The 57,671-nt window shown below is 72.4% G+C and carries 45 protein-coding genes and 1 pseudogene (2 of these 46 cut by a window edge); 20 read left to right on the plus strand and 26 right to left on the minus strand.

The features are described 5' to 3' along the window. Positions 1-2,030: the 3' portion of an FxSxx-COOH system tetratricopeptide repeat protein gene (gene fxsT / locus ACQEVC_RS21760; protein WP_432880381.1), read on the plus strand. 1,861 nt of this gene lie to the left of the window's left edge; 2,030 of the gene's 3,891 nt are visible here — the last part of the coding sequence; its start codon lies off the left edge, out of view; it ends in the stop codon at positions 2,028-2,030. A gap of 258 nt (positions 2,031-2,288) precedes the next feature. On the opposite strand, the gene ACQEVC_RS21765 is transcribed toward fxsT, so the two are convergent. Then, positions 2,289-3,140: an alpha/beta fold hydrolase gene (locus ACQEVC_RS21765; RefSeq protein ID WP_432880384.1), complete on the minus strand. Its 852-nt coding sequence runs from the start codon at positions 3,138-3,140 to the stop codon at positions 2,289-2,291. A 534-nt stretch (positions 3,141-3,674) separates the two neighbouring features. Here ACQEVC_RS21765 and ACQEVC_RS21770 point away from each other — a divergent pair. Beyond that, on the plus strand, positions 3,675-5,417 hold the full coding sequence (locus ACQEVC_RS21770; RefSeq protein WP_432880387.1) for a bifunctional 3'-5' exonuclease/DNA polymerase: 1,743 nt from the start codon (positions 3,675-3,677) through the stop codon (positions 5,415-5,417). Between the two features lie 119 nt (positions 5,418-5,536). Beyond that, positions 5,537-6,136, plus strand: coding sequence for a nucleotidyltransferase family protein (locus ACQEVC_RS21775; RefSeq protein ID WP_318399389.1), 600 nt, complete (start codon positions 5,537-5,539; stop codon positions 6,134-6,136). Positions 6,137-6,329: 193 nt separating this feature from the next. Here the strand turns inward: ACQEVC_RS21775 and ACQEVC_RS21780 are convergent, their stop codons facing one another. Beyond that, a complete protein-coding gene (locus ACQEVC_RS21780; RefSeq protein ID WP_318399390.1) occupies positions 6,330-6,917 on the minus strand; it encodes a TetR/AcrR family transcriptional regulator in 588 nt (195 codons plus the stop codon). A 136-nt stretch (positions 6,918-7,053) separates the two neighbouring features. Between ACQEVC_RS21780 and ACQEVC_RS21785 the strand changes: the two genes are divergently transcribed. Beyond that, a complete protein-coding gene (locus ACQEVC_RS21785) occupies positions 7,054-7,944 on the plus strand; it encodes an SDR family NAD(P)-dependent oxidoreductase (RefSeq protein WP_432880390.1) in 891 nt (296 codons plus the stop codon). A 48-nt stretch (positions 7,945-7,992) separates the two neighbouring features. Here ACQEVC_RS21785 and ACQEVC_RS21790 read toward each other — a convergent pair whose 3' ends face one another. From ACQEVC_RS21790 to ACQEVC_RS21805, 4 genes are all read right to left on the minus strand, one after another. Then, positions 7,993-8,802 (minus strand): metal-dependent hydrolase, encoded by an 810-nt coding sequence (locus ACQEVC_RS21790; RefSeq protein WP_432880392.1) that lies wholly within the window; start codon positions 8,800-8,802, stop codon positions 7,993-7,995. Positions 8,803-9,149: 347 nt separating this feature from the next. Then, the gene (locus ACQEVC_RS21795) at positions 9,150-11,096 is read right to left on the minus strand and encodes a protein kinase domain-containing protein (RefSeq protein WP_432880394.1); all 1,947 of its coding nucleotides are present in this window, start codon (positions 11,094-11,096) and stop codon (positions 9,150-9,152) included. Positions 11,097-11,281: 185 nt separating this feature from the next. After that, entirely contained in the window at positions 11,282-12,598 is a 1,317-nt protein-coding gene (locus ACQEVC_RS21800; protein ID WP_432880396.1) for a glycosyltransferase family 4 protein, read from the minus strand. A 146-nt stretch (positions 12,599-12,744) separates the two neighbouring features. Further along, positions 12,745-14,679, minus strand: a complete 1,935-nt coding sequence (locus ACQEVC_RS21805; protein WP_432880399.1) for an amylo-alpha-1,6-glucosidase — start codon at positions 14,677-14,679, stop codon at positions 12,745-12,747. A gap of 145 nt (positions 14,680-14,824) precedes the next feature. On the opposite strand from ACQEVC_RS21805, the gene ACQEVC_RS21810 reads away from it, so the two are divergent. Both ACQEVC_RS21810 and ACQEVC_RS21815 read left to right on the plus strand, forming a co-directional pair. Further along, a complete protein-coding gene (locus ACQEVC_RS21810) occupies positions 14,825-17,485 on the plus strand; it encodes an MGH1-like glycoside hydrolase domain-containing protein (RefSeq protein ID WP_432880402.1) in 2,661 nt (886 codons plus the stop codon). A gap of 171 nt (positions 17,486-17,656) precedes the next feature. Next, positions 17,657-19,924: a S8 family serine peptidase gene (locus ACQEVC_RS21815; protein ID WP_432880405.1), complete on the plus strand. Its 2,268-nt coding sequence runs from the start codon at positions 17,657-17,659 to the stop codon at positions 19,922-19,924. Positions 19,925-20,058: 134 nt separating this feature from the next. On the opposite strand, the gene ACQEVC_RS21820 is transcribed toward ACQEVC_RS21815, so the two are convergent. After that, positions 20,059-20,715, minus strand: coding sequence for a hypothetical protein (locus ACQEVC_RS21820; protein WP_432880408.1), 657 nt, complete (start codon positions 20,713-20,715; stop codon positions 20,059-20,061). Between the two features lie 413 nt (positions 20,716-21,128). On the opposite strand from ACQEVC_RS21820, the gene ACQEVC_RS21825 reads away from it, so the two are divergent. Next, positions 21,129-21,962 (plus strand): NAD(P)H-binding protein, encoded by an 834-nt coding sequence (locus ACQEVC_RS21825; protein WP_432880410.1) that lies wholly within the window; start codon positions 21,129-21,131, stop codon positions 21,960-21,962. A 31-nt stretch (positions 21,963-21,993) separates the two neighbouring features. Here the strand turns inward: ACQEVC_RS21825 and ACQEVC_RS21830 are convergent. Together ACQEVC_RS21830 and ACQEVC_RS21835 are read right to left on the minus strand one after the other, a co-directional pair. After that, positions 21,994-23,114: pseudogene (locus ACQEVC_RS21830) on the minus strand (IS630 family transposase). A 695-nt stretch (positions 23,115-23,809) separates the two neighbouring features. Next, positions 23,810-24,286 (minus strand): hypothetical protein, encoded by a 477-nt coding sequence (locus ACQEVC_RS21835; protein WP_432880413.1) that lies wholly within the window; start codon positions 24,284-24,286, stop codon positions 23,810-23,812. 1,546 nt (positions 24,287-25,832) lie between these two features. Between ACQEVC_RS21835 and ACQEVC_RS21840 the strand changes: the two genes are divergently transcribed. Continuing rightward, on the plus strand, positions 25,833-26,108 hold the full coding sequence (locus tag ACQEVC_RS21840) for a nitroreductase/quinone reductase family protein (protein WP_432891615.1): 276 nt from the start codon (positions 25,833-25,835) through the stop codon (positions 26,106-26,108). A gap of 204 nt (positions 26,109-26,312) precedes the next feature. Here ACQEVC_RS21840 and ACQEVC_RS21845 read toward each other — a convergent pair whose 3' ends face one another. Together ACQEVC_RS21845 and ACQEVC_RS21850 are read right to left on the minus strand one after the other, a co-directional pair. Next, positions 26,313-27,470, minus strand: coding sequence for a serine hydrolase domain-containing protein (locus ACQEVC_RS21845; protein ID WP_432880415.1), 1,158 nt, complete (start codon positions 27,468-27,470; stop codon positions 26,313-26,315). Positions 27,471-27,795: 325 nt separating this feature from the next. Beyond that, on the minus strand, positions 27,796-28,611 hold the full coding sequence (locus tag ACQEVC_RS21850; RefSeq protein WP_432880417.1) for an inositol monophosphatase family protein: 816 nt from the start codon (positions 28,609-28,611) through the stop codon (positions 27,796-27,798). Between the two features lie 420 nt (positions 28,612-29,031). Between ACQEVC_RS21850 and ACQEVC_RS21855 the strand changes: the two genes are divergently transcribed. Together ACQEVC_RS21855 and ACQEVC_RS21860 are read left to right on the plus strand one after the other, a co-directional pair. Next, on the plus strand, positions 29,032-29,574 hold the full coding sequence (locus ACQEVC_RS21855) for a SigE family RNA polymerase sigma factor (RefSeq protein ID WP_432880420.1): 543 nt from the start codon (positions 29,032-29,034) through the stop codon (positions 29,572-29,574). Beyond that, positions 29,571-30,764 carry a hypothetical protein gene (locus ACQEVC_RS21860; RefSeq protein ID WP_432880422.1) on the plus strand — a complete coding sequence of 398 codons (1,194 nt, stop codon included), beginning with the start codon at positions 29,571-29,573 and terminating at the stop codon, positions 30,762-30,764. The genes ACQEVC_RS21855 and ACQEVC_RS21860 overlap by 4 nt, the downstream gene beginning before the upstream one ends. Before the next feature lie 132 nt (positions 30,765-30,896). Here the strand turns inward: ACQEVC_RS21860 and ACQEVC_RS21865 are convergent, their stop codons facing one another. Beyond that, positions 30,897-33,395, minus strand: a complete 2,499-nt coding sequence (locus ACQEVC_RS21865; RefSeq protein WP_432880425.1) for a DEAD/DEAH box helicase — start codon at positions 33,393-33,395, stop codon at positions 30,897-30,899. A 102-nt stretch (positions 33,396-33,497) separates the two neighbouring features. After that, positions 33,498-34,226 (minus strand): tRNA (guanosine(46)-N7)-methyltransferase TrmB, encoded by a 729-nt coding sequence (gene trmB, locus ACQEVC_RS21870; protein WP_432891617.1) that lies wholly within the window; start codon positions 34,224-34,226, stop codon positions 33,498-33,500. A gap of 397 nt (positions 34,227-34,623) precedes the next feature. Between trmB and ACQEVC_RS21875 the strand changes: the two genes are divergently transcribed. Continuing rightward, the gene (locus ACQEVC_RS21875; RefSeq protein WP_432880428.1) at positions 34,624-35,127 is read left to right on the plus strand and encodes a hypothetical protein; all 504 of its coding nucleotides are present in this window, start codon (positions 34,624-34,626) and stop codon (positions 35,125-35,127) included. 20 nt (positions 35,128-35,147) lie between these two features. After that, the gene (locus ACQEVC_RS21880; RefSeq protein ID WP_432880431.1) at positions 35,148-35,858 is read left to right on the plus strand and encodes a class F sortase; all 711 of its coding nucleotides are present in this window, start codon (positions 35,148-35,150) and stop codon (positions 35,856-35,858) included. Between the two features lie 70 nt (positions 35,859-35,928). On the opposite strand, the gene ACQEVC_RS21885 is transcribed toward ACQEVC_RS21880, so the two are convergent. From ACQEVC_RS21885 to add, 4 genes are all read right to left on the minus strand, one after another. Beyond that, positions 35,929-36,267 carry an antibiotic biosynthesis monooxygenase family protein gene (locus tag ACQEVC_RS21885; protein WP_318399409.1) on the minus strand — a complete coding sequence of 113 codons (339 nt, stop codon included), beginning with the start codon at positions 36,265-36,267 and terminating at the stop codon, positions 35,929-35,931. Positions 36,268-36,471: 204 nt separating this feature from the next. Next, a complete protein-coding gene (locus ACQEVC_RS21890; RefSeq protein ID WP_432880435.1) occupies positions 36,472-37,257 on the minus strand; it encodes an exodeoxyribonuclease III in 786 nt (261 codons plus the stop codon). Between the two features lie 103 nt (positions 37,258-37,360). Next, positions 37,361-38,281, minus strand: coding sequence for a proteasome assembly chaperone family protein (locus tag ACQEVC_RS21895; protein WP_432880437.1), 921 nt, complete (start codon positions 38,279-38,281; stop codon positions 37,361-37,363). Continuing rightward, positions 38,215-39,360, minus strand: coding sequence for an adenosine deaminase (gene add / locus ACQEVC_RS21900; RefSeq protein ID WP_432880439.1), 1,146 nt, complete (start codon positions 39,358-39,360; stop codon positions 38,215-38,217). The genes ACQEVC_RS21895 and add overlap by 67 nt, the downstream gene beginning before the upstream one ends. A 293-nt stretch (positions 39,361-39,653) precedes the next feature. Here add and ACQEVC_RS21905 point away from each other — a divergent pair, with 293 nt between their 5' ends. From ACQEVC_RS21905 to ACQEVC_RS21915, 3 genes are all read left to right on the plus strand, one after another. Then, positions 39,654-40,907 carry a hypothetical protein gene (locus tag ACQEVC_RS21905; RefSeq protein WP_432880442.1) on the plus strand — a complete coding sequence of 418 codons (1,254 nt, stop codon included), beginning with the start codon at positions 39,654-39,656 and terminating at the stop codon, positions 40,905-40,907. A 129-nt stretch (positions 40,908-41,036) separates the two neighbouring features. Then, entirely contained in the window at positions 41,037-41,183 is a 147-nt protein-coding gene (locus tag ACQEVC_RS21910) for a hypothetical protein (protein WP_318399414.1), read from the plus strand. A gap of 273 nt (positions 41,184-41,456) precedes the next feature. Beyond that, positions 41,457-42,194: an EcsC family protein gene (locus ACQEVC_RS21915; protein WP_432891619.1), complete on the plus strand. Its 738-nt coding sequence runs from the start codon at positions 41,457-41,459 to the stop codon at positions 42,192-42,194. A 2-nt stretch (positions 42,195-42,196) separates the two neighbouring features. Here the strand turns inward: ACQEVC_RS21915 and ACQEVC_RS21920 are convergent, their stop codons facing one another. Then, positions 42,197-43,075, minus strand: a complete 879-nt coding sequence (locus tag ACQEVC_RS21920) for an SGNH/GDSL hydrolase family protein (protein ID WP_432880445.1) — start codon at positions 43,073-43,075, stop codon at positions 42,197-42,199. Positions 43,076-43,266: 191 nt separating this feature from the next. Next, a complete protein-coding gene (locus ACQEVC_RS21925) occupies positions 43,267-43,689 on the minus strand; it encodes a PPOX class F420-dependent oxidoreductase (protein WP_432880448.1) in 423 nt (140 codons plus the stop codon). A 152-nt stretch (positions 43,690-43,841) separates the two neighbouring features. On the opposite strand from ACQEVC_RS21925, the gene ACQEVC_RS21930 reads away from it, so the two are divergent. The 3 genes from ACQEVC_RS21930 (at position 43,842) to ACQEVC_RS21940 (ending at position 46,762) form a co-directional block, all read left to right on the plus strand. Beyond that, positions 43,842-44,111, plus strand: a complete 270-nt coding sequence (locus ACQEVC_RS21930; RefSeq protein ID WP_432880451.1) for a DUF6343 family protein — start codon at positions 43,842-43,844, stop codon at positions 44,109-44,111. A gap of 71 nt (positions 44,112-44,182) precedes the next feature. After that, positions 44,183-45,598 carry an NADP-dependent succinic semialdehyde dehydrogenase gene (locus ACQEVC_RS21935; protein WP_432880454.1) on the plus strand — a complete coding sequence of 472 codons (1,416 nt, stop codon included), beginning with the start codon at positions 44,183-44,185 and terminating at the stop codon, positions 45,596-45,598. A gap of 186 nt (positions 45,599-45,784) precedes the next feature. Further along, positions 45,785-46,762, plus strand: a complete 978-nt coding sequence (locus ACQEVC_RS21940) for a TIGR03885 family FMN-dependent LLM class oxidoreductase (protein WP_432891622.1) — start codon at positions 45,785-45,787, stop codon at positions 46,760-46,762. 13 nt (positions 46,763-46,775) lie between these two features. Here ACQEVC_RS21940 and ACQEVC_RS21945 read toward each other — a convergent pair whose 3' ends face one another. Then, positions 46,776-47,336 carry a GNAT family N-acetyltransferase gene (locus ACQEVC_RS21945; RefSeq protein WP_432880456.1) on the minus strand — a complete coding sequence of 187 codons (561 nt, stop codon included), beginning with the start codon at positions 47,334-47,336 and terminating at the stop codon, positions 46,776-46,778. Between the two features lie 135 nt (positions 47,337-47,471). On the opposite strand from ACQEVC_RS21945, the gene ACQEVC_RS21950 reads away from it, so the two are divergent. Beyond that, positions 47,472-48,896: an Nramp family divalent metal transporter gene (locus ACQEVC_RS21950; protein ID WP_432880458.1), complete on the plus strand. Its 1,425-nt coding sequence runs from the start codon at positions 47,472-47,474 to the stop codon at positions 48,894-48,896. 57 nt (positions 48,897-48,953) lie between these two features. Here the strand turns inward: ACQEVC_RS21950 and ACQEVC_RS21955 are convergent, their stop codons facing one another. Then, positions 48,954-52,043: a glycoside hydrolase family 9 protein gene (locus tag ACQEVC_RS21955; protein WP_432880460.1), complete on the minus strand. Its 3,090-nt coding sequence runs from the start codon at positions 52,041-52,043 to the stop codon at positions 48,954-48,956. A 308-nt stretch (positions 52,044-52,351) separates the two neighbouring features. On the opposite strand from ACQEVC_RS21955, the gene ACQEVC_RS21960 reads away from it, so the two are divergent. Next, positions 52,352-53,080, plus strand: coding sequence for a PP2C family protein-serine/threonine phosphatase (locus ACQEVC_RS21960; protein ID WP_432880462.1), 729 nt, complete (start codon positions 52,352-52,354; stop codon positions 53,078-53,080). Between the two features lie 95 nt (positions 53,081-53,175). On the opposite strand, the gene ACQEVC_RS21965 is transcribed toward ACQEVC_RS21960, so the two are convergent. The 5 genes from ACQEVC_RS21965 to ACQEVC_RS21985 form a co-directional block, all read right to left on the minus strand. Continuing rightward, positions 53,176-55,824 (minus strand): ATP-dependent RNA helicase, encoded by a 2,649-nt coding sequence (locus ACQEVC_RS21965; protein WP_432880464.1) that lies wholly within the window; start codon positions 55,822-55,824, stop codon positions 53,176-53,178. Positions 55,825-55,972: 148 nt separating this feature from the next. Next, complete coding sequence (locus tag ACQEVC_RS21970; RefSeq protein WP_432880466.1) at positions 55,973-56,269, minus strand: gas vesicle protein K; 297 nt, start codon at positions 56,267-56,269, stop codon at positions 55,973-55,975. Next, the gene (locus tag ACQEVC_RS21975) at positions 56,263-56,469 is read right to left on the minus strand and encodes a gas vesicle protein (RefSeq protein WP_346258861.1); all 207 of its coding nucleotides are present in this window, start codon (positions 56,467-56,469) and stop codon (positions 56,263-56,265) included. Before ACQEVC_RS21975 ends, ACQEVC_RS21970 begins: the two co-directional genes overlap by 7 nt. Continuing rightward, positions 56,466-57,365, minus strand: a complete 900-nt coding sequence (locus tag ACQEVC_RS21980; protein ID WP_432880470.1) for a GvpL/GvpF family gas vesicle protein — start codon at positions 57,363-57,365, stop codon at positions 56,466-56,468. Before ACQEVC_RS21980 ends, ACQEVC_RS21975 begins: the two co-directional genes overlap by 4 nt. After that, positions 57,362-57,671, minus strand: the 3' portion of a protein-coding gene (locus tag ACQEVC_RS21985; RefSeq protein ID WP_432880473.1) for a gas vesicle protein. Its footprint extends 26 nt past the window's final position; only the last 310 of its 336 coding nucleotides appear in the window; the start codon falls outside the window, past its right edge; its stop codon occupies positions 57,362-57,364. The genes ACQEVC_RS21980 and ACQEVC_RS21985 overlap by 4 nt, the downstream gene beginning before the upstream one ends.

A 57,671-nucleotide genomic window follows, 5' to 3' on the forward strand; every position in this document is an offset into this window, starting at 1 on the left:
CCTGGGAGGAGGGCGCGGAGACGATCGAGATCAGCCCGTTCAGCCGGGCCGAGAGTATCGAGCAGCTCCAGCGCCGGGCGCCCGACATCTCCCACCGGGACGCCGACCGGGTCGCCGAGGCGCTCGGTGACCTGCCGATCGCGCTGGCCCCCGCCGGTGCCTACATCGCCGACAGCGGCATCACGGTGGACGACTACCTCGTGCAGTTGGCCGAGCAGGGCGCCTCGCTGGACACCTGGGGCCCGTCCCTGGACCGGCTCAAGCAGGACTCGCCGGGCGCCTACCGGCTGCTGGAAATCTGTTCGGTGCTGTCGGTGAAGGTCTCCATCGAGCTGCTCAACAGCAAGGGCATCGGGGAGCTGCTGCGGCAGGCCGATCCGTCGGTGCCGAGCCGGTCGGGCGCCGCGAAGCTGATCCAGCGGACCAACCGGTTGGCGCTGCTGCGGCTCGACACCCGCGCGCAGCAGATCGAGCTGCACCGGTTGCTGCGGGACGCGGTCCAGCGACGGATGACCGGCGAGGAGCAGCAGACCATCCGGCAGCAGGTGGTCAGCGCGCTGGCCGCAGCCCGTCCGGACAGCGACGTCGACGTGGCAGAGAACTGGGACCGCTTCCAGCTACTCTGGCCGCACCTGGAGGAGTCCGAGGAGGCCATGCAGGCGGCGCTCGACTCCGACGACCCGGCCGTGCTGGATCTGCTGGTCGAGCGGGTCCGCTACATCTGGCTGCGCGGCGTACTCCACCAGGCCCGCGAGCTGGCCGAGCGGATCCTGGCGGCGTGGACCACCCGGATCGAGGAGAGCACCGATCCGGCAGTACCCGAGATGCTCCGCCCGCCGCTGCTGCGGTTGCGGTTCAACTTCGGCAACATCCTGCGCTCCCAGGGCCACTTCAAGGATGCGCACGCGTACGACGAGATGACCCTCGCCGAGCAGCGGGAACTGCTCGGCGAGACGCATGCGGACGCGCTGATGACCGCCGGTGGCCTCGCCGGTGACCTGCGTGGTCTGGGCCGGTACGGCGAGGCGCTGGCCTTGGACCAGCAAACCCATCGGATGTGGTCGCGCGACTTCGGTGAGGACTTTCCGCGTACGCTCACCGCGCTGAACAACCTGGCCGCCTCGATGCGGCTGGCCGGCAACATCAGGGAGGCGCAGCGCCTCGACGACCAGGTGTTCGAGCGGCGTCGGGTGATGCTGGGCCGCAACAACCACTGGACGCTCGGTTCCGCCGTCAACCTGGCCCGCGACCTGAGGGAGACCGGCGACTACCAGCGGTCGCTCAGCCAGTCGCAGGAGGCTCTGGCGGGCTACCGGAGCCTGTCCGGGCCGAACGCGCTGGCCACGCTGACCGCACAGGTGAACCTGGCGGTGGCGCTGCGGACCGTCGGCCAGGCGGTCGAGGCGGGCCGGCTGCTCGACGCCGCGTACGACATGTTGCGGATGACGTTCGGCGACGACAGTCCGGACACGCTGGCGGCCCGGCTGAGCCGGGCGACGAACCGGCTGGCGTTGCACCAGGTCGCCGAGGCGGAGGAGGAGTTGCGAGCGGTGCAGGCGGCTTACCAGAATCTGCTCGACATCCGCCACCCGCACATGTTGATCTGCGAGAACAACCTGTCGGTGGCGGCCCGGGCCCGAGGCGACCGGGAGGCCGCCCGCAGGTCGGCACAGGCGGCCGTGAGCGGACTGGCCGAGATGCTGCACCCGCAGCATCCGTTCCTGCTCGCCGCCCAGATGAACCTGGCGGTCGGCAAGGCCGAGACCGGTGATCTCCCGGGTGCGCTCGAGTTGGTGGAGAACCTGCACAAGGTGATGCGTACGGCGCTCCTCCCCGAGCACCCGGACACGCTGCGCGGTGCGGCCAACCTGGCCCTGATCCGCAACCTGCGCGAGCCGGACTCCGGATCGGAGGAGTTCGAGGCGGTCCTGGCGGAGTTGACCGAGCGGCTCGGCAGCAGCCATCCGGACGTGCGGACGCTGGGGCGGCGGACGCTGCTCGACCGGGTGCTGGACCCGCACCCGTTCTGATCGGCGGCCCTGCCCGACGGCGTGCGGGACCGACACCGACCTGATCCGCCGATCGCCGGCCCGGGACGGGGGGCGGACCCCGCCCGGCCGGGCCGTGGACCGCTGCTCGGGTCAGGCCGGACCGCTCCGGCCGAGGTCGACCAGTTCCGGACCGTTCGGGTCAGGCCGGACCGCTCCGGCCGAGGTCGACCAGTTCCGGACCGTTCGGGTCAGGCCGGACCGCTCCGGCCGAGGTCGACCAGTTCCGGACCGTTCGGGTCAGGCCGGACCGCTCCGGCCGAGGTCGACCAGTTCCGGCTCGGGGAGGGCGAGCCAGGCGAGGATGTCCGGCAGGATCTGCACGGCGGCGAAGTGTCCCACCCCGGGTTGCACATCGACCTCGGCGTGCGGGATCTGCGACTGGAGCCACCGGGTGTGCGCGACCGGCGAGAAGTTGTCCTCGGCACCGTGCCAGAGCCGGACCGGCACCTTGATCGATGAGAGGTCGAAGCCCCAGTCCCGGCTGAGCGCCAGCGCGTCGTCGATCCACCCGTCGGCGCCGAGCCGCACCGCCTCCGCGTAGCTCTCGGTCAGCAGGCGGCGCAGTGCGACATCCTCGACCACGTTGCGGTCGGCGGCGCTCAACTCGCCGTCGATGAAGTTGACGACGCTCGACGGGTCCCGCCGGGTGCGGTCGGCCCGGATGGTCAGCGACTCGATCAGCCTGCGTCGGTCGGACGTCGCCTCCCGGTACGCCTGGACGTTGGAGGGGGCCATCCCGTCGTACCAGTCCAGGCCGGCCGCGTCGGAGGGGGCCGGGGAGACCAGGACCGCGACCCGGGTCAGCCGGCCGGTGAAGAGGTCGCTGGCGGCGCAGGCGAGGGCGTGTGGTCCACCGCCGGACCGGCCCACGACGGCGAACTCGTCCAGCTCAAGATGATCGGCCACCGCCTGCACGTCCAGTGCGGCATCGACGACCCGGCGCCCGGGGTTGCGGGTGGATCTGCCGTAGCCGGGCCGGTCATAGCAGATCAACCGGATGCCGAGCAGATGGAGGATCATGCTCCGGGGTTTCGGGCCACTGCGGCTGCCGGGCATTCCGTGCATCAGGAAGACGGGAAATCCGTTCACGTCCCCCGAAGTCTCGACGGCGAGGGTTCGGTCGCCCAGTGGGACGTCCCACTCAGTCGGCCGTTCCTGTGACACCCTGTGCCCTCCTGTCGAACCTCCTGGAGGGCGGCGTCTAAGGGCACCAGCACGCACCGCCTCGGCTGAGGCTCCCCCGCCCAATCACGATGGGGCTGATTCTGAAGGACTCAGCGTATCGCTTTATGAGGTAGGTCACCAGCAGCCCGGAGGGGGCGTACCGGTAGGTTTCGGGTCAGCCCGGCCAGCACGCCGTTCGGGTTGACCGGCGGAGTCCGGCCACGTCGGTGGGTCGGCGGAGCGTGGCCCGCGGTGCCATCGAGGCGCCGGGATGCCGCTGACCGGCCCATGATCGGCGCACTCCCGGCCGCAGCCGGACCATTCGGCGATGCGCTTTCTGAGCAATCACGCATAACAAATCTATGGGGTGCCATCGCCGCTATCCCGGCATGCCGTCTGCCGCTGGCTACGGCCGCCGAGGTGGCGGCGGACGGCCCGGGTCCACCCGGGGTGCCGGGGATGTCGGTCGGGGCCGGCAGAATCGGCGGCGTGCTGGTGGCGGTGGTGCGGGACGAGGAGGGCGACGGAGGCCGGTTCGCGCCGCTGCATCCGGACGGCCGGCCCGCCGGTCCTGCCGAACGGGTCCCCGACCTCGGCGCCGCGATGGCGGCCCGGGAGCGGGTCGACCCGCCGCGCTGGGTCTGGGCCTCCACCGCCGCGATCTATCCGGCGCTGCTGCGCAGGGGCGTCCGGGTGGAGCGCTGCCACGACGTCGAGCTGACCGAGGCGCTGCTGCTCGGCCAGGAAGGGCGTTGGGGCGAGCCGCGCGGTCTGCCCGCCGCGTTCGCCCGGCTGACCGGTGCGCCGGTGCCGGCCGATCCGCCGCCCCGGGCCGCCGCACCGCCCGGCGACGGCCAGGCCGTGCTCTTCGACGTGGCGCCCGGACCGCGACCGCTCGGCCTCGACGCGCTGCTCCGGGTCTTCGCCGACCAGCAGGCCCGGATCGCGGCGACGCCGCATCCCGGGCGGTTCCGGCTGCTGGTCGCGGCCGAGTCGGCGGGTGCGCTGATCGCCGTCGAGATGAGCGCGGCGGGGTTGCCGTGGCGGGCCGACGTGCACGACGCGCTCCTGGTCGACCTGCTCGGCGAGCCGTCGCCGGTGGGCGGGCCGCCACGCCGGCTGGCGGAGCTCTCCGCGCGGATCGCGGCCGCCTTCGGGGTACGCCAGCTGCACGCCGAGTCGCCCGCCGAGCTGCTCCGGGCCTTTGCCCGGGCCGGCCACGACCTGCCCAGCACCCGGGCCTGGGTGCTGCGCGGAATCGACCATCCGGCGGTTCCGCTGCTGCTCGAATACAAGGAGCTCTACCGGATCTGGACGGCGCACGGCTGGGCCTGGCGGGACGCCTGGGTCCGGGACGGCCGGTTCCGTCCGGAGTACGTGCCGGCCGGAGTGGTTTCCGGGCGGTGGGCGACCCGGGGCGGCGGCGCGTTGCAGATCCCGAAGGTGGTCCGACGGGCGGTGCTGGCGGATCCGGGCTGGCGGTTCGTGGTCGCCGACGCCGGCCAGTTGGAGCCTCGGGTGCTGGCGGCGGTCTCCGGGGACGCCCGGCTCGCCGCCGCCGGTGGTGCGGGTGACCTCTACACCGCGCTGGCCCGGGAGAGCTTCGGAGGTGACCGGGCCCGGGCCAAGTTGGCCCTGCTCGGCGCGATGTACGGCCAGACCGGTGGCGAGGCGATCCCCGCGCTGGCGGTGCTGCGCCGCAGCTATCCGACCGCCTTCGAATACGTCGAGGCGGCGGCCCGGACCGGCGAGGGTGGCGGGCTGGTCCGTTCCTGGCTGGGGCGTACCTGTCCACCCGCCTCGGTCTCGGTGCGGGAGTCGGAGGAGGGCGAGGGGCCGGTGGTGGAGTCGGCCGCGGTCGACCCGTTCGGGCCGCGGGCCCGGGCCGCCGCGCGGGCTCGGGGCCGGTTCACCCGCAACTTCGTCATCCAGGCGACGGCGGCGGAGTGGGCGCTGACCCTGCTCGCCGGGCTGCGCAACGGGTTGACCGGGCTCGGCGCCGAGCCCGGGGCGGGCCGTGCCGAGCTGGTCTTCTTCCAGCACGACGAGGTGCTGGTGCACTGTCCGGCGGAGCAGACCGACCAGGTGACCGCGCTGGTGCACGAGGCGGCGGCGCAGGCCGGGCGGCTGCTGTTCGGCGAGACCCCGGTGCGGTTCCCGCTGGACGTTTCGGTGGTGGACTGTTATGCAAATGCGGCATAGTTGCGAATTAGTCCGATTAGTGCCGATACCTGGACGGCGCCCGCTCGTTGGGACCGTTGTGCGCGCGGCGGGGGTCGCGCGACCGGCGGAAGGTGATGGCGCTGAGTCGGATCGCAGGAATGATCATCGCCGCGGGCGGGGGACGCCGGATCGGCGGCCCGGAGGCGTTGCTGCACCAGGGAGAGCGACCCCTGGTGAACCAGGTACTCGACACGATGCGTGCGGCCGGCTGCGGGCCGTTGGTCGTGGTCCTCGGGGCCGCGGCCGAACAGGTACGCGCCACCGCCGACCTCTCCGGGGCGACCGTGGTGGTGAACCGCTCCTGGGGCACCGGGATCGGCTCGTCGATCCGGCTCGGGCTGGACGCCGTACCGGACCGACGGATCGAGGCGGTGGTGGTGGTCCCGGTGGACATGCCGGGGCTGACCGAGGCGGCGGTACGCCGGGTGGCGGCGTTGCCCTATCCGGAGGCCCTGGTCTGCGCCACCTACGAGGGGTTGCGCGGCTATCCCATGCTCTTCGGCCGCCGGCACTGGCCCGGCATCGCGGCGCTGGCCAACGCCGACGTCGGTGCCCGGCCTTACCTGATGGCCCACAAGGACGAGATCGTCGACATCGCCTGTGACACGGTGGCGGACGGCAGCCGGGCGAACACCCCGGAACTGCTCGCCGCCTGGGGGCTGACCGTCCCGGTGCCGGCCCAGCGGGTCGCCGTCTGAGCTCAGGCGCCGTCCGAGTGCAGGGCGGCCGGAATCCGCGCGGCCGCCGGAGCGAACGCACCGGCGGCGGCCCGGTCACCGGAGCGAACGCACCGGCGGCTGCGGCCGCCGCCGGGGCCAGCTCCCGAGCCAGCCAGGTGGACCCGCCCCGGTCGATCCGCTCAGGCGGCCGTCGCCGGCCGCCCCGGGGGCGCTATCGAGGCCGGTGCGCCGCCGCGCCGCGCAGGTAGCCCAGCAGGTCGTCGATCAGTTCCTCGGGGCCGGCGTGGCCCTTGCCGCCAGACTCCAGATGACCCGTGGAGGCGAGGTCGGCCGCCCCGTGCGCGAGGGCCCGCAGCAGCGACGCCAGCCGTACCGGGTCGCCGGGCGGCAGCGCGCCGGCCTCCTGGGTACTGGTGACGATCTGGACCAGCAGCGTCTGTGCGTCCCGCGCGGCGCTGTCGAGTTCGTCCGAGTCGATCGACCACTTGCCGAAGGTCAGCTTGAAGCGTGCGGGATGGTCGAGGGCCCAGGCGACGTAGTGGCGCAGGGTCGCCCGCAGGATCGCCTCCGGCGACCGCTCGCGTTCCATCGTCGCGCCGAGGGCCGCGCCCTGCCGGGCGAGTTCCCGGGCGGCGATCGCCGCGAGCAGCCTCTCCTTGCTGGCGAAGTGCTTGTACGGGGCGTTGTGCGACACCCCCGCCAGCCGCCCGACCTCGCGGAGCGTGACGGCTGGCACGCCGCCCTCGTCGAGGAGGCGGGCGGCCACGTCGACCAGGGCGTCACGGGTACCAGGCGGCACCGGACCATGCTATCCGTGGTTGACGTTGTCAACCTGACGGGCTAGGTTGACAACGTCAACCCAGCCGGCCGAGTCGGTCGACCGGCGGTCAGGATGGCCGGTCGCGGTGGCCGGCCGACGGGACGGGGGGAGTGCGGTGTCGCATCGAGGGAAACGGGCCGTGGTGACCGGGGCGACCAGCGGCATCGGCGAGGCGATAGCCCGCCGGCTGGCGATGGCGGGCATGACGGTGGTCCTGGTCGGTCGCAGCGACGAGCGCCTCGACCGGGCGCGAGCGCGGATCGCCGCCGCCGTGCCGGACGCCGACCTGCTGCTCGAACGGGCGGACCTGTCGTTGCTGGCGGAGGTGCGGGAACTCGCGAAGCGCCTCGGCGCCGAACCCCCGCCGGACGTGGTGGTCAGCAACGCCGCCGTGATCACAGACTTCCGGGAGGTCACCTCGGAGGGCATCTCCCGAATCCTGGCCACGAACCACCTCGCGCCGTACCTGCTGCTGCGCTCGCTGGTGCGGCCCATCGGCCGGCGAGCGGCCCGGTTCGTCCTGGTGGGCGGGCACCCCGGCGGGCTCGCCAGGGTGCCGGTCGACCTGGACGACCTGGGGAGCCGGACGGGACGCGGGCTGGGTCCGCTGCCCAGCTTCCGTCCGTTCGTCGCCTACGCACGCAGCAAGAACATGAACGCGATGTTCGGATACGCGCTCGCCCGCAGGCTGGCGGGAACACGGATCACGGTGAACGGCGCGCATCCGGGCGTCGTCACGGACACCGGGCTCGGCAAGGGGGCGCTGCGCGGCACCCTCAGGCTCTACAGCCTGCTGTTGCGGTTGAATCCCGCGGCACCCGGGCCGGACGCCGGAGCGGACACGCCGGCCTGGCTGGCGACCACACCGGACGTCGAGGGGATCAGCGGGAGCTTCTTCGTCAAGCGTCAGCGGGTCGGCACCGCACCGCACACCACCGACGCCGCGCGCTGCGACCGGCTCTGGGACGAGAGCGCCCACCTGGTGGGGCTCGGCCCGGCACTCTGAACCAGGTGTCCGAGCGCCCGGCGGAGCCCGACCCCGGACGCGGGCGGCTCAGACCTCGATGTTGAACCGCCGGAGCACGGAGGGTGCGACCAGGCCGAGTGTGGAGAGGATCGAGATCACGGTGAAGGCACCGCGCAGCACGATGGTCTCCACCTTGCCACCCACCTTGACGGCGATCTTGTTCGGAATGCCGATCATCATCCACATCCGCCGCTTGATCGGCACCGGCCAGAGGATCGGCACCCCGTTGCTGGTGATGATGTCGCCCATGATGTGCACGAAGCAGCCGACCCCGACCGCCAGCCCCAGCATCGGATAGCCCCGGTCGCCGGGCAGGTGCAGGAAGGTGAAGTACGCCGCCGCCAGCGACACCGCGGTCACGATCACCCAGCCGGCCCGCTTCGCCCACTCGTCGAAGAGCCCGCGCAGCGCCAGACCGATCATGAAGAAGAGGATGCCGATCACCGCCCACTTGCCGTACGCGGTGCAGAGCGCGGTGGTGCCCCAGCCGACCAGGAAGGTGAACGGCAGCGTGTGGGTCAACGTGCGGTGGCCGTTGTTCCGGTGCGGATCCTTGCTCAGTTTGGTGGCGTGGTAGACGCCGAGGGAAATCTTCTCCATCACCTCGGCGAAGAAGAGCGACACCACGCCGAACGTACGGGCGACGGTCGCGCCACCCTGGTTGCGGGTGACCTTGCCGGACATGTCGAGGTCGGGGAAGAGCGCCCCGCCGGCGCAGACCGCCGTGCCGACCGCGATCGCCAGCGGCGACTGCTCGTAGCCGGCGAAGTAGTCCAGCCCCCAGGACCCGGCCAACCAGACCGCGGCACCGGACAGCGCATGGGATGGCCCCATCATCGTCGTGCATCCTCCCCCGGGTACATCCCTCACGGCTGGCGACACTGTGCCAAACCGGGGATCGCGAGGCAATCACCGTTTGATCCACAGTGGTGTCGCCGACGTCACGGTCGGATCCACCGCCTCGTTCCGGTGTGCGCGAACGGGTGCCCGGAACGGATCGCCGGGCAGGTCAGCCGGGGTGTGCGCCGGTGCGTGCCGCGGCGTTCGGGGCGGCGCGGCGGCACCGGGAAACCGTGTCGGCAAGTGGACTCCGGCGTGTCGCCGGGTCCGGCCACCAACTCCGGCGTGTCGCCGGGTCCGGCCACCAACTCCGTCCAGTCACCGGGTCCGGCCACCAACTCCGCTCAGTCGACCGGCCGGAAACTGGTCTGCACCATCCGCAGGTAGCTCTGGTTCACGCCCCAGTCGAACTCCCGGGTCAGCCAGGAGACGGTGTACGCCCGGCCGGGCGAGGTATTGATCAGCATCCGGGCGATCTGCACCCGGTCGCCGCGCTTGTTGGTCCACCGGCACTCCCAGATGGCCCCACCGGCCCGGATGTCCAACGGCCCGATGCCCACCTGCTCGTACCCGGCCAGCAGGCCCGCGCCGGTCAGCCGCCGCTCCTCCGCGAGCCAGTACCGCTCGCCGTCCCGGGTCGGTGGGGTGCTCGGATCGATGCTGAGCATCCGCCCGGTGCCGGCCACCGGCTCCCGGAAGCAGACCACCCGGCCGTCGGTGTAGCGGTGCCAGCCGATCGGCACGGCGATCCGGAACCCGGACGCGTCGGTGTACCAGGTCCAGTTGTCGACGAGTCCGAAGCGTTCCTCCGGCGGGCGCGGCGCGGCGGTCACCGGTACGGTCCGCTCCGGCGGCGGCGCGCACGGGAACGCGCCGACCACCTCGGCCATCGGCCGGCTACCCGGTGTGTCGGGCGTGCTCTCGCCAGCCCGCTTGGCCCGCAGCGTCAACTCGGTGCCGAGCCCGGCCAGCAGGGTCAGGGCCAGTGCGGTGGCCGCGATCCGCCAGAAGCGGCCGCCGGGACGCCGCCGACGCCGGTTCCGGCCCGGCGGTTCCGGCCGGTCGAGGTCCGGCTGCCGCTCCGGGCCGCGCCGCGCACCCGACACCGGGTGCGGCGGCCGCGCCCCGGCCCGCCCTGGAACCCCCGCGCCGGCCGGCCTCGGCCGGTCGCCGGGAGCGGCGAGGTCGGCCGGTCCGGCCGGGGTGGTCGAGCGGTCCGGTGCGGCGTACTGGTCCGGCCGGCCCCGGTGGGTCGGTCGCGGCGACTGGTCCCCGGCAGCCCGTTGGTTCGGCTGCGGTCGCTCGTCGGGCTGCGGGCGCTGGTTCGGCGGCCGTCGACGGCTCGGCTGCGGCCGCTCGACCGGCGGGTCGGCCGGGGCCTCCTCCGGAACCGGCCGGTCGGCGGTCGGCGGGGTCGGTGGCCGCCGGGCGAGGCTGCGGGCCAGGGCGAACGGATGCCGGCCGGACCGGGGCGGCGGATCGGTGATCCGGCGCAGCAGCCGTTCGACCTCGTCGGCGGTCAGCCGCTGCCGGGGGTCACGGCGGAGCAGCCCGGCCAGCACGGGGCGGAGCGGACCGGCCAGTCGGGTCGGATCGGGCGGCGCCACCGCCAGCGCGGTCAGGGTGGCCATTGTGGTCGGTCGGCGGTACGGCGACCGGCCCTCCACCGCGGCGTACAGGGTGGCGCCCAGGGACCAGAGGTCGGACTCGACGGTGGACGCGCCGTCCGCGGCCCGCTCCGGCGAGACGTACTGGGGTGAGCCGAGCACCACGCCGTCCCGGGTCAGCGCGCCGTCCCCGCCGTCCACGGTGGCCAGCCCGAAGTCGGTGAGCACCACCCGGCCGTCGTCGTCGGCGATCAGCACGTTGTGCGGCTTGACGTCCCGGTGCAGCACCCCGGAGGCGTGCGCGGCGCGCAGCGCGGCCAGCACCGCCAGTCCGACCTCGGCGGTACGCACCGGCGACAGCGGCCCGTCCGTCTCCAAGACCTGCTGGACCGAGCGGGACGGGACGTACTCCATCACGATCCACGGGGAGTCGTCGTCGTGCACCACGTCGTAGACCCGGACCACGTTGGGGTGGTTGAGCCGGGCGGCGGTGCGCGCCTCGCGCAGCGTCCGGTAGCGCAACTCGTCGCGTTCGTCCGGGGTCATCCAGCCCGGCGGCACCACCTGCTTGATCGCGACGGGGCGGCGCAGTGTCTCGTCGTGGGCCAGCCAGACCCGCCCCATTCCGCCGGTGCCGATGGTGTGCAGCAGCAGGTAACGATCGGCGATCCGTCCCTGGTGCACCGGCGGTGTCCCTCTCTGCTACCCGCGGTACACGATAGCGAGCCGGCATCGCCTCCCGCATCAATTCCGGCGGCGCAGGCACTGCTCGCAACCTTGATCCGAAAAGAATTCACCGAATCGCCGAACGCCGACACCGCCGGACCCGTCCACGGCGGGTCCGGCGGTGCCGGCGGTGTCGGCGCGGGTCAGCAGGCGGCGCCGTCGAGGGCCAGCAGGTTCCCCTCGGGTACGACGATCCGCGCCGCCCCGCTCCCGGCCCGGGTACGCGGCGCCGGGCCGGCGTTCGCCGCGCTGGCGTACACGGCGGCGGTGCGGGCCGCGATGCTCGTCCAGCCGTACCGTTCGGCGACCATGGTCCGGGCCCGCCGGGCCACCCGGCGGGCGAAGACCTCGTCGTCGAGGAGCGAGTCGACCGCACCGGCCAGCGCCTCCGGGTCGCTGTGCGGGAAGGTCACCCCGGTGACTCCCGGCTCGACGATCTCGGCCAGCCCACCGGTGGCGGCGACCGCCAGCGGCGCCCCGGCGGCGGCCGCCTCCAGGGCGACCATCCCGAACGGCTCGTAGAGGCTCGGCACCACCGTGGCGTCGGTGGCGGCCAGCACCGCCGGCAACTGCCGCTCGGTCATGAACCCGGCGAACCGTACGCTGCGGTCCAGCCCGAGCCGCTGCGCCTGGTCCTGCAACTCCTGCCGGTACGGCCCGTCCCCGGCGATCACCACCCGCAGTTCCGGGTGCCGCTCCCGTAGCCTCGGCACGGCGTGCACCAGGTGCTGTACGCCCTTCTCGTAGACCAGCCGGCCGGCGAACCCGATCAGCGGCCCGGCTCCGGCGTACCGCTTGCGGGCGGCGGCGACCGCCCGGGGCTGGGCCGACCAGGCCCGGTCGTCGACCCCGTTCGGCACCACCTCGACGTGCCCGGCCGGCAGACCGAACAGCGCGTTCACCTGGTCGCGCATGTAGCCGGAGCAGGTGATCACCCGGTGCGACTCGTGGCTGAGCCAGTGCTCGACCGAGTGGATGGTGCGGTTCATCTCGTCCGGCAGCCAGCCCTGGTGCCGGCCCGCCTCGGTGGCGTGGATCGTGGTGACCAGCGGGATGTCCAGGTGGTCGGCGAGGTTGATCGCGGTGTGCGCGACCAGCCAGTCGTGGGCGTGGATCACGTCGTAGTCGCCGGTCCGGGCGGCCCGCAGCGCGGTCCGGGTCAGCGTGTGGTTGAACGCCATCGTCCAGGCCAGCAGGCTCGGGGTGGCCAGCGGGAACCCGACCGGGTCCTCGGGGGCGCGCAGCACATGCACTCCGTCGACGTACGCCTCCACCGGGGCACCCTCGCCGTGCCGGGTGACCACCGTGACCTGGTGCCCGGCGGCGGCGAGTGCGGTGGCCAGCGCGTGCACGTGCCGGCCGAGCCCGCCGACCAGCACCGGCGGGTACTCCCAGGAGAGGATGAGCACCTTCAGCGGGCGGGCCGCGGGGAAGTTGATGACCTCGGCGTTCGGTGACATGGCCCAGCCCCCTTTGAGTTGATTCCAAGGCAGGCGCGTAGAGGCACCTGTTACGGGTGCCTACGCGTCATTGGTTGGTGCCAATACTGCCGGTGGCGGGAAAACCGGCGAAGACGTGGCCGTTGCGGGCATGTAACGCCGTCCGGTCAGTTCCGCCGTACCCGTAGAAGTTCCGCCACCGACCAGGCCTGGAAGGGCGCTCCGGTGGCACCGTGCGGCGGTACCGCGTCGGCGGTCTCGCTCACCGAGCCGAGCCCGTACTCGGGCAGGTGCGCCGCCAGCCCGGCGAACAGCTCGTCGACACCGAGCCCGGCCCGGCGGCAGGCGTCCGCGTACGGGCCGATCAGCCAGGGCCAGACGGTGCCCTGGTGGTAGCCGGAGTCCCGCTCGGCGGGGCCGCCCCGGTGCCGCTGCACGTAGCCGGGGCTCTCCGGGGCCAGACTGCGCGGGCCGAGCGGGGTGAGCAGGGCTGCGCCGATCCGGCGCAGCACCACCGGATCGGGGTCCAGCGGCGGGTACGGCAGCGACCAGGCGAGGAGCTGGTTCGGCCGGAGCAGGTCGTCGTCGTGCCGGTCGCCCGCGCCGCGCGGATAGGCCGGCGGCGGGGCGTCGACCACGTCGTAGAGCCAGCCGCTCGGGGCCGGGAAGCGGCGCCGGAACGCCGCCCGGGCCCTCTGGTGCGCGGCCGGGGCGGCACCCGGGTCCTGGCCGAGCCGCCCGGCCAGCTCGGCGAGCGCCGCCAGGCCGTTGACCCAGAGCGCGTTCACCTCGACCGGCTTGCCCGCCCGCTGGGTCACCGGTTCGCCGTCCACCCGGGCGTCCATCCAGGTCAGCGCCGCCCCGGGGCAGCCCTGGGTGAGCAGCCCGTCGGCCGGGTCGGCCACGATGCCGTACCGGGTGCCCCGCAGGTGGTCGTCGACCACCGCGCGCAGCGCCGGCAGCAGCTCGGCGGCGAGATCGGTGTCCTCGGTGACCGCCACGTGCCGGGCCACCGCGTGCAGGAACCACAGCGTCCCGTCCACCGTGTTGTACTCCACCCGCCCGGTGTCGGCGGTGTTCGCCAGCATCCCCTCCGACAGCGTCCCCGCGTACGCCCGGAGCAGCTCCCGGCCCTCGTCCGCGCGGCCGGTGCCGAGGAACAGCCCCTCGTACCCGATCATCGTGTCCCGGGACCAGGCGCCGAACCACGGATAGCCGGCCACCACGTCCGGCCCGGAGCCGGTACCGACCACGAACGCGTCGGCGGCCAGGGTCAGCGTCGCCGCCACCGCGTCCGCCGGTCTGCCGGCCGCCACCACCCGGCGGTTGCGCCGCCGGGCCGCCTCGATCAGCTCGTCGGCCGGCGGCGGCTGTTCGGCCAGGTCGCCGGCCCAGGCGAGCACCGAGACGCTGTCTCCGGGGCGGTCGAGCGTGCCGGTGAACCGGCCCGCATACCAGAGGTCCTCGTCCGGGGTGAGCCCCCGGGCCGCCTCCTCCCGGTGATGCACCCCGTGCCACCACTGCCCCTCGGCCACCCACTCCGGCCCGACCAGCCGGAACGCGTCCTCGACGACCGCTCCGCCGGCCGCCGGCTCCACCTTCGGTGCCGGGCCGTCCGCCCGCCGCTCGCCGTGGCCGTCCCGCCAGGTCACCGCCGCGGCCAGGCCGAGCCGGGCCGGGCCACCGGCGACCAGCCGGTGCCGGACCGCCAGGCAGGACCGGCCGTGCGCCATCGCCAGCTCGCGCTCCAGCACCAGGTCGCCGATCCGCCACCGCCACCGCGGCAGCCCGTCGACGAGGTCGAAGCGTTCCAGCAACTCGAAGCCGCGCGGGTCGACGTCGCCGGAGCGCCACTCGTGCGCGCCGAGCCGGACCACCGCACCGGACGGCAGGATCAGCTCCGGGTCCAGGCTGACCAGCCCGAGCCGGCGGTCCGCCGGGGTCTGTCCGGCCACCATCAACAGCCCGTGGTAGCGCCGGGTACGCAGCCCGCTCACCGTGCCCATCGCGTATCCACCGAGGCCGTCCGGGACCAGCCACTCCCGGTCGACGCCGGCCTCCAGGTGACCGCAGACCCGCGGCCCGAACTCGATCGGCAGCATGGCGCCCATGATGCCCGCTCTGGTGACCTGCCGCACACGGGCGGTGGTGACGGTCACCGCGATCGTTGGCCGGGTGAGCCGGGACCGATCACAATGATCGGAAGGATGACCGTGGGGGATCGGTCGGATGACGGGCAGGAGTCGAATGGTTGACGGGCGGGATGCGGAGCGTTCCGGGTTGGATCCGGAGCGTGCCCGACTGGCCGAGGCCGACGCCGGCGAGGAGCCGTGGCGGGCCTGGGGGCCATACCTGGCCGAACGGGCCTGGGGCACGGTCCGGGAGGACTACAGCGAGCACGGCACCGCCTGGGACTACTTCCCGCACGATCACGCCCGGTCCCGGACCTACCGGTGGAACGAGGACGGGATGGCCGGGATCTGCGACGAGTGGCAGACCTTCTGCTTCGGCCTGGCGTTGTGGAACGGCGCGGACCCGATCCTCAAGGAGCGGATGTTCGGGCTCGGCGGCGACGGCGGCAACCACGGCGAGGACGTCAAGGACTACTGGTGGTACCTGGACTCCACGCCCACGCACTCCTTCATGCGCTGGCGCTACCACTATCCGCAGGCCGCCTTCCCCTACGACGAACTGGTCGCGGTCAACGCCGCGCGCGGCCGGGACGAGCCGGAGTACGAGCTGGTCGACACCGGCATCTTCGACGACGACCGGTACTGGGCGGTGACCGTCGACTACGCCAAGGCGTCGCCGACCGACATGTGCGTCTCGATCAGGGTGGCGAACCGGGGAGACGAGCCGGCCACCCTGCACGTGCTGCCCACCCTCTGGTTCCGGAACACCTGGTCGTGGGGGCTGCCCGGCCGCGCCCAGGTGCCGAAGCTGCACGGCACCCCGGGCCGGCTGGTCGGCGAGCACTGGGTGCTCGGCCAGCTCGTGCTGGAAGGCGAGGGCGAGCCGGCCGCGCTGCTCTGCGACAACGAGACCAACACCGAGCGGCTGTGGGGACTGCCCGGGCGCAGCGCGTACCCGAAGGACGGCATCAACGACCACGTGGTGAACGGCGCCGACACGGTCAACCCGGCCGGTGAGGGCACCAAGGGGGCACTGCACTACGTGCTGGACGTACCGGCCCGGGGGGAGGCGACGATCAGACTGCGGCTCACCCGGACCGCCCCGCCGCCGGCCAGCGAGCCCGCGCCTCCGCTCGACCTCGGGGCGGAGCACGACGCGGTCATGGCGACCCGACGCGCCGAGGCGGACGAGTTCTTCGCCCGGTTGATCCCGGACGGCGCCTCCCCGCAGGAGACGTTGGTGGCCCGGCAGGCGATCGCCGGACTGATGTGGGGCAAGCAGTTCTACCACTTCGACGTGCAGCAGTGGCTGACCGGCGACCCGGCCGCCGTGCCGCCGCCGGACGGGCACCGGTACGGCCGGAACAGCTCCTGGCGGCACATGAACAGCTTCGACGTCATCTCGATGCCGGACCCCTGGGAGTATCCCTGGTACGCCGCGTGGGACCTGGCGTTCCACTGCGTCACCATCGCCCGGGTCGATCCCGGCTTCGCCAAGGCGCAACTGCTGTTGCTGCTCCGCGAGTGGTATCTGCACCCGAACGGGCAGATCCCGGCGTACGAGTGGGCGTTCGGTGACGTGAACCCGCCGGTGCACGCCTGGGCGGCGCTGAAGGTCTTCGAGATCGACGGTGGCCGGGACTTCGACTTCCTGGCCCGGATGATGCACAAGCTGCTGCTGAACTTCACCTGGTGGGTCAACCGCAAGGACATCGGCGGCAACAACGTCTTCGAGGGCGGCTTCCTCGGGCTGGACAACGTCGGCCCGTTCGACCGGTCGGCCGCGCTGCCGGTGGCCGGGGTGCTGGAGCAGTCCGACGGCACCGGCTGGATGGCCATGTACGCGCTCAACCTGCTCGACATGGCGCTGATCCTGGCGGTGCACGACCCGACGTACTCGGACATCGCGACGAAGTTCTTCGAGCACTTCGCGTACATCGCGGCGGCCGCCTACGACCAGGGACTCTGGGACGAGGAGGACTGCTTCTTCTACGACGTGCTGCGGCTGCCGGACGGCACCAGTACGCCGCTCAAGGTGCGTTCGGTGGTCGGCCTGCTGCCGCTGGCCGCGATCACCCGGCTGACCACCGTCACGCTGAACCGGCTGCCCGAGCTGACCGCCCGGCTGCGCTGGTTCCTGGCCAACAAGCCGGAGTACGCCCGGGTGATCGGCGGTCGCCGGCTCGGTGGTGACGGGCGGCAGCAGCGGCTGCTCTCCATGGTCGGCCCGGACCAGGTGGTCCGGCTGCTCGCCCGGATGCTGGACGAGGAGGAGTTCCTCTCCCCGTACGGGCTGCGTACGCTCTCCCGCCGGCATCTGGAGCGGCCGTTCGCGGTGGAGTTGGGCGGGCAGGAGTTCACCGTCGGCTACGAGCCGGCCGAGTCCACTTCCGGGCTCTTCGGCGGCAACTCCAACTGGCGTGGCCCGATCTGGATGCCGACCAACTTCATGCTGATCTCCGCACTCCGGGACCACGCGGCGTTCTTCGGCGACGACCTGCTGGTCGAGTACCCGACCCGGTCCGGGAACAAGCACACGCTGACCGAGATCGCCGACGACCTCTCCGCCCGGCTGATCGCGCTCTTCGTGCCGGACGCCTGGGGGCGCCGCCCGATCTACGGCGTCGCCGAACTCTTCCAGACCCATCCGGACTGGAAGGACCTGATCGCCTTTCCCGAGTATTTCCACGGCGACAACGGGGCCGGGCTGGGTGCCTGGCACCAGACCGGCTGGACGGCGCTGGTCGCCGACCTGATCCTGACCCTCCGCCGGTAGTCCCGGCCGCCGAAAGGTAACGGCCGCGCCCGGTCCAGATACCGACTGACCTGCTGTCGGTTACTGTCCGCCAGTATTCAAATACCCCTCGTAGTGTCCCGTTAGCCGTTTTCCGGGGCGGCGTCGCGGCACCGTCGCGCGAGCCCCGGCCATCGGCAGGAGGGGAGAAGAATGGCGATGAGAATTGCCAGCACATCAGGTCAGCGGCGGACGAGAAGAATCGCCGCCGGACTTGCCGTCGCGGTGACCGCCGGGCTGTTCGGCACGGCGGTGGTGGCACCTGCGGCCGCGGCACCGGCCGGCGGCACGATCCGGCACTCCGGTGGCGCCACCGCAGTCACCGGAAGCTACCTGGTGGTCCTCGAGGAGGCGTCCGTCGGCGCCGACTCGGTGACCGACCGGGCGGGCGTACTCGCCGCGCGGGCCGGCGGAAAGGTGGCTCGCACCTACCGGCACGCGCTGCGCGGGTTCGAGTTCACCGGCTCCGCCGAGGCCGCCCGCCGGCTCGCCACCGACCCGTCGGTGGCGTACGTCGAACAGAACCACCGGGTCCGGCTCACCGGTACGCAGACCCCGACCCCCTCCTGGGGTCTCGACCGGATCGACCGGCGCCCGCTGGCGCTCGACAACAGCTACACCTACCCGAGCACCGGCAGCGGAATCCGGGCCTACGTCATCGACACCGGGATCCGGCTCACCCACCAGACCTTCGGCGGCCGGGCAATCTCCGGCTTCGACGCGATCGACGGTGGACCCGCCAGCGACTGCCAGGGGCACGGCACCCACGTCGCCGGTACCGTCGGCGGCGCCGAGTACGGGGTCGCCAAGGGCGTGACCCTGGTCGCGGTACGGGTGCTGGACTGCACCGGCAGCGGCACCTACGCGCAGGTGATCGCCGGCGTCGACTGGGTAACCGGCGACCACGATCCCGGGGAGCGCGCGGTGGCGAACATGAGCCTCGGCGGGCCGGCGAACAGCGCCGCCAACACGGCGGTGGCCAACTCGATCGCCGACGGCGTCAGCTACGCCGTGGCGGCCGGCAACGAGAACGTGGACGCCTGCGGCGGCTCACCGGCGAGCGTCCCCGCCGCGATCACCGTGGCGGCCACCGGTGGCTTCCAGGGCGGCCCGGGCCGTACCGACGCCCGGGCCAGCTTCTCCAACTACGGCACCTGCGTCGACATCTTCGCCCCCGGGGTGGCGATCGTCTCGTCCACCATCGCCACCGACACCTCCAGCGGGGCGGCGGACGGCACCTCGATGGCCTCACCACACGTGGCCGGCGCCGCCGCGCTCGTGCTGGCGCAGAACCCGTCGTACACCCCGCAGCAGGTGCGTGACCTGTTGGTCGGCGGCGGCACCCCCGGACTGGTCACCAATCCCGGCCCCGGCTCGCCGAACGTCCTGCTCTACGTCGCGGACGTGCCGCCGCCCACCCACGACTTCGCCCTCACGGTCACCCCGGGCAGCGGCTCGGCCGGCCCGGGCGGCGCGGTCACCGCGACGGTGCGCACCCGGGTCACCGCCGGTTCGGCCCAGACGGTCGCGCTGACCGCCGCCGGACTGCCGAGGGGTGCCACCGCCACGTTCAGCCAGGCCTCCGTCGTCGCCGGCCGGTCGTCGGTGCTGACGATCCGGGTCGGCTCGGCGGCACTGCCCGGAAGCTACCCGGTGACGGTCACCGGCACCGGCCCGTACGCCACCCGGACCGCCCGGTACACGCTGACCGTCACGAACCCCGGCGGCTGCACCGGCACCAACAACACCGACGTCGGGATCCCGGACCTGTCGACGGTGGAGAGCGCGGTGACCATCTCCGGTTGCCCCGGCCGGGCGTCGGCGTCGAGCACCGTGCGGGTGCGGATCCTGCACACGTTCCGCGCCGACCTGGTGGTCAGCCTGGTGGCGCCGGACGGCAGCGGGTACGTCCTGCACAACCGGACGGGCGGCGGTGAGGACAACATCGACCAGACCTTCCGGGTCAACCTGTCCAGCGAGACGGCGAACGGCCGGTGGCGGCTGCGGGTGCAGGACGCGGCACCCCTGGACGTCGGCCAACTCGACACCTGGACGCTGAACCTGACCGCCGGCACGCCGACGGCCTGTGCCGGCAGCAACGCCACCGGGGTGGCCATTCCGGACCTCGGCACGGTGCAGAGCCCCATCACCCTCGCCGGCTGCTCGGGCAATGCCTCGACGACCAGCGCGATCGCCGTGCGGATCTCGCACGGCCGGGTCGCCGACCTCGTGCTGCGGCTGGTCGCCCCGGACGGTAGCTCCTACCTGCTGCGCAACCGGGTCGTCGGTGGGTCACCGCTCAACGAGGTCTACCTGGTGAACCTCTCGTCGGAGGCCCGCAACGGCGGCTGGCGCCTGCGGGTGCAGGACGCTGCGGCCCCGTACGGCGGTCGCCTGGACGGTTGGTCACTGACGATCTGACCGGACGAAGCTGCCCCGGCGTGCCTGGCACGCCGGGGCAGGGTACGGCCTCAAGATTGCGCTACTTCAGCGAACCGGAACCCACGGCTGGCCGACAGCACTACCTCCGGGACACAGCGCGATCCCCGCCTCGGTCAGGCGGCGGTGGACCAGATGGCGGTGAAGGCGGCCGCCTCGCCGGCAAGCCAGCGTTCGACCTGGTCGGGGCGGACGGCGGCGTCCCAGTGGTGTGCGACGCCCCGGCGCACGTCGACCAGCACCGGCTCGGCACCGGGCAGCACCTGGTCCATCTGCCGGCCCATCAGGTGCAGGGTGGCCAGCAGTGCCTCCTGGCTCGGCGGCTGCTCGTCGAAGTGCAGCCGGACGGCCTCCCGCCGGCCGTCGTCGTAGCGCAGGCCGAGGTGCGGGTTGACCTTCACCGGCAGTTCGCCGACCATCCCGAGCGCGTCGTGCGTCTGGGCGAGCTCGACCGTCGACAGGTCGCCGAGCGAGTGCAGGTAGCTCACCGCGCCCGGGACCAGCGCCTCGTAGAGCGGGCGCCAGCGCGGCTTGACCACCCCGGCGATCTCGGCCAGGTGACGGCCGCCGGTCCGGAACGCGATGTCGGTCTTGAGCGCCTTGACGAGCTGCCCGTGCGGGTTGAAGCCGGAGCGGCTCGCGCGCTGCTTGCGCAGGCCGCCGACGAACGTCGCCTTGGCCGGGCCGGTGCGGTCGACGTAGCGGGTGAAGGCGAGCAGGGTGGCGTAGGGGAGGGGGGCGGCAGTAGGCGCGGTGGCGACAGACTCTGGCACGGCTGTCCTCCCAGTTCAGAAGCCGTTTTAGTACACACATTCTAATTGATTTCCGCCGCTCCGCCCAGCCCAAAAGGGTCATATCCGGTGTCGCGTCCGGGCAAACCTTGCGAGTGTCCGGGTTACCTTGCGAGTGATCTTGCGAGGCGTCCGGAATAGCTTGCAAGTCACCCGTACGCGCCGGGTTGGTAGCTGTGTTGTGGCATCGACGGCACGCCAACAGGCGACTCTCGACGCCTCACTGGCAATCCGCCGACGGACCTTGAAAGGTGCCAGTAGATCTGGATGTAGCTGCCCTCGTCCGTCCGCACCAACTTGTCCCGCCGCTGGTCGAGAAGCGGCGCAGGTTTCGGCTCCTTGACCTTGAGCGCAGTTGAGGTTCTAGCGTCGTCGGCGACGAAGGGAGTTCGACTGTGACAACGCTGGTTACGGGTGCCACCGGGAACACCGGCCGACACGTGGTGGCAGAACTGGTCCGCCGAGGAGAGCCCGTTCGGGCACTGACGCGGAATCCGGCTGCGGCCGCGAGAAGGTTTCCGGCTGAGGTGGAACTGGTGGCCGGCACGCACACGACACCGGAGTCGTTGGACGCCGCCCTCGATGGCGCCAGTCGGTTGCATATCACGGTGACGGCGGGGCTCGCCGAGGTCGGGCCCGACTTGGTGCGGCGGGCGGTTGGTGCAGGTGTGCGGCGCATCACCGTGGTGTGGGGTGGTGACGTGGGGCCGGTCGAGCAAGCTGTAGCGGACTCGGGTGTGGAGTGGACACGCCTGGAACCGCAAGAGTTCATGTCCAACACGTTCAACTGGATCGAATCGGTTCGGACCGAGGGGAACGTGCGCGAGCCATACAACTTTCCCAGCGCGCTCGTCCACGAGGCCGACATAGCGGCAGTGGCGGCAGTCGCGTTGCTCGACGATGGCCACGCGGGGCGTGTCTACAACCTCACCGGGCCTGAGTCGCTGACCCCGCGCCAACGGATCGCGATCCTGTCCCGGGCAATCCGCCGCGACATCGTTTTCGTCCCGATCACGCACGAACAGGCTGTCGACAGGCTGGTGGCCACCGGTGAATCCCGGGCGGACGCCGAATATGTCATCGGCTGGTACTCCGCACCCAACGATGCCTCCACGGCCGTCGTCGACACCGTCGAGCAGGTGACCGGCCGCCCGGCGCGCACGTTCGCACAGTGGACGGTCGAGCACGCAGAACGCTTCCAGGCGCCCGCGTTACGGCCGCCTAGCTAGTGCTGTGACCACGAACGTTGGCCGGGTTGGGTCATGCTGCTCGGGTGGTGGTTTGGCCCCATCGGTGTTGGCGTTCGCTACGGATTCGGGCTCGTTCGCGGCGTTGTGCGGCGAGGATGTCGGGGTGGCGGGCGTTGGTGTTGCGCCAGCGGAGGTAGGCGTGCAGGGCGCGGGTGGCGACGGTGTGGTTGGGATGGTTCGAGCGGTCACGACGAAGGTGCGTAGCGGGCCGAAGTGGGCCTCGATCGGGTTCGCTCAGGAGGAGTACGTCGGGGTGAAGCACAACTCGACCCGGTTGGTTGCTGCCCATGCCTTGATCCGGTGGCCCTTGTGCGCGGAGAGGTTGTCCAGGATGACGTAGATCGGTGCCGTGTCCGGTCGGGCAGCGCGGATCGACTTGAGGGCGGCGAGGGCGTTGGTCGCGGATTTCCGGGTCCGGACGACGCCCCAGAGGGTGTCGTCGCCGACGCTGTAGCAGGCGTGGAACTGCCGGACCCCGTGCAGCTTGTGATAGTTCGCGGGGAGCCGGTCGGGGTGACCTCGCGCCGACCATGAAGCGCCGGGGTGCGGGCGGATGGTCAGTGGCCCGAACTCGTCGAAGGCGAAGACCCGGTCCGGGAACGAGGTGGTGACTTCCTCGATCCGGGCGAGTTTCGCCTGCGCCTGGGGGTCGTTGGTCTCTTTCCACGTCTTCGTGCGTTGGAAGGTGATCTCGTGCTTGTGGAGAAACTCCCGTAGCCGTTCACGGCCGATCGTCACCCGGCGGGTGCCGTGGTTGTGGGCCAGGTAGTCGGCGAGTTTCCGAAGGCTCCAGCGGGTGAACGGCTGGTCGAGGGCCTGTGGTCGGGTCGTGGCCGTCGCGACGATGAACGCCTCGTCGTCTTCACTGATTCGGCGGGGACGGCCACCCGCCCACCGAGGGTCCAGGCAGGCCAGGCCCATCTCGTTGAACCGGTGGATCACCTCCCGGATCGCGTCCTCATCACCCTGGACCAAGCGGGCGATCGCCGGAACCGTGTTACCGCTGGCGGAGGCCATGATGACCATCGCCCGCCGCAGCCGGATCGGAGAACCCGTCCCACGCCGCACGATCTGCTGTAATCGCCGGCCCTCGTCATCACTGAGCCGGCGAGCCCGAACAGGTTCTGCCATCTCGACAGCCTGAACCCCCGAGTACAGCCAACCCGCGAACGCCGACCGGCGTGTCACCCAACCCGGCCAACGTTCGCGGTCACAGCACTAGGTTGCGGGACTGAGCGAGGACCAGGACGTTTATCGACAGCCCGGTTCACTGGCGTCGGTACAGCGCCGGAATCTGCAAGGTAGGTCCGGACACTCCGGTCCGTCGGTGTCCGGACCTACCTTGCGAGTCACCGGGCAGCGTCTTGATCATCCGCAACCTTCGACCCGACGCGACAGGGCTGTCGCTTTCGCGTGGACCCTGCGAGTGTCCGGGGAACTCTGCGAGTGATCTTGCGAGCCGTTCGGAACAGGTTGCGAGTCGCCCGTACGCGCCGAGTTGGTCGCCGAAAGACGGCGTCACTGGAGAGCAGGATGCCGTGGTATGAGCGTCGATTCTCTGACGAGCTCCGGGGTGCCGGTGACCCGGAACCGGGCGCGGATGCCGTCCGGGCGGTTGAACTGCCTTAACGTCCGGCCGGCGGACGAGGAGATGCGTGAAGTTCCTGCGGCGGCCTGCCGGGCGGGTTTGACTCCGACCGGGTACGCGGGAGAGGTAGCGGTCGCGGCGACCTTGGCGGATGCCGAGCGCAGCGCCGCCGCGGCAAGCTTCAGGCGGACGCGACAATACCGACTGTCGGGTCCGTACGGACCTTGCGGCGTCCGGACTACTCCGCGGGGCCGGCGAAGGGCGCCGTCGAAGAGGGCCAGCCGAGTCTTCCCATGGCCTCCTCCAGTCGTGCCTGGTCCTCGGCATGGGCCTGGCGAACAGGGTCCCTATGGCCGTGCAGCCAGATGTACGTTCTCGGGGACAAGACCGACTTGTCGGCCACCTGGTTGAACTCGGCGACCACCGCCCGCCACCCGTCCAGATCCGCAGGGTAAGGCCGCGGCCCGGTGAGACTGCCCACTGTCAGACACGGCTTCCCGTCCCTTCCGATCCGCAGCTTGAAAAACGTGCCCAGGGTGTGGACGTTGCGAACCTCGAAGTGGTATCCGGAGTCGGCGTCTTCCAGCCTGGGCAGGTCACACTCCGGGGCCTGCCGCGTCCACTGATCCACGTCGAACGGCAGCGGTCCCATGAAGCGCCGCAACCGAAGTTCGCGCCCGACAGCCAGCAGGAGGTCCGGAGCCTCACTCATCATGAAACCAGTGTGCCGCTGCCCATACTTGCCCCGCCACCCGCCCACTTTGACCCTACTGCCCGAGAACCGCAAAGTACGTCCGGCTGACCTGGCGGTCCGCGAGGTACGTGCGGACGTCTCTGTGCTCGGTTGTCCCGCGTCCGCTATCCGCAACCAGACGCGACACCGACTGCCGTGTCCGCGCCAACGCTGCGAGTGTCCGGGAAAGTCTAGGCATGGCTCCGACGCGTCTGACGTGGCGCTGGATGGGTTCCGGCTCGGGTACGTCGGCGCGGAAACCACCATCTCTTGGGCCCGGGCGCACGCGCCGCTGCCGGCCCGGGTGCGCCGGCCATAGTGGTGAGCGCATCCCGCACCTGGCACGGAAGCCCAGCAACACGGTACCGCCGTTGACCACTCCAGCCGGAGAATTCCTCCACCCACCGCCGACTCAAACCAACAAGATCCACCGAAATCGCAGGGTAGTTCTGACCAATCCCGGCCGGATCGGTCAGATCTACTCTGCGCAGCGCTGGTCAGCCGGCCGACGGTTCGCAGACTTCAACTGGATCGGACATCTTTTCTGTTCGGTCCGGGCGAAGGTGGCCCGTCCGCTTGAACGTGGCCAACGGCTTGGCCACGTCCGGCGGGAGATGGCCAGCCGGTACGGTGCCGGAGTGCTGCGTGCAGTGCACGGCCTGGGTGGCAGGCTGGCGGCTGAGTACAACGTCGGCTTCGCGCGGCGGGAGCTCGACCGGGTGATCGACCCGAGGCATGCGTCTCGGCGACGATGAGCACGAGGAAGCTAGAGTCTTTTCTATGTCCGGGCAGCGTCGGCAACGCCAGCCATCTCCGCGATGGGCGGGCAGCGCTGTCGCTGTTGCCGTTGCTACCGCTGTGGCAGAGGTCTTGAAGATCTGTGCTGGACTCACCGATACCCCCACACCATCCCAGGTGGGGTTCGCGGTCGCGACCATGCTTCTGGTGGGCTTTCTTACCGCCCTGACGGTCCCGAGCCTCAAAAAACTCACGGGCACGCTGTCATCAGCATGACCCAGACGGCATGAGCTTGCCTCACACCCTTGGCGTCGCCGACGCAGCGTTCGTGGCCAGCGTCGGCGTCATCCTCAGTGCGGTTCGCTTCCTGTACGTCGAGCAACCTCACTAGCGGCAGTACGACGGGGATTGGCCAGGTTGCCCCGGACGGACGACCGCAAGACAGTCCGGACGAACCTGGCCGATCCCACCTCAGCGACACAGGCATTGGCCATCCCCGCGTGGAGCGGACACTGCGTGCCGCGTCCGCGCGAACCTTGCGAGTGTCCGGGTTACCTTGCGAGCTGCTGGTCAGCGCCATGGCGGGGTCCCTCCGCCGACGGCTGGGACCGGAAATCCGCAAGGTAGGTCCGGACGATTGGGCTCGCCGGCATCCGGACCTACCTTGCGAGTCGCTGCTCAGCGTCTTGATCATCCGCAACTTAGAACCGGACGCGACATCCGGTGTCGCGTCCGGACGAATCTTGCGAGCGTCGGGTTAGTCTGCGAGTGATCTTGCGAGCTGTCCGGAATACCTTGCGGTCACCCGTGGCCTACCCCAGCCCAGGACCACCAGCACCGGGCAGAGCCCAGCCCGGCCGACCGGCACAATGAACCTTTTCAACCTTCCCTTGCGGCCCGCAGTGGCGCAGGTGGAGGTCGGGGCGCACCGCCGCGCGCGGTCGCCGCGTATCCGCCGTACGCCGAATACCAGGAAAAGACCGACCGGGTGATCCCCGTCTTCGTGTTGGAACCCAGGTATGTGGCAGGGCCGGCGGACGCCCCACGGTCGTCAACGAGGACCTGATCCGCGTGGCCCCGACATGCCGCGCAACCCGGCCGGTAGCGCTCCGTAGCACAGCGTAAGTCCGGACACTTCGGCCCGCCAGCGTCCGGACCTACCTTGCGGACCGCTGGTCAGCGCCTTGATCAGCGGCAGCCGTCAAGCGGACGCGACATCCGCGGAGTCCCTATCTGGGTCGCGAATTCACTCGCACGTGCCGCGTCGCTCCTAGCCGGCCGGTGTCCAGGCTCCAGCCGCCAGCCGTTGGAACTCGGCGGCCGCGCCGTTGAACAGGAAGTCGAAGGACTGGGTCAACGCGATCGCGATCAGGTCGCGGTTGGGGTCGTTGTACCACACGGCGCCGTAACCGCCGTCCCAGCCGTAGCGGCCGGGCTCCGATATCTCGTCCGGTACGACGCTGACGCCCATGCCGTAACCCCAGCCGCGCCCGCCGAGCGGGAACGGCCCGGTATCGGCTATCTGCTGCGGTGTCAGGTGATTGGTCGTGAGCAGCCGGACCGACTCCGCCGACAGCAGGCGCCGACCGCAGTGAACTCCCCGGTTGCGCAACAATCGACTGAACGCCAGATAGTCGTCGATGGTGGATGCCAGCCCCGCCGCGCCGGACGGGAAGGCCGGCGGCCGGGCCCACTCGCTCGGCGGGGAGACCGGCACCAACTCCAGCCGTCCGGTCTCTGGGTTCACCTGGTGGAGGCCAGGCAACCGAGCGGCCTCCCGGGCCGGTAGCGAGAACCCGGTCCGCCTCATGCCCAGCGGCCCGAAAACGCGCTTCCTGAGGAAATCCTGCAGCGGCATGCCCGAGGCGCGAGCGATCAGCACACCCAGCACGAGCGAGCCGGCGTTGTACTGCCACCGCTCACCCGGCTGCTGCATCAACGGCAGGGTGCCGAAGCGCCGGATCCACTCGTCCGGCCCGTGCGGGGTACGCGGGTCCGGCGCCGACATCGTGAGCTGCAACTCGTTGGCCGCGTTGATGATCGGGTAGGGCGGGTCGAAGCTCGGCTCGAAAATGATGCCGTACCCCATCCGGAACGTCAGGAGGTCCTCGACCGTGATCGGGCGTACCGCCGGCACCGTCTGGTCCAGCGGCCCGTCGATGCGGGCGAGTACGCGCCGCTCGGCCAACTCGGGCAGCAGCCGGTCGACCGGTTCGTCCAGCGCGAGCCTGCCGTCCTCGACCAGCATCATCGCGGCCGTGGCGATGATCGGCTTCGTCATCGAGGCGATCCGGAACGGTGTACTGCGCTGGATCGGCTCATCGCCGTCCAGCGACACCCTCCCGATCGTGTCGACATGCACCGCGCCGCCGTGAGCAACGAGGTAGACGATCCCGAGCAGCTCGCCCCTGGCGATGCGCGCCGCCATCGCTGCATGCAGGCGAGCGAGTCCGGCCCGCGATGACTGAGTCGTACCCGTGACGCTCGCCGACGCCGGCCCCACCGCGCCGTGCGGTCCGAGGCCACTCGTGACCACCGACGCACCCACCGCGAGAGCCCCCGTCAACATCGCTCGCCGGTCCATTCCACGGCTCCTCTCGGTTGCCTCGGCTACCTGGTTGCGCCCCGGCAACCCCAAGCCTCACGAAGCACGATAGGCGGCGGCGGCTTCGGATCGGCTTCGCCGAGGGCGGCCGGAGGGGGCTCGGCCCTGGCGGCCGATCCGGTGGTGCCGCCGGCAGACCGCGGAGGACTCAGGCCGGGGTGTCGGCACCGGCCAGGAACTGGCTCTCGACCAGGGCCAGCAGGGCGGCGTGGGTCTGTTCGTCGGCCGCCACGACGAGGCCGCCCACCCCGGTGTGCAGCGGCTGCCCGCGCAGGCCGGTGACCACGCAGCCGGCGGCCCGGCACAGGGCGATCCCGCTGGCGAAATGCACACTGTTCCGCAGGTGGCCGTCGGTCACGTACCCGGCCCGCCGACCGGCCGCGACCCAGGCCACCGCGAGGGTGCTGGAGATCACGCGTGGGCGGAACCGCTCGGCGAACCCCCGGTCGGCGAGCAGGCGTACCGCCCGGAAGGCGGGATCGTTCGGGAACGGCGGATCCAGGTTGACGTCCACCAGCCAGGAGTCGGCCGACGGCCGGAGTTCGGCGTCCACGCCGTCGTGGCGTACCCGGGCCCGGGTGCCGTCGGTCCAGAACACCTCCGCGCCGAACGGGTCGGCCGAGGCCGCCACGGTGGTCTCCGGGCCGGAGCGCAGCGCGACGTTGACCGCGACCAGCATGCTGCGGGCGGCGTAGTTCAGTGTTCCGCAGAGCGGGTCGACCAGCCATTCCCGACCGTTCCCGGCGGATCCCGTGCGGCCGCTCTCCTCACCGACCACGGTGTCGTCCGGGCGAGCGGCGCGCAGTACCGCCAGGATCGCCTGCTCCGCCTCGATGTCGGCGGCGGTGGCGAAGTCGCCCGGACCCTTGGCGAACCGGGCCAGCGCGGTGCCGTAGTGCGAGCGCACCACCTCGGCCCCTGCCTGCGCCGCCGCGACGGCCAGCTCGTGATCGGTGATCGTCATGCGGGCAAGGATAGGAGCCGGACTGGCCGCCAGGCAGCCGCAAGGCGCCGGGCAGCCGCGCCGGGCCGGCGGGCGGACCGTCCAGCGGTCCCGGCCCTGCTCGATCATCAGCAGTGCCGGGCCGCGGGCCGCCGGGCCGGTGCCGATCAATGAACCTTTTCCACTCCCCTTGCGGTCCGTCGCAGTGCGAGATCGGACGCGGTGGGTGAGCGCCGCGCGGTTCAGGTTGAAAAGGTTCAACGGCCAAATCGTCGCGCTCGACAGCGCGGAGGCGACGACGTGCGCGAACTCGTCGGACAGTTCCGCTGGCATCTGGACGACAGTCGAATACAGCGACGTGGCTGCAACCCGATCCGAGAGCGGCACGTGTTACCGGCACTTCCCGGCCAGCGGTCGGGGAACCAATATGGGGGAGGGGTCGTGCGATTGTCCACGCCGCCGCGTCTTGACGAACCGCCGCCGCCAGGTGCCGGGCGGAAGCTGCCCGAGGTCGACTTCGACGCGTTCTACCAGGCCCATTTCCGGGCGCTGACCGTACAGCTCTGCGCGTACACCGGCGATCTGGGGCATGCGCAGGACCTGGTGCAGGAGGCGTTCTGCCGGGCATTCTCCCGGTGGCAGAAGATCGTCCAGTACGAGGACCCGGTGGCATGGATCCGCAAGGTCGCCTGGAACCTGGCCACCAGCCGGTGGAGGCGACTACGTACCGCTCAGCTCTTCCTGCGCCGGCAGCGTGAGGAGCACGTACCGGCGCCCAGCCTGGACCGTGTCGCGCTGGAGGCGGCCCTCGCGCTGCTGCCCCCCAACCAGCGCCGAGCTGTCGTCCTGCACTATCTGGCCGACATGTCCATCTCGGAGATCGCCTCTCAGGAGGGCGTGGCTGAGGGAACCGTCAAGTCCTGGTTGCACCGCGCCCGGACCGCGCTGGCCGTCCACCTGACCGACCGAGGAGCACAGCCGTGATTGCCGACGACACCTTCCTGAACAGCCAGTTCGCCGCCTACCGCAGCGAGCGGATGACCGATGTCACGCCGGCCGGTTCGGGCGCCGTACGCAGCACGGTGCGGCACCGCCGCAGGGTCGCGGTCACGACCGGCGCCGCGGTCGCCGTGGCGCTCATCGTCGGCCCGGTGGCCGGGTACGCCGCCCTCAGCCAGGATCAGACGCCACCCCCGCCAGGTACCTCGACCGAGCCCACCGCGCACCCGACCTCCTCCCCGTCGGTGAGTCCGCGGGCGAGCGCCGCCACCACCGCCCCGACCGCGCCGGAGGGCCGCGTCACCACCGCCGACCTGCTCGCCGTCCAGCTCGACCTGCCGCGGTGGTGGGGCGACGCGCCATGCCAGAGTCGGGGCCGGCTCGCGAGCAGGGCGCCTCAGGAGGAGGGCAACTGGTTGCAGAGCGCCGACTACGCGGACGTGGACCGGGACGGCGCCGAGGAGACCGTGGCCATGATCGGCTGCAAGTTCAACCAGGCCGTGGTGCAGACCCAGGTTGCGGTCTTCGACCGGGACACGACCGGCAAGATCGTCACCAAGGGCCAGGTGCTGACGAGCCGGCCGGTCGGCTGGATCTTCCAGGTCGACACTCGGCCGGACGGCTCGATCCGAATCGAGGTCGGCGACCGGGAGCCGGTCGGCGGCCGGGGGTCGGCTGTCGCGGTCCGGCAGTGGCGCACGTACGGCTGGACCGGCGAGAAGTTCGCGCAGACCGGCGGCCCGACCAGCTTCCCCGCCCACCCGAGCCTGGCCGACCTGCGGGTGACCGCCACCGACCTGGTGTACGGCGCGCAGGCCGCCGACGGGTCGCGGCACGCCACCACCACCGTCACGATCCGCAACGCCGGGCCCGCCGATGCGGACTACGTGTTCCTGTCGTTGGAACTGGGCCAGAATGTGCGCCACGAGGGCAACGGATGGACCAGCTGCCTGGAAGCGGATACCAACACCCGCTCGTCGCCGCCCAACCTCGGCTGCCTGCTGGGCCGGATATCGGCCGGCCAAACCAGGACTCTCGTGCTCGGCGTGGCCAGCAGCGGCGCGAAGCTGACCCAGGTCTCAGCCCGAGCTCACGTGATGCGCCTCGACAAGCAGCGAGACCCCGTGCCGGACGTCAAGGAAGCTGACAACGAGTTCCACTTCGACCAGCGCTAGCCCACGCGGGGCGCTGCGGGTGGCCGAGAAGGTCCACCGGCAACGCCCCGCCCCGGCGCGGGCCGCACGCCGATCCGTGACCGGGCTTCACCGAGTCGGACGGGCCCGGGCGGTCGCCCGGCCGGCAAACCGTCAGAGCGCTCCGACCTCGGTCACCCGGAGCACCGCCGTGCCCGCCGCGTCGGAGGCGGCCAGGTCGACCTCGGCGCTGATCCCCCAGTCGTGGTCGCCGTCCGGGTCGTCGAGGATCTGCCGGACCGTCCAGCGGTCCCGGCCCTGCTCGATCATCAGCAGTGCCGGGCCGCGTGCCGCCGGGCCGGTGCCGATCTCGTCGTACGCCTCGAAGTACGGCTCCAGCGCGTCGGCCCAGGCGTCGGCGTCCCAGCCGTCCTCGGCGTCGAGCGCGCCCAGCTCGTCGAAACGGCGCAGGGCGGCCAGCTCCACCCGGCGGAACAGCCCGTTGCGGACCAGTACCCGGAAGGCGCGGATGTTGCCGGTGACCGCGGGCGGCTTGTCGTCCACCACCACGGCGGCCGGGTCGGCCGGGTTGCGCAGCCGCTCCCACTCGTCGATCAGGCTGGAGTCCACCTGCCGGACCAACTCGCCGAGCCACTCGATCAGGTCGATCAGTTCCTCGGTCTTGGCGTCCTCCGGCACGCTCTGCCGCACCGCCTTGTACGCGTCCGCCAGGTAGCGCAGCACCAGCCCCTCCGAGCGGGACAGGCCGTAGAAGTTGACGTACTCGACGAAGGTCATCGCCCGCTCGTACATGTCCCGGACCACCGACTTCGGCCGCAGCTCGTAGTCGGCGACCCAGGGGTGCCCCCGCCGGTACATCTCGTAGGCGGCGTCCAGCAGTTCGGCGAGCGGCTTCGGGTGGGTCACCTCGTCGAGCAGTTCGAGCCGGGCCTCGTACTCGATGCCGTCGGCCTTCATCGCCGCCACCGCCTCGCCCCGGGCCTTGAACTGCTGCGCCGAGAGCACCTGACGCGGGTTGTCCAGTGTGGACTCGATCACCGACAGCACGTCCAGGGCGTAGGTCGGGGACGCCGTGTCCAGCAGCTCGATCGCGGCCAGCGCGAACGGCGAGAGCGGCTGGTTGAGCGCGAAGTCGAGCTGGAGGTCGACGGTCAGGCGTACCCGTCGACCCTGCTCGTCCGGCTCGGCGAGTCGCTCCACCACCCCGCCGGCCAGCAGCGCCCGGTAGATGGCGATCGCCCGCCGGATGAGCCGGCGCTGCGCGGCGGGCTCCTCGTGGTTGTCGGTCAGCAGGTGCCGCATCGCGGCGAACGCGTCGCCCGGCCGGCTGATCACGTTGAGCAGCATCGCGTGGCTCACCTGGAAGCTCGACGTCAACGGCTCCGGCTCGGCCTCGACCAGTCGTTCGAAGGTGGGCCGGCCCCAGCCGATCGACCCCTCTGGAGGCTTCTTCCGGACCACCTTGCGGCGCTTGCGCGGGTCGTCGCCCGCTTTGGCCAGGGCCTTCTCGTTCTCGATCACGTGCTCCGGCGCCTGCACCACCACCGTGCCCATGGTGTCGAAGCCGGCCCGGCCGGCCCGGCCGGCGATCTGGTGGAACTCGCGCGCCTTGAGCAGCCGGGTCTTGACGCCGTCGTACTTCGACAGGCCGGTGAAGAGGACAGTGCGGATCGGCACGTTGATCCCGACCCCGAGGGTGTCGGTGCCGCAGATGACCTTGAGCAGCCCGGCCTGGGCCAGCGTCTCCACCAGCCGCCGGTATTTCGGCAGCATCCCCGCGTGGTGTACCCCGATGCCGTGCCGGACCAGCCGCGACAGCGTACGCCCGAAGCCGGCGGTGAACCGGAAGTTGCCGATCGCCTCGGCGATCATGTCCTTCTCGGCCCGGGTGGCGACGTTGACGCTCATCAGCGCCTGGGCGCGCTCGAGTGCGGCTGCCTGGGTGAAGTGCACGACGTAGATCGGCGCCTGCCGGGTGGAGAGCAGTTCCTCCAAGGTCTCGTGCAGCGGCGTCATCGCGTACGAGAACATCAGCGGGACCGGCCGCTCGGCGTTCTTGACCAGTGCCGTCGGCCGCCCGGTACGCCGGGTCAGGTCGTCGACGAACCGGGTGACGTCACCCAGCGTGGCGGACATCAGCACGAACTGCGCCTGTGGCAGCTCGATCAGCGGTACCTGCCAGGCCCAGCCCCGGTCCGGCTCGGCGTAGAAGTGGAACTCGTCCATGATCACCATGCCGACGTCGGCCCGCTCGCCGTCCCGCAGCGCGATGTTGGCGAGGATCTCCGCCGTGCAGCAGATGATCGGCGCGTCCTCGTTGACGCTGGCGTCCCCGGTCAGCATCCCGACGTTCTCGGCACCGAAGATCTCGCAGAGCGCGAAGAACTTCTCCGAGACCAGCGCCTTGATCGGCGCGGTGTAGAAGCTGACCCGGTCGTCGGCCAGGGCCGCGAAGTGGGCGCCCGCGGCGACCAGGCTCTTGCCGGAGCCGGTCGGGGTGCTCAGGATCAGGTTCGCCCCGGAGACGATCTCGATCAGCGCCTCCTCCTGGTGCGGATAGAGGCTGAGGCCACGCTCCTGCGCCCAACCGGCGAACGCGTCGAAGAGGGTGTCGGGGTCGGCGCTGCCCGGCAGCTGGTCGGTGAGCGTCATAGCCGGTCCATCGTGCCTGGCCCGGCTCGGCAACGCCAATCCTCCGGCCCGGTCCAGATGATCTCGCCCGCCTCGGTGCGGTTGCCTCTGTCGTCGGCGTTCTCAGCGGCGCCGGAAGATCAGGTCGAGGATCGGGCGGCCGGCGGTCGTACCGCGCCGCTCGAACTTCGTCACCGGCCGGTGTGCCGGGCGGGGGGCGAAGCCGGGATACAGGTTCACCAGCTCCGGGTCGGCGGTCAGGGTGTCGCGCATGCTCTCGGCGTACTCCGGCCAGTCGGTGGCGCAGTGCAGGGTGCCGCCGGGGAGCAGCCGGGAGCGGAGCAGCGCGACGTGCGCCGGCTGGATCAGCCGGCGCTTGTGATGCCGCGGCTTCGGCCAGGGATCGGGAAAGAAGACGTGTACGGCGTCGAGCCGGTCCGGTGGCAGCAGGTGCCGGACGAGGTCGAGCGCGTCACCCCGGGCGATCCGGACATTGGTCAGCCTGTGCCGCTCGGTGAGGGCGAGCAGGTTGGCGATGCCCGGAGTGTGCACCTCGACGGCGAGATAGTCCCGCCCCGGGTCGGCGGCGGCCATCGCCACGGTGGCGTCACCCATCCCGGAACCGATCTCCAGCACCACCGGCGCCTCGCGCCCGAACAGCTCGACCGGATCCAGCCGGCCGCCGGTGGACCGCTCACCGTCGTCGGAGTGCTCCGGAACCGGGACGGTCAGGCCGTACCTGGACCAGAGCTGGTCCAGCGCGTCCAGGTGCCGAGCGCTGAGCCGGCCCCGGCGCGGGTGGAAGGTGCGGATCTGGGCCAGCCGGCCCGACGGCACCTGACCCGACGGCACCCGGCCCGGCGTTCCGGCGGGCCCGGGCTGCGAGGCCGGCACGGGCGCGGCGGTCTGGTCCTGGCTGGCGAGGGTCACGGGAAAGCCAGCCTACGCGATCGGGCCGGCCGACGGCGAAGCTGCGGGGCGGCCGACGGCGAAGCTGCGGGGCGGCTGATCGGGAAGCTGCGGGGCGGCCGACGGCGGGACCATGGGGCGGCTGATCGGGAAGCTGCGGGGCGGCCGACGGCGGGACCATGGGGCGGCCGACCGCGAAGCTACCGGGCGGTCCGACGCGGATCTGCCCGAGAACGCCGGACCGGGTGTGCTCGGCGGCGACAGATGAGAGGATTTCCGCATACGGCAGGCCCAGGGCCCCGCGCGCCCGGTCCTGCCCGAGGCGCCGGGAGGGGGACCAGTGGCAACGCGTCGACGCATCGCGATCCTCTGCGGTGTCCCGCTCGCCCTGCTCTTGGCCGTGCCCGCCCCGGCCCGCGCCGCCGACGTCTTCGTACAGGTCAACCCGAGCACCGTCGAGGCCGGCTTCATGGTCGGCATCAAGGCCAGTTGCCGGACCAACACCCAGCCCGCCACGGTCGAGTCGCCGGCCTTCGGCACCGTGACCGTGCAGCCGCAGGCCGGGTTCCTCACCGCGGTCGCCACCGTGCCGGAGACGACCCGGGCGGACACCTACCGGGTCCGGCTGAGCTGTCCGGATGGCGGGACCGCCTCCACCCGGTTGATGGTGGTGGGCGCCACCCGGCCGCAGAAGGGCCCGGCGACCGGCTTCGGCGGCAGCGCCGGCGACGACCCGGGCGGGCTGCTGGTGGCCGGCGGGCTGGCCAGCACCGTATTCGGCGCCGTGCTGGGCCTGGTCGCCATCCGTCGCCGGGCCCGGTCGACATCCCCCCGCCGGACCTGACCGGGAGGAGTCCCGCCCCGATGGCCCGTACCTCCACCGGCCGGCGTCCCTGGATCGGTGGCCGGCGGCCCTCGCCACACCTGCGGCATCCGGCGGCCCGGTCCGGCGGGAGCCGCCCCCGCCGGAGCATGATCGGGCCGCTGGCGATCGTTCTGGTACTCGTCGGGGTCTTCGCCACCGGCGCCGGGCTGGGCCAGTCGTCGGGAGGGCCGTGGCGCTGGCTGAACGGCGGCACCAAGGAGCCGCCCCGGGAATTCCCGGTGCTCGCGCCGAGCCGGCCGGTGAAGCTGGCGGTCCCGTCGATCGGGGTACGCGCCCCGGTGCACCGGGTCGGGCTCGCCGACGACGGTTCGATCGCCGTACCCGCGCTGGAGAAGCACAACGAGGCCGGCTGGTACGACCGGGGCCCGACGCCCGGCCAGTTCGGGCCGGCGATCATCGTCGGGCACGCGGACACCCGTACCGGACCGTCGGTCTTCCACGACCTGGTGAAGCTCCGGCCGGGCGACCGGATCGAGGTGACCCGGCAGGACCGGTCGGTGGCGATCTTCGAGGTCAACTCGGTCGAGCACTTCGACAAGGACAGGTTGCCCGCCGAGCGGGTGTACGGCGACTTCCGCCGCCCCTGGCTCCGCCTGATCACCTGCGGCGGACGGTGGGTCGGCGGCGGTACGGGCTACTCCGACAACATCATCGCCTTCGCCTCGCTGGTCGACTCCCGGAAGCCCTGACCGGCCGGCCCCACCGGCATCGGCGTTTTTCCCGAGTGGGCCGGGACGGGTCCGGGACAGGCGGGCGGGATTACGGCGCGGTCGGGGTGGCCTGCTGGACCACCTCGAACTCCAGCAGCGTGGCACCGGTGGAGACCGGCCGGGGCTGCTCGCCGCCCGATCCGCCGTCGGCGGGCCCACGGGCGTGCGCCTCCCGGGCCGGCCCGCTCGCCCACGCCTGGTACGCCTCCTCGCTCTCCCACTTCGTGTAGACGAAGTAGCGGTTCTCACCGGCCACCGGCCGGAGCAGCTCGAAGCCGAGGAACCCGGGAGAGTTCTCGACCGCGCCCTGCCGGGCGGCGAACCGGCGTTCCAGTTCGGCACCGGCGCCGGCCGGGACCTCGATCGCGTTGATCTTCACTACTGCCATGGCTTCAGCCTAGGACAGCCGCTCGGAACGCCGGGGGAGCGGCGGCAGCTACCGGGCCGACTCGTAGCGCCCGACGCGAAGTCGTGCCGCACCGCTCCGTTCGCGAGCCCGGGATCCGGCACAGCGTCGAAGGCCGGGAGCGGCCGACGGGACATCCAGGCTGACCCGCCGCCGTCGACCACGACCGTGCCCCGGGAACCCAGCTCACCCGCCGTCCGGCGCGATCTCCACCACGATCGGGGCGTGGTCGGACGGGCCCTTGCCCTTGCGGGCCTCCCGGTCCACGTACGCCGAGGTGACACGCTCGGCGAACGACTCGGTGGCGTACACCAGGTCGATCCGCATGCCCTTGTTCTGGTGGAACATCCCGGCCCGGTAGTCCCAGTAGGTGAACGGGTGCGGACCCTTCATCGGAGTCGGCACCACGTCGGTCAGGCCGAGGGCGCGCAGGTCGGCCAGGGCCTGCCGCTCCGCCGGGGTCACGTGCGTCGAGTTGACGAAGAGCGCCGGATCCCAGACGTCGGCGTCGGTCGGCGCCACGTTGTAGTCGCCGCAGACCACCAGCGGCAGTCCGCTGCGCAGCTCGGCGGCGAGCGCGTCGCGCAGCACTGCGAACCAGGCGAGCTTGTATTCGTAGTGCGGCGAGTCCGGGGTACGCCCGTTCGGCACGTAGATCGACCAGACCCGGAGCCCGGCACAGGTCGCGGAGATCGCCCGGGCCTCCGGCTCCGGAAAACCGGGCTCGTCGGCGAACCCGACCGCGACGTCGGCCAGACCGACCCGGGACAGGATCGCCACCCCGTTCCACCGCCCGTCGCTGTGGCTGGCCACCTCGTAACCCAGCTCGCCGACCTCGTCGGCCGGGAACGAGCCGTCCGGGCACTTCGTCTCCTGCAGGCAGACCACGTCCGGCTTCGTGCCGGCGAGCCAGTCCAGCAGCCGGGGGAGGCGGGCCTTCACCGAGTTGACGTTCCAGGTCGCCAGGCGCATGTGCCCAGCCTGCCCGATCCGGGCGGGAAACGCAGGTGCGCGACGCGCGGGTACGCGACGCCGGGGTCCACCGCCGACGGGCCCCGGCGGCAACGTCCCGCCGTCAGCTTCCCGGGTTGTCTCCCGGCCGGCCCTGCTCGGCGAGGAAGCGCTCCAACTCCGCACCGAGTTCGTCGGCGGTGGGCAGCGGCCCGGTCTGGTTGGCGAGCAGGTTCGGGCCGCCCCGTCCCCGGGTGAAGGCGTCGTACTGCTCCTCCAGCGCGTGCACCAGCGAGGTCGCCTCGTCGGTCTGCGCCACCTGCCGGTCGATGTCGACCCGGACGGCCTCGGCGGCGGTCCGCAGCGACTCGGTGGGCAGCAGCAGGCCGGTGGCCCGGGAGACCGAGGTGAGCAGCAGTTCGGCCGCGCCCGGGTATTCGGTCTGGGCCACGTAGTGCGGCACGTGCACCGCGAAGCCGACCGCGTCCCGGCCCTGCTCGCCGAGGCGGAACTCGAGCAGGTTGCCGGCGCTGCCCGGCACCTGGATGCGTTGCAGCCAGGACTCGTAGCCGGTGATCAGCTCCGGTCGGGTGGCGTGCGCGGTCACCCCGATCGGCCGGGTGTGCGGCACCGCCATCGGGATCGCGTTCAGCCCGATCGTCACGCGTACGCCGAGCCGGCGGATCAGGCTGGTCAGGGCGGCGATGAACCGTTCCCACTGGAAGTCCGGCTCGGGGCCGGACAGCAGCAGGAACGGGGTGCTCTCGTCGTCGTGCAGCAGGTGCAGTTCGAGCTTCGGCTGCTCGTAGTGCTCCCAGTGGTCCTCGATGAAGATCATCGTGGGGCGCCGGGAGCGGTAGTCGAGCAGTTGGTCGACGTCGAAGGTGGCGATCGTCCGGGACTCGAGGGTCGACACCAGGTGTTCCCGGGCGAGCCGGGTCGCGTTTCCGGCGTCGACGAAGCCGGAAAGCGCCTGGATCAGCACCGGCTGACCCAGCTCGGGCAGGTCGTCGGTGAGTTCGTAGAGCTCGTTCGGGTCGAGCACCGGTCAGGACCTCCTTGGGGTACGCCGGGACGCGCCTTCGCGGACGGCGCCCCGATGTAGCAAACGCTGCCGCTATCTTGGTCCATTCCACCGAGCCACTTCGCGACCCCTGCCAGCATCGTCGCGCGGACCTCCGACGGTGCGGCGGACGCCTCGACCGAGGACCGGGCCAGGGTGGCCAGCTCGGCGTCGGTGCAGCCGAGTACGTCCCGGGCCAGCACGTACTGGTCGAGCAGGTTCGTGCCGAACAGCAGCGGATCGTCCGTGCCGAGCGCCACCGGCACACCGGCGGTGAGCAGGGCGCGCAGCGGGGTGGCCGCCAGCCCGGTGGTGACGCCGAACGGCGGATATGAGCTGGGACACACCTCCATCGCCACCGCCTGCCCGGCCAGCAGGTCGAGGGTGGCCGGGTCGGCCGCCGCGGTCAGCCCGTGCCCGACCCGGTGCGCGCCGAGCAGCGTCACGCAGTCCCGGACGTGCCAGGCCGGCTCGTAGAACCCGCTGTGCGGCACGGCCAGCAGCCCTGCCTCGGTAGCCGTCCGCATCGCCGGCACGAAGTCCGCGATCCGGCCCCGGCGCTCGTCGTTGGAGAGCCCGAAGCCGACGACACCGTGCCCGGCGTACCGGGCGGCGAGCCGGGCGACCCGGTCCGCCTGGGCCGGCGGTCCGGCCCAACTGGCCGCCAGCACCACTCCGGTACGCCCGCCGGCCGCACCGGCGAGTACCGCCTCCACCACCGGCTCCAGCCCGCCCAGCCGGTCGGCGTACGTCGTGGGGTCGACCTGGATCTCCACCCAGCCGGCGCCGTCGGCGACGTTGTCGGCGGTCGCCTCCGCCACCACCCGGCTCAGGTCCCCGGCGGTACGCAGCGCCGCCCGGGCCAGGTCGTAGCGGCTCTGGAACGCGGCCCAGCCGTGCAGGGCGCCGGTCGGCAGCGGCTCGGGCAGCGGCAGTCCGTGCCGGTCCGCCAGTTCGGTCAGCGTCTCCGGGCGCATCGAGCCGGTGAGGTGCAGATGCAGGTTGGTCTTTGGCAGCCGACGGAGGTCGCGGCGCGGAAGCGGGTCGGTGACCGGTGCCATAGTCCACGGTCTCACGGGACGGACCGGTCCGGGTACCCGGTGGGGGACCGGTCGGTCGAGCGCGACTCAGCCGATCGGAGGAGGCGGTTGATGTTGCCTGGAGTGACGGTTGATGAGAAGGTATACATCCGGTTGATGGCTAGTGCCTGATTTCTCCGGAACGTCGTGCTTGTGGCGGTTGGCCATCATCGCCCGCGCTTGCGGTCCACTGGCCGATTGTTCGGTCGGCAGATGTGGTGCAGCCCACCCGGTGACTCCCCGTAGTCGGCCTTCGGCATGCCTAGCCTCGTCGGATGCCTGACGACGACCGTTCTGAGACCGCGTATTCCGCCGTGCCCAGCACTGTCCGATCGGATGATGCCTCCTCCTCCGACCCGACACCCGGCGCCGTGCCGCGCCAGTCGCCCGGGACCCTCCGGCCCGCGCCGGCCCGGCTGCGGAGGTTCCTACTCCTGCTGTCGGCCCTGATCGGCCGGCTCCGGCCGCCCGGCCCGGCCGTGCCGCGCCGGCTCGCCCAGTCCGCCGCTGCCGTCGACCGGGTGGTCCGGCCCGGCGCCACCGTGGCCGGCCGGCTGCTGGGGATGGCGGCCGCCCGACTGCGGCTTGCCACCGGGCCGGTACTGGCCCTGCTCCGAGCCCAGGCGCGACGCCTGCGCCGGACTGTCGAGCCCGGGCTGGCCCGGGTCCGCCGGGTGCCCGCCGTGCAGACCGCCGAGCGCGCGGTGCGCCGGGCCGCCGGCCGGGCCGCACCGCCGGCCCGCCGGCTCGCCGTCCGGGCCGGCGCCCTGGTCGCCCGGACCGGGCTGCCGGACCGGCTCGGCCTGCGCCGCCCGGCCGGGGTCGCGGTGGCCGCCGGGCTGCTCTGCTGCCTCGGCGCGCTGGCCGCCGTCGAGGCGGTCTCGCCGCCGGCCGACCCCGCCGGCAGCACCACCGCGAACGCCGAGGACCGGGTCGCGCTCTCCCGGCCGGACGACGGCACCGGCGACCGGACCGGCGCCGATCGCTCGGCGGACCGGTCGAGCCGCTCGGCCGACCACGACCGGTCGGGCACCGCGAAGTCGGACGAGGCCGACCCGGACACGTCTGCCCGGCTGGACGACGCGGAACCGGTGGCCGGGCTGACCGAGGTCCAGATGGACAACGCCCGGGCGATCGTCCGGACCGGCCGGGACATGGGGATGCCGCGCCGGGGACTGATCATCGGCGTGGCCACCGCGATGCAGGAGAGCAACCTGCTCAACCGGGCCAGCGAGGTGCTGCCGGAGTCCAAGCGCTACCGGCACCAGGGCACCGGCTGGGACCACGACTCGGTCGGGCTCTTCCAGCAGCGCACCAGCAGTGGCTGGGGTCCGGTGAACCGCCTGATGGACCCGGCGTACGCGAGTGCCCGGTTCTTCGAGGCGCTGCGCCAGGTGCCCGGGTGGCAGCGGCTGCGGCTGACCGAGGCGGCCCAGGCGGTGCAGTACTCGGCCTACCCCGAGCACTACGCCAAGCACGAGGACCAGGCGACCAGGGTGGTCGACACGCTCGTCCCGTCCTGGCGCTGACCGGGACGGGTCGTCGACTTGATCGGCTCCGGCACGATGGAGGCGTGGACCCGTCCGAGTGGCGATGCCGGTGTGGGCGGACGAGGGATCGGGTACACCTGATACCAGGACCACCCGAGGAGGACCGAGATGGCGTCACTGGTGCAACGGATCCGAATGTTCCTCAGATCCCCGCAGGGCCGGCAGTTCGTCGAGCGCGGCCGGCGTGAGTTCGCCAAGCCGTCGAACCGGGACCGGATGCGCGGAATCGTGTCCCGGCTGCGCGGCCGGCGCTGACCGTCGGCACGCGCCGTTGACCGTCGCCCACGCGGCTGCCGCGATCGTCGGCCAGGTGGGCACGGGTGCCGTCACCTCGGCGGTGCGTGCCGCTCGTCGGTCCTGGCCGGGCCGTGGTCGTAGCCTGATTCCTCCCCTCGACATCCGGAGTGTCCCGTGACCGAGTCCCAGCCGGTCGGCGGCGGAACCGCCGCGCCGGTGCCGCCGACCGACCGTACGCCGCCGGCCGCCGCGAACCCGGGGCCGGCACCCCGTCCGGACGCCGCTGTCGGGGTGGCCCAGGTCGACCCCGGCGCCGCGGCCGAGCCGGCGGCCGAGCCGCCCCCGGCCGAGCCCGCCGACGACCCGGAGCTGACCGTCGCCCCGCCCAGCGGGCTGTGGGAGCGGATGAAGGCCGATCCGCAGTACGCCCCGGAGCACCTCGCCCTGGAGGCGGTCCGGCGGATCGGGCCGCAGGCCCGGGCCTGGGCCGAGCGCACCCGTGCCTGGTACCCGCAGATGACGCCGGAGGCCATGGCCGAGACGGCGATCCGGAAGTTCGTCAACCACGCCCGGGTCTCCGGAGCGATCTCCGGGGCCGCCGGCCTGCCCGGCGCGGTCCTCGACATGGGTGTGCTGGCCTGGACCCAGGCCCGGATGGTGCTCTACGTCGCGGCGGCGTACGGGCACGACCCCGAGCATTCCGACCGGGCCACCGACCTGCTCGTGCTGCAACGGGTACACAAGATCGCCGAGACGGCGCGGCTGGCGCTCGGAGTGGCCGCCGGGCGGGAGCGCGTCGACGCGCTGCGGAGCCGGTCGGAGACCCCGCTGGCCCAGGTGATGCTGCGGCTCGGCCTGAAGCTGGCGCAGATGGCCGGCGTCCGGGCCGCGAAGCGGCTGCTCGCCAAGGCGGTGCCGGGGGCGGCGGTGGTGCTCGGCACCTGGGCGAACTCGTCGGCCACCAAGAGCCTGGCGGCCCGGTCCCAGGAGTTGTACCGGCCCCGGGCGATCATGCCGCCCGGCCGGTAGCCTCAGTCGGCTCGTCGGGCCTGGCCGGCCAGGCCCGACGCCCGCCAGGCCACCTTGGCCAGCTCGTTCTGCCCGGCCACGTTCGGGTGGAAGTAGTCCAGCCGGTTCAGCAGGTCCAGGCCGAACCGCACCCGGTGCGCGGCGCCGCCGTCGTAGCGGCAGCGGGACCCGTACGCCTTGCAGGCGGCGGCGAGCTGGTCGTTGTACGCGTCGATCCGGGCCCGGAACGTCGACCGGCGGGTACGGTCGGCCGGCTCGGTCGAGGTGGGGCTGGCCAGCAGCGCGGGGCAGATCCGCCCCCGCCAGGCGCGTACCGCCCGGGTGTCCTCGTGGCCGACCTCCCAGACCCGGTACAGGTTCGGGATGCTCACCACCAGGACCCGGGCCTTCGGCAGGCCCTTCTTCAGCGTCGCGAGTCCACGGTCGATCTCGGTGCGGAACGCCGCGACAGCGGTCATGTCCTCGATCCCGCCCCGGCAGGCGTCGTTCGCTCCGATGAGTACGGTCACGTAGTCCACCTTGGCGCGTACCGCTGCGGCGGCCTGGCTGGCCAGTCCCGAGGCGCGGGCCCCGTTCACCGCCTTGTTGTGCGCCTTGCCGCGGATGGCCGGGTTCACCTCGCGGAGTTGCCGGTAGAGGCTCTCCACCCGGCTGCTGTCCCCGGTCGACCAGGAGTTGCGCTGGCAGGCGGCAAGGATCAGGCAGGAGCCGAAGCCGGCGGTGATGGAGTCGCCGAGTGCCGCGATCGAGCCGGGCAGTCCGGGCCGGGGCGAGGCGGCCGGGGGGTCGGGCTGGCCCCCGCCGCCGCCGTCGGACCCCTCGCAGGCCAGCGCGAAGGCCGCGAGCAGGGCGGTGACGGCGGCGGTCCAACGTCTGGGCATGCTTCCCCCGGTACAGAGCGGACAGCGATCGCTCCGTAACTGTACGCGGCACCGCCGCCGGCCCGGAACCCTCGCCGGCCGCCGCCGGCACGCGGATCACCGACACCCGACGTCCGCTGGCACCCGGTCAGCGACGAAAACCGGGCAGGACGGCGGTGACCGGGGTGGACGGCGGTGACCGGGGTGGACGGTCAGCGGGTGCGCTGTGGTTGTCCGTTGGTGACCGCGACGAAGCTCTCCGGCCGGATCGTGACGATCACCCGTTCCGGTGCGTCCTTGATCTCGTAGACGTTGTCGTACCGCTGTTGCAGCGAACGGTAGAAGGACGCGACCTCGTCGTCGTCCTCGATCTTCTCCACCACCCCGCGCACCTCGAGGAACCGGTACGGGTCGTCGGGGTCGGCGATCGAGAGCGCGACCCGGGGATCGCGCCGGACGTTGCGGAACTTCTGTCGGCGCTTGGTGTGGGTCATCCTGATCAGTCCGCCGTCCCAGTCGAACCACATCACGTTGCTCTGCGGCCCGCCGTCCGGGCGGGTGGTCGCCAGATGTGCGAAGAGCGGGCGGGTCAGCAGGTCGGCGTGGCTGGGCGGGGGAGTGGGACCGGTCGTCATGCACCCGTTATACCCACCGGGCGGCGAATCCCCCACCGGCCCGGGCCGGTGGGGCGCGCCGAGCGTCGTCTTCAGGGTCACGAGCCGCGCCGGCCGGCGGCCCGGGGCGGCCGGCCAGGTTAGTCCGGGCCCATACCGGGTAGTTCGGCGAAATGGCCGCGAGATCGCAGCCCCGAGGGGCGAAAGGGACGGTTGGCCACCCGTACAGCGCGCTCAACCTGCGCCTGGTGCTGGCCGCGTTCGGTCTGGTGATCTGTGTGGTGCTCGGCGTGCTGGCGCTCCGGGCCGACCTGCTGGTCCTCGCGGTGGTCCTCGGCATCCTCGCCCTGGCCGCCGTGATCGACATGGTCGTGGTGCAGCGCCGCCGGGCCGCGCGGCGCCGGGAGGAGCCGCCGGGCACGAAACACTCGCTCTTCGAGTGACCAGGGAGCCGGTCCCGGCCCGCCCGTGACCCGCGCTCCGCCCGATCCGCCGACATCGAAGGGAGTACGACATGTCGATCGCCACCATCGACCCGACCACGGGACAGGTGCTCAAGACCTTCGACGAGATGACGGACGAGCAACTGGAGGCGACCCTCGCCCGGGCGGCGGCCGGCTTCGACGAGTTGCGCGGCACCACCTTCGCCGACCGGGCCCGGTGGATGTCCGCCGCGGCGGACCTGCTGGAGGTCGAGTGCGACGGCGTTGCCCGGATGATGACGACGGAGATGGCCAAGACGTACGCGTCGGCCAAGGCCGAGGTGGCCAAGTGCGCGGCGGCCTGCCGGTACTACGCGGCACACGCCGAGCGGTTCCTCGCCGACGAGCCCGCCGACGCCGGTTCGATCGGTGCCACCTCGGCGTACGGCCGGTACTTCCCGATGGGCCCGGTGCTGGCGGTGATGCCGTGGAACTTCCCGCTCTGGCAGGTGATGCGGTTCGCCGCACCGGCCCTGATGGCCGGCAACGCGGGGCTGCTCAAGCACGCCTCGAACGTGCCGCAGACCGCGCTCTATCTGGACGAACTGTTCCGTCGGGCCGGCTTCCCGGCCGGTGCGTTCCAGACGCTGATGATCGGCTCGGAGCGGATCGAGCAGGTGCTCGCCGACCCCCGGGTCCGGGCCGCGACGCTGACCGGCAGCGAGGGCGCCGGCCGCTCGGTGGCGTCCATCGCCGGGAAGCACGTCAAGAAGACCGTGCTCGAACTCGGCGGCAGCGACCCGTTCGTGGTGATGCCCTCGGCCGACGTGGCCCGGGCCGCCGAGGTGGCCACCGTGGCCCGCTGCCAGAACAACGGCCAGTCCTGCATCGCGGCGAAGCGGTTCATCGTGCACACCGACGTCTACGACGAGTTCACCGACGCGTTCGTGGCCCGGATGTCGGCGCTGCGGCTCGGCGACCCGATGGACGACGGGACCGACGTCGGGCCGCTCGCCACCGAGCGGGGTCGCGACGAGGTGGCCGAGCAGGTCCGGGACGCCGTCGCCAAGGGGGCCCGGGTGCTCTGCGGCGGGGAGGTGCCGGACCGGCCCGGTTGGTGGTACCCGCCGACCGTGGTCACCGAGCTGACCCCGCAGATGCGGATGTACGCCGACGAGGTCTTCGGCCCGGTAGCCGGGCTCTACCGGATCGGCTCCTACGAAGAGGCGGTCGAGGTGGCCAACGGCACCGACTACGGTCTGGGCGCCAACGCCTGGACCCGGGACCCGGCCGAGCAGCAGCGCTTCGTCACCGACCTGGACGCCGGAATGGTCTTCGTCAACGGGATGACCACGTCCTATCCGGAGTTGCCGTTCGGTGGCGTCGGCAATTCCGGCTACGGCCGGGAACTGTCGGCGCAGGGCATCCGGGAGTTCTGCAACCTCAAGGCCGTCTGGATCGGCGCGGGGGCCTCGGGCGGGCCCGGCGCGGGCGCGCACAGCGAGTAGCGCACGCCGCCGTACCGGCCTGATTGACGGTCCGCGGACATCGCACCTTTTCAACCTCCCCTTGCGGTGCGATGGACCGCAAGGTCGGACGCGGTGCGCGAGCGCCGCGCGATTCAGCTTGAAAAAGGTTCGTTCGTCGGCGTACGGGGTGTGGGGGCCGGGTGCGGCGGGGTACGGGAGACCGCCATGACGGTCTTCGGGCTCCACGCCTCACACGAGCAGATCCATCCCGCCGAGTTGCTCCGGGCCGTCGTCCGGGCCCAGGAGGCGGGCTTCGACGCGGCCATGTCCTCCGACCACTTCTCGCCGTGGAGCGCCCGGCAGGGACAGTCCGGCTTCGCCTGGTCCTGGCTCGGCGCCGCGCTCCAGGCCACCACGCTGCCGTTCGGCGTGGTCAACGCGCCCGGCCAGCGCTACCACCCGGCGATCGTCGCGCAGGCCATCGGCACGCTCGCCGCGATGTATCCCGGCCGGTTCTGGGCCGCGCTCGGCACCGGGGAGGCGAGCAACGAGCACGTCACCGGAGCGGGCTGGCCGCGCAAGGAGATCCGGACCGCCCGGCTGCGGGAGTGCGTCGACGTGATCCGGGCGCTGCTGGCCGGCGAGGAGGTCAGCCACGACGGACTGGTCACGGTGGACCGGGCCCGGCTCTGGACCCGGCCGGCGGAACCGCCCGCGCTGGTCGGCGCCGCGGTGACCGAGGCGACCGCCCGGTGGTGCGCCGAGTGGGCGGACGGTCTGATCACCGTGAACGCGCCGGTGTCCCGGCTGCGCCGGATGGTCGACGCCTACCGGGACGCGGGCGGCCGGGGCAAGCTGCACCTCCAGGTCCACCTGAGCTGGGCGCCCGACCCGGCGGAGGCGGCCCGGATCGCGTACGACCAGTGGCGCAGCAACGTCTTCGCCCCGCCGGTCTGCTGGGACCTGGAGATGACCGACCACTTCGACGTCGTCTCCGAGCAGGTGTCGCCGGAACGGGTCGCCGAGGTGGTCAACGTCTCCGCCGACCTGGGCCGGCACGCGGCCCTGCTGCGCGAGTACGCCGACCTCGGCTTCGACGAGATCTACCTGCACCACGTCGGGCAGCGGCAGGAGGCCTTCGTCGACGCCTTCGCGGCGCTGGTGCTACCCGAGTTGCGGACGGGCGGGTCGGAGCGGGGCTGACCCGGTGCCCGGCTCAGGTCCCGGCCGGCCCGTCCTCGCCGGTACGGCGGCTCAGGCGGCGTTCGAGAAGCTGGCCCGGCCAGGACCGGTCGGCCAGCGGCACGGTGAACGGTTCGGTGGCGGTGAAGCCCTGACTCTCGTAGTAGCGGACAAGGGCGCCGTCGTCACCGGCGTAACAGTCCACCCGGAGCAGGGCGACCCCCTGAGCCCGGGCGAGTTCCTCGGCGTACTCCAGCAGTCGCGCGCCGATCCGCCGCCCGGCGTGGGCCCGGTCGCTGACCAGCAGGTTGACGTACAGCTCGGGTTCGGTCGCGGCCGGGACGTGCGGCACCGCCGCGCCGACGACGATCGCCCCGACCGGGCGGCCGGCAAGTTCGGCCAGGTAGAGGCCGCCCTCGGCGGCCCAGCGCCGGACCTGGGCGATCCGGCGCGGGTTGCCGGAGTGCGGCGCACTGCCCCACTGGCCGGTGCGGCCGCGTACCACCAGCCAGCGGGTGGCGCCGTCGAGCAGGGCGAGCACTGCGGCGACGTCGTCGGAACCACCGGGCCGGACGACGATTTCATCCCTAGGCACAGCGTCCATGTTGGCAGAAGATCTATTCATCACCACCACTGCGAATCGAGCTAGCTCGCATTCGGCCCCGCTGACCGAGACGCCCGGACGGTGTCCGGGGCAACCGGGCCGGTGCCCGTCCCCTGGAGGTCACCGATGACGCAGACCGCCGCCGACCGATTTCCGACGAAACACCTGCCCGGCGTCACCGTACGGGAACTACCCCCACCACCCCGGTCGGCCTGGTCGATCATCGGACCGGGGGTGATCGCGGCCGGCGTCGGTCTGGCGTCCGGCGAGTTCATCCTCTTTCCGTACATCGCCTCGCAGGTGGGGCTGGTCTTCCTCTGGGCCGCCGCGGTCGGCATCGTCACCCAGTGGTTCCTGAACATGGAGATCGAGCGCTACACCCTGGCCACCGGGGAGACCGCGCTGACCGGCTTCTCGCGGTTCTGGCGGCACTGGGGACTGGTCTTCGCGATCATGGTCTACTTCGCCAACCTCTGGCCGGGCTGGGCGTCCAGTTCGGCCACCATGCTGACGTACCTGTTCGGCGGCGACGCCACCTGGATCGCGGTCGGCCTGCTGCTGCTGATCGGCGCCACCCTCACCCTGGCCCCGGTGGTCTACACCGCGCTGGAGCGGGTCGAGTTCGTCAAGGTCGGGCTGGTACTCGTCTTCATCGCGGTCGCGGTGGTCTTCGCCATCTCGGCCCAGGCCTGGGGCGACCTGCCGACCGCGGTGACCGCCCCCGAGTTCCCCACCGAACTCGGCTTCGCGCTGATGCTCTCCGCGCTGGTCTTCGCCGGTGCCGGCGGCGGGCAGAACCTGGTGCAGTCCAACTGGATCCGGGACAAGGGCTACGGCATGGGCACGTACGTGCCCCGGCTGGTCAGCCCGGTCACCGGCCGGGAGGAGGCAGCCCCGGACGGTCGCGGATTCGTCTTCGAGCCGACCGAGGAGAACCTGGCCCGCTGGCGGCGCTGGTGGCGGCTGGCCAACCGGGAGCAGGCGGTCACCTTCGCGCTGATCTCGTTCGTCACCATCGTGCTGACCTCGCTGCTGGCCTACTCCACCGTGTACGGGGTGCCCGGGCTGGCCAACGGCGTCTCGTTCCTCCAGGTCGAGGGGGAGCGGCTGAAGGAGATCGTCGGTCCGTGGTTCGGCACCCTGTTCTGGGTGGTCGGAGCGCTCTCGCTCTTCGCCGCCGCGATGGGCATCGTCGACTACACCAGCCGGCTCGCCGCCGACGTGCTCAAGACGGCGTACCTGCCCCGGTTCTCCGAGAGCCGGATCTACTTCGCGCTGGTCTGGGGGCTGGTCGGGCTCGGCTGCGCCATCCTGCTGGCCGGCTTCGACCAGCCGCTGATCCTGCTGGTGATCTCGGCCTGCGTCGGCGGGCTGATGATGTTCTTCTACTCGATCCTGCTGCTGCTGCTCAACCGTCGGGTGCTGCCCGAGCAGATCCGGCCCCGGTCGTACCGGGTGGTGGCGCTGGTCTGGTCGGTGCTGCTCTTCGGGGTCTTCTCCGCGCTGACCGTCTGGCAGCAGGGCGACCGGCTGCTCGACTGGCTGCGCTGAGCGGGACGGAGCCCCGACCCGTCACCACACGGGTCGGGGCTCCGACGCGTCACCGGGTCAGCCGCACGGCACCCCGTTGACCGTGAACAGCACCGGATTCGGGTTCGGGCCACCGGCCGTGGTGGCGTTGAAGCCGAACATCTGGCTGGCGCCCGGCATGATCCGCGAGTTGTACGACTCGTTGCGCGCGGTGACCCGGGCGCCCGACTGGGTCACCTTCGCCATCCACGCCTCCCGGACCTTCTGGTCGCCGTTGAACGCGAAGCTCAGCGTCCAGCCGTTGATCGGCGTACTGCCGGTGTTGGTGATGGTCGCCTGCCCGGTGAACCCGCCGCCCTCGGCCCAGGCGCCGTGGTTGACGTACGTCACCCGGCAGCCGGAGCCGGCCGGCACCGAGGTGCTCCCGCCCTGGTCGGCCAGGAACGAGGCGATCCAGGCGAGCGCCGAGTTCCAGTTGATCGCCACCTCGTTGGTGGCGTACGAGGCGATGTCGTCGACGTAGCAGAACATCGGCGCGCACCCCTGGAGCAACTGCTCGGCGAACGGGTCGTCGAGACTGGCGTTCGCGCCACCGGCGATCGAGCCGGCCGGCGGGTTCGGCAGTGAGTCGTCGTACTGGTTGCCGAAGATCCGGCTGTGCTGGTTCTTCGACGCCTTCTCGCCCCACCCGGTCACGTACGACTGGTTCAGCGCGTTGCGGCCGAAGATGTAGTCCATCCCCTGCACCGCGCCGTCCCGGTACTTCGGCTGTCCGGTGAGGTCGAAAGCGGTGGCCAGGACGACGGCGTTGTTGATGATGTTGCTGTTGGCGCCCCAGAAGTAGCTGCCCGGGGTGCCGGGCATCGGCAGCCCGTACGCCTGGCCCTGCGCGGTGGCCAGGTAGCCGTCGGCGGCGGCCACCACCGAGGCGCGGATCCGGTCCCGCTCGGCCGCCGGCAGGCCGCTCGGCACGGTGGCCAGGTCGAGCCGGCCCAGCGCGGCGGTGCTGCCCCAGCCGAAGCCGTGCGCCCCGAAGACCTCGTCGTCGGTGTGGTGCGCCGAGGCGGTCAGGTCGGCCAGGTAGGGCGCTTCGCCGGTGCTCAGGTAGAGCTCGGCGGCGGCCCAGTAGAACTCGTCGGTGACGTCGCCGTCGCTGTACGAGCCGCCGCCGTTGCCGTCCTGCGGGTCGGCGTACCGGGTCGGGTTGGCCTTGGCCGCCGCGTACGCCGTGCTGGCCGCGGCCCGGCAGCGCTCCGCGAACGCGGCGTCGTACGGGGCGTACAGCCGGGCGCACTGCGCGGCGGTGGCGGCCAGGTTGAGCGTCGCCGCCGTGGACGGCGGGTGCAGTTCGCGCAGCTCCGGGTCGTCCTCCGGTTGCAGGGGCAGCCCGGTCCAGTTCTGGTCGTGCATCTTGTGGTGCGCCATCCCGGCCAGCGGCTCGCCGGCCGGCACCTGCATCCGGAGCAGGAACTCCAGCTCCCAGCGCGCCTCGTCGAGGATGTCCGGCACGCCGTTGTCGCGTTCCGGCACCCGCAGCGTGCCGTCGGCCAGCGCCGCGCCGCCGCCGGCGGTGGGCGCGGTCTTGGTCCGCTCGAAGGCGCTCAGGAGCTGGTAGGTGGCGATGCCGCCGTTCACCACGTACTTGCCGTGGTCACCGGCGTCGTACCAGCCGCCCCGGACGTCGAGGCGGTAGTCGCAGACCCCGGGCTGGCACGGTACGTCGGTGTCGCCCCGGTTCGGCGCCACCCCGAGGTGCCCGGCCGGCCGGGCGTACGCCTCGCCGACCAGGTCGCCGTCGATCGCGATGCCACTGCGCTGGATGTAGAAGAACTGGAGCGAGTCGGAGCGGAGCTGCTTCCAGACGTCGGTCGAGATGTCGAACGGGTGGCTGGTCTGGCCGTCGGCGGTCAGCGTGTAGCCGGTGCCCGGGGTGCGGAAGGCGGAGAAGTCCACGCTGTGCGTGTTCTGCGCCGATGCCTGGTCCACGCCGCGCGGGGTGCTCTGCCCGCTGGCCAGCACGGCACCGGCGGCCGACTTCAGCTCCCAGCCCAGCGGCTCGGTGGCCTCGGTGACGATCGTGGCGTTCTTCGGCCCGGCCGGCAGGTAGCCGACCTGGTTGACCCGGACCCGCGGCCCGGTGTCCGGCACGTACGGCGGCTCCTCCTCGCCACCGAGCAGCGAGGCGTTGTCCAGGCAGAAGGTGTACGCCGAGGCGGCGCCGCCGACCTGGAACGCCACCTGGGCGACCTCGGTGTCGGCGGTGGCGGTGAAGGTCCGCTCGACGTGCTGCGCCTCCGGGCCGAAGGTGATGTCCTCGGCGAAGAACGAGGTGTACGGGTCGACGCCGAGCTGCACCGCCACCCGTACGGTCGCGCCGGGTGTGGCGGAGGCGTCGAAGGAGAGCGTGTACGACTCGCCGTCGATCAGCGTCACGTCGTTCTGCCCGACGCCGCCGTCCCAGGGGTTGGCCAGTCCGCCCGGTACCTCGGAGCAGAGCCGGCCGTCGGTCACCGCCGTGGCGGTGGTGCCGTAGGAGTACCAGCCGGTGGTTCCGTTCGCGAAGTCGCCGTTGGTCAACTGCTCGGCGCCGCCGGGTGGCGGCCCGGTGTCGGCGTCACTGGCCAGCGAGACGTCGTCCAGGCAGAACGTGTACGCCTCGGCGGCGCCGCCGAGCTGGAACGTGAGGGTGCCGTTGGCCGAGTCGAGGGTGCCGGTGAACTCGTACCCGAACTCCTCGGCGGTGGCGGTGAGCGCGACGTCCCGGGAGAAGACCGTGGTGTACGGGTCCTCGTTGAGCTGCACGTTCGCTTTCACCGTGACCGGCGCACTGGCCGAGGCGCGGAAGCTCAGCGCGTAGCTGGCGCCGTCGCCCAGCGGAATGGTGTTGTGGCCGAGGCTGGCGTCCCAGGGGTTGGCGAGGCCGCCGGGGACCTCGGTGCAGAGCTGGCCGTCGACCGGGGCGAGGGTGAGGTTGGTGGTGGACCACCACGGGGCGGTGCCGTCGGTGAAGGTGCCGTTGACGATGTGTTCGGTGACCGCCAGGGTGCCGGCGGTGCCGTCGGGCCGGGCCTGTGCCCCGGTGGCGGTGCCGGTGAGCAGCAGGGCGGCGGTGGCGAGCAGGGTGACCGCGCGGGCGGACCGGCGGTGGCGGTGGCGGGGTCGGAGCACGGGGGATCCCTTCCGGTGGGCGTGCCGCCAGCGGGCCCGCAGCACTCGGGTTCGCGGCGGTGAAACCGGCAGCGCTGGTGGGAGCGCTCCCAATACGGAGCCGATGTTGCCAGTCCGTTTCTGGCATGTCAATCGACCGAGCTGGATCGAATTCCGGCCCGGTGGACGGCTGCGGACCGGCTACCGGCGCCGGAACGGCTCGCGATTCGTGATCACCGTAGCCACGTACGGTAAATTTCGATCGCCACTCCGGCCCGTTGGTGATCTACTGCAAGCATTTCGGCCGTCTTTTTGGCAGGCTGCCAGCCATGAGCCTGAAGCTGCGATCCGTGGCGGTGAGCGACCGCGGCCTGATCCGGGGTGCGAACCAGGATTCCGTGCACGCCGGACCCTGGCTGCTCGCCGTGGCCGACGGCATGGGCGGAATGGCCGCCGGCGACCTGGCCAGCACCATCGCCATCGACGCGATCCGGCCGCTGGACGTGGAGACTCCGGAGGAGGGGTTGGTCGCCGCCCTGCAGGGCGCCGTGGACACGGCGAGCGCGGGCATCCGGGCAGCGATCGCCGAGGACCCGGAACGGCAGGGCATGGGCACCACCCTCACCGCGCTGCTGCTCGCCCGTACCGGTGCCTGCCTCGCCCTGGCCCACGTCGGCGACTCCCGGGCGTACCTGCTGCGCGGCGGCACGATGACGCAGCTCACCCGGGACGACACCTTCGTGCAGATGCTGGTCGACGAGGGGGTGATCAGCCCGGAGGAAGCGCAGAGCCATCCCCGCCGGGCGGTGGTCACCCGGGCCCTTCAGGGCGAGCCGGTCACCCCCACCTACACCACCGTGGTGCCCCAGCCCGGCGACCGGTGGCTGCTGTGCAGCGACGGATTGTCCAATGTGGTCCGCCCGGACAGCCTGGCCGAGGCGCTGCTCGGCTACCCCGACCCGGCCGGCTGCGCACAGCGGCTGGTCGACCTGGCCCTGCGGGCCGGCGGGCCGGACAACATCACCGTCGTGGTCGCGGACGTCGTCGACACTCCCTGACCACACCCGCGCCGGCTCCTCGACGGGTACGACGTAGCTGAGGCGTCGAGCGTGGCCGACCGCGCGGTCCAGGTTGACGAAGGTTCAGCGGCCGGCTATCCGCGGCGGGGTTGCAGGCCGCGGGTCGGGGGCGCCCCGGTCGGGTCCGCCGGCCACGGGTGCCGGGGGTAGCGACCGCGCAACTCGGCACGTACCTGCGGATAGCCGGTCCGCCAGAACGAGGCGAGATCCCGGGTCACCGCGACCGGACGACCGGCCGGGGAGAGCAGGTGTAGCAGCACCGGCACCCGCCCGTCGGCGATCCGGGGCACGTCCCGCCACCCGAACGTCTCCTGCAACTTGACCGCCAGCACCGGTGCCGCCGGATCGGAGTAGTCCACCCGGTGGCGTGACCCGCTCGGCACGGCGAGCCGCTCCGGGGCCAGTTCGTCCAGCCGGGCCGCCTCGCGCCACGGCAGCAGCCGGCGGAGTGCCGCCGGGACGTCGATCCGGGCCAGGTCGGCCCGACGCCGGGCGGCGGCCAGCTCCGGACCGAGCCACTCGTCGGCCCGGTCCAGCAGGGCCGCGTCGGTCACCTCCGGCCACTCACCGCCGAGGGCCTGCCGGCAGAACGCCAGCCGAGCCCGCAGCTCCCGCGCCGGCCGGGTCCAGGTCAGCAGGTCGAGCCCCACCTGACGCAACCCGTCCCGCAGCGCGGCGGCGACCCGGGCCGGGTCCGGCCGGGCCAGCGGGCGGTCCAGCAGCACTATCGCGCCCAGCCGCTGCACCTCGCGGGCCACCACGTCCTCGCCGGACCAGGCGATCTCCTGCTCGCGCCGGAGCAGCGCGGCACCGGCCTCCCGGGCGGTGGCCCCGTCCACCACCGCCGCCTGGCGGATCACCGCACCCCGGCGTCCCGGCGCCCGGTCGGCCACCGAGATCGCCAGCCACTCCGCCCCGGCCAGCGGCGAGCCCGGCGCCAGATCCGCCGCGGTGCCTCCGGCCATCAGGTACGTCTCGGCGCCGGCCTGCCGGGCCCGGGCCAGCCGCTCCGGGTACGCCAGCCCGACCAGCAGCCCGGCGGCCAGGTCGTCCGGCAGCTCCGGCCCGGCCCGCCGGCCGTCCCGCCCGGCCCGTCGGTTGTCGGGGCCGGTCCGTCGGTCGTCGGGCCCGTTTCGTTGGTTGTCGGGGCCGGTCCGTTGGTCGTCGGGGCCGCCTTGCCGGTCGTCCGGCTCGGCGGAGAGGGGCGGCTCGGCGGAGGGGGGCGACTCGTCGAGGGCGGCCCGAAGCCGGTTCACCTCCGCCCGCCACCTGGTGCCGGCGGGGTCCGTACCGGAGCGGAGCCGGCGCCAGGTGGCGACCAGGTCGTCACCGGGAGCGGACTCGGCGAGCACCGCGACCACCTCGGCGGCCCGGTGCGGCCGCACCCGGGCAGCGCCGTCCAGCAGCGCCCGGGCCAGCCGTGGATGCGCGCCGACCGCCGCGATCGCCCGGCCCCGCCCGGTCACCCGGCCGTCCGGGGCGACCGCACCGAGCGCCTCCAGAGTGGCCCGGGCCACCTGCATCGCCGCCGCCGGAGGCGGATCCGGCAACGCCAGCCCGGTGCCGTCCGGACGCCCCCAGCAGGCGAGCTGGAGCGCGAAGGAGGTGAGGTCGGCTACCGCGATCTCCGGCTCGGGCTGCGCCGGCAGCCGGTCGTGGTCCGCCGCCGACCAGCACCGGTAGACCCGGCCCGGCGCCTCCCGGCCGGCCCGCCCGGCCCGCTGGGTCGCCGCCGCCCGGGACACCGGCACCGTCACCAGCGCGCCGAGTCCACGGGCCAGGTCGGTCCGGGCCACCCGGCTCAGCCCGGCGTCGACCACCACCCGCACCCCGGGCACGGTGAGGCTGGTCTCCGCGACGGCGGTGGCCAGCACGACCCGGCGTCGACCGGCGGCCGGGCGGAGCGCGGCGTCCTGCTCGGCACTGGACTGCCGGCCGTGCAGGCGTACCAGGTCGGTGCCGGCCAGCCCGGTCAGCCGGCCGGCGACACCGTTGATCTCCCCGGCGCCGGGGAGGAAGACGAGCAGGTCGCCGTCGTGCGCGGCCAGCGCCCGGCGTACGGTCGCCGCGACGTGGTCGAGCAGCCGGGGATCGACCCGCAGCCCGTGCGGCGGATCCACCGGCCGGGGCGGCGGTGCCCAGACCACGTCCACCGGGTACGCCCGACCCTCGGCACGCAGCACCGGGGCCGGCTCCGCCGCCGTGCCGAGCAGCGCGCCGAGCCGCTCCGCCTGGGCGGTCGCGGACATCGCCAGCAGGCGCAGCTCCGGCCGGAGCGCCGCCCGGACCTCGATGCCGAACGCCAGGGCCAGATCGGCGTCGAGCTGCCGCTCGTGAGCCTCGTCGAGGAGTACCGCACCGACGCCGGGCAACTCGGGATCGTGCTGGAGCCGCTGCACGAGCAGGCCGGTGGTGACCACCTCGATCCGGGTCCGGGCACTGGTCCGGCGCTCGCCGCGCACCGCGTACCCGACGGTCTCGCCGACCCGTTCGCCGCGCAGCTCCGCCATCCGGCGGGCGGCGGCCCGGGCCGCGACCCGGCGCGGCTGTGCGACGACGATCCGCCCGTCGACCTGGTCGGCCAGCGCCAGCGGGACCAGTGTGGTCTTGCCGGCCCCGGGCGGAGCCACCAGCACCGCGACGCCATGCTCCGCCAGCGCCTCGGTCAGGGCCGGCAGGATGTGCCGGACCGGCAGGTCGGCGGCGGATTCGGACGGTGGCACCGGGCCAGTGTCGCACCGGCGCCACCGGCGGCCGGGATCCGGGCGGCTTCCTGGCACCCGGCCGGCTCGGTTTCTGCTCACGGTCGGCGGTGGCCGGCTCGGTCACCTCGACCAGGGCGAGCGGCACGGGCACCCGGGCGGGCTGCGGTCAGTCCCGGGGCAGCAGCGGTCCGAGCGGCCCGAGGTCGAGGTTGAGGTCCTCCGGCGTCAGGCCGAAGTGCTCCCGCAACTCCGTCATCTGCTCGTCCAGCGCCATCAGGGTGCTGCCGACCCGCTCGATCTGCTCCTCGGTCAGGTCACCCTGGTCGATCCGGCGCAGCGCCTGCCGTTCCATCAACTGCCGCAGCAACTCCACGATGGTGAGCACCAGCCCGGCCAGGCCACGCTCGACCCCACCCCGGTCCACCTCGACCCGCCCCGGCCGGGGCTGCTCCGGGCTCAGCACGGCGTACCGCCGTCGGTCGGGTCCCGTCGGTCGGCGGCGCGTACGGAGGCGAGCAGCGCCCGCAGCGAGACGTACACCAGGTCCACGTCGGCGATCGACAGCACCAGGTCGCCACTGACCACGACTCCGGTGGCGAGTACCCGGTCGAGCAGGTCGACCAGCGCGACCGGCCGGCTGTCCACCACCTCCCGCCCGGTCACCGCCGCACCCCGCCAGCGTGGGCCGGGCCGGTACCGGTGTCGTCGAGCCCGCCGGTGTCGTCGAGTCCGACGGTGTCGTCAAGCCCGCGGGTGTCGTCGAGCCCGGCGGTGTCGTCGAGCCCGCGGGTGTCGTCGAGTCCGGCGAACGAGTACGGCGGCCACGGGCCGGTCAGCTCCAGCCGGAGCATCGGGTACCGGGCACCCAGCTCCCGGACCAGGTTCCCGAATCCCGCCGCCCGCCCGCCGGGCAGCAGGTAGGCGCCGTTGAGCACCATCGGGTCCGGTACCCCGGTCAGGCTCCGGTCCTGCGGCCGGTGCCGGCGGGCCGCCTCGGCGTACCCGGCCAGCGCCGCGTGTACCGCTTCGGCGCCCTCCGCCGCAGCCTGCCGGGCCGCCTCACCCGCCGTGAGCGCGGCGCGCCGGCGGCGCAGGTACTCCGCACCGGCGCCGCCGCCGGCCGACCGCGCCGCCGTCGTTGTCGACTCGTCGGCCACCCGCATCGAGTACGCCTTCACACCCCACTCGGCCCGGTCGGTGAGCCGGTCGAGGGCGGCGGCGAATCCCGCCCGCCGCTCGTGCAGCCCCGCCCGGAGCGCCGGCTCGTCCCGGTAGACGGTGGCCAGCCGGGTCGGCAGGACCGGGCCGAGCCGCCAGACCGCCTCGATGACCCGGTGGTGGGCGCTCGCCGCCGCCTCCAGCCAGCGCAGGTCACCCAGGTTCCGGTGCAGCGCCGCCTCGCCGTACTCGTCGAGATCCACCGGCGTCACCACCGCGACCAGCTCGCCGACCCGTACCACCTCGACCGGACTCCCGCCCGTACCGGTGAGCCCGGCCAGCCGGTCGGGCCGCAGGTGCCGGGTCACGGCGTGCAGCCAGATCCCGGATCCGCCGCTCATCGTTCCTCCTCCTCCGTCCGCCGATCGGTCCGGTCCGGCAGCGCCCGGTCGGACCGCCCCGCGTCGGCACCCGACCCGACGGACGGGCGGGAACGGCCGCCGAGGAACGGGTCGTGCTCCCACCAGTCGATCCCCATCTCCCGGGCGGTGTCGACGGAGGCGACCACCAGGCGCAGCTTGATGGTCAGCAGCTCGATGTCGAGCAGGTTCACCCGGATGTCGCCGGCGATCACCACGCCGCGGTCGAGTACCCGCTCCAGGATGTCCGCCAGGTTGCCGGTGTCGCCGGTCGCCGGGCGGCCGTGA

Source organism: Plantactinospora sp. CA-294935 (assembly GCF_050936445.1).
Taxonomy (GTDB): domain Bacteria; phylum Actinomycetota; class Actinomycetes; order Mycobacteriales; family Micromonosporaceae; genus Plantactinospora.

Coding starts and splice junctions, on each gene's coding strand:
- ACQEVC_RS21770 (WP_432880387.1), top strand. CDS start 3,675: ATGTCGGTCGGGGCCGGCAGAATCGGCGGCGTGCTGGTGGCGGTGGTG.
- ACQEVC_RS21775 (WP_318399389.1), top strand. CDS start 5,537: ATGATCATCGCCGCGGGCGGGGGACGCCGGATCGGCGGCCCGGAGGCG.
- ACQEVC_RS21790 (WP_432880392.1), bottom strand. CDS start 8,802: ATGATGGGGCCATCCCATGCGCTGTCCGGTGCCGCGGTCTGGTTGGCC.
- ACQEVC_RS21800 (WP_432880396.1), bottom strand. CDS start 12,598: ATGTCACCGAACGCCGAGGTCATCAACTTCCCCGCGGCCCGCCCGCTG.
- ACQEVC_RS21805 (WP_432880399.1), bottom strand. CDS start 14,679: ATGCTGCCGATCGAGTTCGGGCCGCGGGTCTGCGGTCACCTGGAGGCC.
- ACQEVC_RS21810 (WP_432880402.1), top strand. CDS start 14,825: ATGGTTGACGGGCGGGATGCGGAGCGTTCCGGGTTGGATCCGGAGCGT.
- ACQEVC_RS21815 (WP_432880405.1), top strand. CDS start 17,657: ATGGCGATGAGAATTGCCAGCACATCAGGTCAGCGGCGGACGAGAAGA.
- ACQEVC_RS21835 (WP_432880413.1), bottom strand. CDS start 24,286: ATGATGAGTGAGGCTCCGGACCTCCTGCTGGCTGTCGGGCGCGAACTT.
- ACQEVC_RS21845 (WP_432880415.1), bottom strand. CDS start 27,470: ATGGCGGCGCGCATCGCCAGGGGCGAGCTGCTCGGGATCGTCTACCTC.
- ACQEVC_RS21850 (WP_432880417.1), bottom strand. CDS start 28,611: ATGACGATCACCGATCACGAGCTGGCCGTCGCGGCGGCGCAGGCAGGG.
- ACQEVC_RS21865 (WP_432880425.1), bottom strand. CDS start 33,395: ATGACGCTCACCGACCAGCTGCCGGGCAGCGCCGACCCCGACACCCTC.
- ACQEVC_RS21880 (WP_432880431.1), top strand. CDS start 35,148: ATGGCCCGTACCTCCACCGGCCGGCGTCCCTGGATCGGTGGCCGGCGG.
- ACQEVC_RS21885 (WP_318399409.1), bottom strand. CDS start 36,267: ATGGCAGTAGTGAAGATCAACGCGATCGAGGTCCCGGCCGGCGCCGGT.
- ACQEVC_RS21890 (WP_432880435.1), bottom strand. CDS start 37,257: ATGCGCCTGGCGACCTGGAACGTCAACTCGGTGAAGGCCCGCCTCCCC.
- add (WP_432880439.1), bottom strand. CDS start 39,360: ATGGCACCGGTCACCGACCCGCTTCCGCGCCGCGACCTCCGTCGGCTG.
- ACQEVC_RS21905 (WP_432880442.1), top strand. CDS start 39,654: ATGCCTGACGACGACCGTTCTGAGACCGCGTATTCCGCCGTGCCCAGC.
- ACQEVC_RS21910 (WP_318399414.1), top strand. CDS start 41,037: ATGGCGTCACTGGTGCAACGGATCCGAATGTTCCTCAGATCCCCGCAG.
- ACQEVC_RS21920 (WP_432880445.1), bottom strand. CDS start 43,075: ATGCCCAGACGTTGGACCGCCGCCGTCACCGCCCTGCTCGCGGCCTTC.
- ACQEVC_RS21925 (WP_432880448.1), bottom strand. CDS start 43,689: ATGACGACCGGTCCCACTCCCCCGCCCAGCCACGCCGACCTGCTGACC.
- ACQEVC_RS21930 (WP_432880451.1), top strand. CDS start 43,842: ATGGCCGCGAGATCGCAGCCCCGAGGGGCGAAAGGGACGGTTGGCCAC.
- ACQEVC_RS21935 (WP_432880454.1), top strand. CDS start 44,183: ATGTCGATCGCCACCATCGACCCGACCACGGGACAGGTGCTCAAGACC.
- ACQEVC_RS21940 (WP_432891622.1), top strand. CDS start 45,785: ATGACGGTCTTCGGGCTCCACGCCTCACACGAGCAGATCCATCCCGCC.
- ACQEVC_RS21950 (WP_432880458.1), top strand. CDS start 47,472: ATGACGCAGACCGCCGCCGACCGATTTCCGACGAAACACCTGCCCGGC.
- ACQEVC_RS21960 (WP_432880462.1), top strand. CDS start 52,352: ATGAGCCTGAAGCTGCGATCCGTGGCGGTGAGCGACCGCGGCCTGATC.
- ACQEVC_RS21980 (WP_432880470.1), bottom strand. CDS start 57,365: ATGAGCGGCGGATCCGGGATCTGGCTGCACGCCGTGACCCGGCACCTG.